48 protein-coding genes and 1 pseudogene are annotated in these 53,443 nt (G+C 50.3%); 25 read left to right on the forward strand and 24 right to left on the reverse strand.

Translation table 11 applies throughout. The features are described from left to right. Nucleotides 1-683 precede the first annotated feature (683 nt). Nucleotides 684-2,321, reverse strand: coding sequence for a chaperonin GroEL (groL, locus tag GCE9029_RS24395; RefSeq protein ID WP_062667774.1), 1,638 nt, complete (start codon nucleotides 2,319-2,321; stop codon nucleotides 684-686). 45 nt (nucleotides 2,322-2,366) lie between these two features. Further along, nucleotides 2,367-2,657 (reverse strand): co-chaperone GroES, encoded by a 291-nt coding sequence (locus GCE9029_RS24400; RefSeq protein ID WP_002541974.1) that lies wholly within the window; start codon nucleotides 2,655-2,657, stop codon nucleotides 2,367-2,369. 310 nt (nucleotides 2,658-2,967) lie between these two features. On the opposite strand from GCE9029_RS24400, the gene GCE9029_RS24405 reads away from it, so the two are divergent. Continuing rightward, nucleotides 2,968-4,311 carry an MATE family efflux transporter gene (locus GCE9029_RS24405; protein ID WP_062667776.1) on the forward strand — a complete coding sequence of 448 codons (1,344 nt, stop codon included), beginning with the start codon at nucleotides 2,968-2,970 and terminating at the stop codon, nucleotides 4,309-4,311. On the opposite strand, the gene GCE9029_RS24410 is transcribed toward GCE9029_RS24405, so the two are convergent. Genes GCE9029_RS24410 through GCE9029_RS24425 form a run of 4 tightly spaced genes read right to left on the reverse strand, consistent with a single transcriptional unit; the run spans nucleotide 4,305 to nucleotide 7,637 of the window. Continuing rightward, the gene (locus tag GCE9029_RS24410; protein ID WP_062667778.1) at nucleotides 4,305-4,769 is read right to left on the reverse strand and encodes a MarR family winged helix-turn-helix transcriptional regulator; all 465 of its coding nucleotides are present in this window, start codon (nucleotides 4,767-4,769) and stop codon (nucleotides 4,305-4,307) included. The genes GCE9029_RS24405 and GCE9029_RS24410 overlap by 7 nt on opposite strands. A gap of 29 nt (nucleotides 4,770-4,798) precedes the next feature. Further along, nucleotides 4,799-6,100: a TRAP transporter large permease gene (locus GCE9029_RS24415; protein ID WP_062667780.1), complete on the reverse strand. Its 1,302-nt coding sequence runs from the start codon at nucleotides 6,098-6,100 to the stop codon at nucleotides 4,799-4,801. Beyond that, nucleotides 6,100-6,603 carry a TRAP transporter small permease gene (locus tag GCE9029_RS24420; RefSeq protein ID WP_062667782.1) on the reverse strand — a complete coding sequence of 168 codons (504 nt, stop codon included), beginning with the start codon at nucleotides 6,601-6,603 and terminating at the stop codon, nucleotides 6,100-6,102. The genes GCE9029_RS24415 and GCE9029_RS24420 overlap by 1 nt, the downstream gene beginning before the upstream one ends. 5 nt (nucleotides 6,604-6,608) lie before the next feature. Beyond that, nucleotides 6,609-7,637: a TRAP transporter substrate-binding protein gene (locus GCE9029_RS24425; RefSeq protein WP_062667784.1), complete on the reverse strand. Its 1,029-nt coding sequence runs from the start codon at nucleotides 7,635-7,637 to the stop codon at nucleotides 6,609-6,611. A gap of 254 nt (nucleotides 7,638-7,891) precedes the next feature. Between GCE9029_RS24425 and GCE9029_RS24430 the strand changes: the two genes are divergently transcribed. The 3 genes and pseudogenes from GCE9029_RS24430 (at nucleotide 7,892) to acs (ending at nucleotide 11,808) form a co-directional block, all read left to right on the forward strand. Then, nucleotides 7,892-9,028: a homogentisate 1,2-dioxygenase gene (locus GCE9029_RS24430; RefSeq protein ID WP_062667786.1), complete on the forward strand. Its 1,137-nt coding sequence runs from the start codon at nucleotides 7,892-7,894 to the stop codon at nucleotides 9,026-9,028. 31 nt (nucleotides 9,029-9,059) lie between these two features. After that, nucleotides 9,060-9,557, forward strand: a pseudogene (locus tag GCE9029_RS24435) (fumarylacetoacetate hydrolase family protein); the annotation flags it as partial. 301 nt (nucleotides 9,558-9,858) lie between these two features. Further along, nucleotides 9,859-11,808 (forward strand): acetate--CoA ligase, encoded by a 1,950-nt coding sequence (gene acs / locus GCE9029_RS24440; protein WP_062667788.1) that lies wholly within the window; start codon nucleotides 9,859-9,861, stop codon nucleotides 11,806-11,808. Nucleotides 11,809-11,839: 31 nt separating this feature from the next. On the opposite strand, the gene GCE9029_RS24445 is transcribed toward acs, so the two are convergent. Next, nucleotides 11,840-12,406, reverse strand: coding sequence for a cytochrome b (locus GCE9029_RS24445; protein WP_062667790.1), 567 nt, complete (start codon nucleotides 12,404-12,406; stop codon nucleotides 11,840-11,842). A gap of 638 nt (nucleotides 12,407-13,044) precedes the next feature. Between GCE9029_RS24445 and aroQ the strand changes: the two genes are divergently transcribed. The 9 genes from aroQ to GCE9029_RS24490 all read left to right on the forward strand — a co-directional run bounded on the left by aroQ (nucleotide 13,045) and on the right by GCE9029_RS24490 (nucleotide 20,990). Continuing rightward, nucleotides 13,045-13,500, forward strand: coding sequence for a type II 3-dehydroquinate dehydratase (aroQ, locus tag GCE9029_RS24450; RefSeq protein WP_062667792.1), 456 nt, complete (start codon nucleotides 13,045-13,047; stop codon nucleotides 13,498-13,500). A 26-nt stretch (nucleotides 13,501-13,526) separates the two neighbouring features. Beyond that, a complete protein-coding gene (gene accB / locus GCE9029_RS24455) occupies nucleotides 13,527-13,991 on the forward strand; it encodes an acetyl-CoA carboxylase biotin carboxyl carrier protein (protein WP_062667794.1) in 465 nt (154 codons plus the stop codon). Between the two features lie 12 nt (nucleotides 13,992-14,003). Next, nucleotides 14,004-15,350: an acetyl-CoA carboxylase biotin carboxylase subunit gene (gene accC, locus GCE9029_RS24460; protein WP_002542000.1), complete on the forward strand. Its 1,347-nt coding sequence runs from the start codon at nucleotides 14,004-14,006 to the stop codon at nucleotides 15,348-15,350. 152 nt (nucleotides 15,351-15,502) lie between these two features. Further along, nucleotides 15,503-15,784, forward strand: a complete 282-nt coding sequence (locus GCE9029_RS24465; protein WP_062667798.1) for a YhdT family protein — start codon at nucleotides 15,503-15,505, stop codon at nucleotides 15,782-15,784. Then, nucleotides 15,777-17,231 (forward strand): sodium/pantothenate symporter, encoded by a 1,455-nt coding sequence (gene panF / locus GCE9029_RS24470; protein ID WP_062667807.1) that lies wholly within the window; start codon nucleotides 15,777-15,779, stop codon nucleotides 17,229-17,231. The genes GCE9029_RS24465 and panF overlap by 8 nt, the downstream gene beginning before the upstream one ends. Nucleotides 17,232-17,365: 134 nt before the next feature. Further along, nucleotides 17,366-18,250, forward strand: coding sequence for a 50S ribosomal protein L11 methyltransferase (prmA, locus tag GCE9029_RS24475; protein ID WP_062667818.1), 885 nt, complete (start codon nucleotides 17,366-17,368; stop codon nucleotides 18,248-18,250). A gap of 147 nt (nucleotides 18,251-18,397) precedes the next feature. Next, entirely contained in the window at nucleotides 18,398-19,363 is a 966-nt protein-coding gene (gene dusB / locus GCE9029_RS24480) for a tRNA dihydrouridine synthase DusB (protein ID WP_039850576.1), read from the forward strand. Between the two features lie 22 nt (nucleotides 19,364-19,385). Beyond that, entirely contained in the window at nucleotides 19,386-19,682 is a 297-nt protein-coding gene (gene fis, locus GCE9029_RS24485) for a DNA-binding transcriptional regulator Fis (protein WP_002542007.1), read from the forward strand. Between the two features lie 156 nt (nucleotides 19,683-19,838). After that, on the forward strand, nucleotides 19,839-20,990 hold the full coding sequence (locus GCE9029_RS24490) for a glycosyltransferase family 4 protein (protein WP_062667831.1): 1,152 nt from the start codon (nucleotides 19,839-19,841) through the stop codon (nucleotides 20,988-20,990). Nucleotides 20,991-21,049: 59 nt separating this feature from the next. Here GCE9029_RS24490 and ppnP read toward each other — a convergent pair whose 3' ends face one another. Continuing rightward, a complete protein-coding gene (gene ppnP / locus GCE9029_RS24495) occupies nucleotides 21,050-21,328 on the reverse strand; it encodes a pyrimidine/purine nucleoside phosphorylase (protein WP_062667834.1) in 279 nt (92 codons plus the stop codon). A gap of 255 nt (nucleotides 21,329-21,583) precedes the next feature. Here ppnP and tpx point away from each other — a divergent pair, with 255 nt between their 5' ends. Then, nucleotides 21,584-22,087 (forward strand): thiol peroxidase, encoded by a 504-nt coding sequence (tpx, locus tag GCE9029_RS24500; protein WP_062667836.1) that lies wholly within the window; start codon nucleotides 21,584-21,586, stop codon nucleotides 22,085-22,087. 56 nt (nucleotides 22,088-22,143) lie between these two features. Here tpx and zntR read toward each other — a convergent pair whose 3' ends face one another. After that, a complete protein-coding gene (gene zntR / locus GCE9029_RS24505; protein ID WP_062667838.1) occupies nucleotides 22,144-22,554 on the reverse strand; it encodes a Zn(2+)-responsive transcriptional regulator in 411 nt (136 codons plus the stop codon). Nucleotides 22,555-22,734: 180 nt separating this feature from the next. Here zntR and purH point away from each other — a divergent pair, with 180 nt between their 5' ends. Beyond that, complete coding sequence (gene purH, locus GCE9029_RS24510; protein ID WP_062667872.1) at nucleotides 22,735-24,327, forward strand: bifunctional phosphoribosylaminoimidazolecarboxamide formyltransferase/IMP cyclohydrolase; 1,593 nt, start codon at nucleotides 22,735-22,737, stop codon at nucleotides 24,325-24,327. 54 nt (nucleotides 24,328-24,381) lie between these two features. Next, complete coding sequence (purD, locus tag GCE9029_RS24515; RefSeq protein ID WP_062667841.1) at nucleotides 24,382-25,671, forward strand: phosphoribosylamine--glycine ligase; 1,290 nt, start codon at nucleotides 24,382-24,384, stop codon at nucleotides 25,669-25,671. A gap of 78 nt (nucleotides 25,672-25,749) precedes the next feature. On the opposite strand, the gene GCE9029_RS24520 is transcribed toward purD, so the two are convergent. Beyond that, a complete protein-coding gene (locus tag GCE9029_RS24520; protein ID WP_062667842.1) occupies nucleotides 25,750-26,430 on the reverse strand; it encodes a DUF1481 domain-containing protein in 681 nt (226 codons plus the stop codon). Between the two features lie 41 nt (nucleotides 26,431-26,471). Beyond that, complete coding sequence (gene hupA / locus GCE9029_RS24525; RefSeq protein ID WP_002542017.1) at nucleotides 26,472-26,744, reverse strand: nucleoid-associated protein HU-alpha; 273 nt, start codon at nucleotides 26,742-26,744, stop codon at nucleotides 26,472-26,474. Between the two features lie 235 nt (nucleotides 26,745-26,979). Between hupA and GCE9029_RS24530 the strand changes: the two genes are divergently transcribed. Then, complete coding sequence (locus tag GCE9029_RS24530) at nucleotides 26,980-28,158, forward strand: hemolysin family protein (RefSeq protein ID WP_062667844.1); 1,179 nt, start codon at nucleotides 26,980-26,982, stop codon at nucleotides 28,156-28,158. 61 nt (nucleotides 28,159-28,219) lie between these two features. Here GCE9029_RS24530 and GCE9029_RS24535 read toward each other — a convergent pair whose 3' ends face one another. Next, nucleotides 28,220-28,807: a YjaG family protein gene (locus GCE9029_RS24535; RefSeq protein ID WP_002542019.1), complete on the reverse strand. Its 588-nt coding sequence runs from the start codon at nucleotides 28,805-28,807 to the stop codon at nucleotides 28,220-28,222. A gap of 93 nt (nucleotides 28,808-28,900) precedes the next feature. On the opposite strand from GCE9029_RS24535, the gene GCE9029_RS24540 reads away from it, so the two are divergent. Continuing rightward, nucleotides 28,901-29,806, forward strand: a complete 906-nt coding sequence (locus GCE9029_RS24540; RefSeq protein ID WP_062667846.1) for a D-2-hydroxyacid dehydrogenase — start codon at nucleotides 28,901-28,903, stop codon at nucleotides 29,804-29,806. Next, on the forward strand, nucleotides 29,806-30,390 hold the full coding sequence (locus tag GCE9029_RS24545) for a uracil-DNA glycosylase family protein (protein ID WP_062667848.1): 585 nt from the start codon (nucleotides 29,806-29,808) through the stop codon (nucleotides 30,388-30,390). The genes GCE9029_RS24540 and GCE9029_RS24545 overlap by 1 nt, the downstream gene beginning before the upstream one ends. Before the next feature lie 366 nt (nucleotides 30,391-30,756). Here the strand turns inward: GCE9029_RS24545 and hemE are convergent, their stop codons facing one another. Both hemE and GCE9029_RS24555 read right to left on the reverse strand, forming a co-directional pair. After that, nucleotides 30,757-31,821, reverse strand: a complete 1,065-nt coding sequence (hemE, locus tag GCE9029_RS24550) for a uroporphyrinogen decarboxylase (protein ID WP_062667850.1) — start codon at nucleotides 31,819-31,821, stop codon at nucleotides 30,757-30,759. Nucleotides 31,822-32,052: 231 nt separating this feature from the next. Next, nucleotides 32,053-33,951, reverse strand: a complete 1,899-nt coding sequence (locus GCE9029_RS24555; RefSeq protein WP_062667852.1) for a sigma-54-dependent Fis family transcriptional regulator — start codon at nucleotides 33,949-33,951, stop codon at nucleotides 32,053-32,055. Between the two features lie 302 nt (nucleotides 33,952-34,253). Between GCE9029_RS24555 and GCE9029_RS24560 the strand changes: the two genes are divergently transcribed. The 5 genes from GCE9029_RS24560 to GCE9029_RS24580 all read left to right on the forward strand — a co-directional run bounded on the left by GCE9029_RS24560 (nucleotide 34,254) and on the right by GCE9029_RS24580 (nucleotide 39,387). After that, a complete protein-coding gene (locus GCE9029_RS24560; protein ID WP_062667854.1) occupies nucleotides 34,254-35,033 on the forward strand; it encodes an SDR family NAD(P)-dependent oxidoreductase in 780 nt (259 codons plus the stop codon). A 181-nt stretch (nucleotides 35,034-35,214) separates the two neighbouring features. Then, entirely contained in the window at nucleotides 35,215-36,273 is a 1,059-nt protein-coding gene (locus GCE9029_RS24565; RefSeq protein ID WP_062667856.1) for an ATP-NAD kinase family protein, read from the forward strand. Next, complete coding sequence (locus GCE9029_RS24570; protein WP_002542028.1) at nucleotides 36,270-37,259, forward strand: thiamine pyrophosphate-dependent dehydrogenase E1 component subunit alpha; 990 nt, start codon at nucleotides 36,270-36,272, stop codon at nucleotides 37,257-37,259. The genes GCE9029_RS24565 and GCE9029_RS24570 overlap by 4 nt, the downstream gene beginning before the upstream one ends. Nucleotides 37,260-37,273: 14 nt before the next feature. Continuing rightward, nucleotides 37,274-38,287 (forward strand): alpha-ketoacid dehydrogenase subunit beta, encoded by a 1,014-nt coding sequence (locus GCE9029_RS24575; RefSeq protein ID WP_062667858.1) that lies wholly within the window; start codon nucleotides 37,274-37,276, stop codon nucleotides 38,285-38,287. Beyond that, on the forward strand, nucleotides 38,284-39,387 hold the full coding sequence (locus tag GCE9029_RS24580; RefSeq protein WP_062667860.1) for an acetoin dehydrogenase dihydrolipoyllysine-residue acetyltransferase subunit: 1,104 nt from the start codon (nucleotides 38,284-38,286) through the stop codon (nucleotides 39,385-39,387). Before GCE9029_RS24575 ends, GCE9029_RS24580 begins: the two co-directional genes overlap by 4 nt. A gap of 37 nt (nucleotides 39,388-39,424) precedes the next feature. Here GCE9029_RS24580 and nudC read toward each other — a convergent pair whose 3' ends face one another. Continuing rightward, a complete protein-coding gene (nudC, locus tag GCE9029_RS24585; RefSeq protein ID WP_062667862.1) occupies nucleotides 39,425-40,183 on the reverse strand; it encodes an NAD(+) diphosphatase in 759 nt (252 codons plus the stop codon). A gap of 142 nt (nucleotides 40,184-40,325) precedes the next feature. On the opposite strand from nudC, the gene GCE9029_RS24590 reads away from it, so the two are divergent. Continuing rightward, the gene (locus tag GCE9029_RS24590) at nucleotides 40,326-40,805 is read left to right on the forward strand and encodes an Rsd/AlgQ family anti-sigma factor (protein ID WP_062667864.1); all 480 of its coding nucleotides are present in this window, start codon (nucleotides 40,326-40,328) and stop codon (nucleotides 40,803-40,805) included. Between the two features lie 236 nt (nucleotides 40,806-41,041). Here the strand turns inward: GCE9029_RS24590 and rpoC are convergent, their stop codons facing one another. The 9 genes from rpoC to GCE9029_RS24635 all read right to left on the reverse strand — a co-directional run. Continuing rightward, nucleotides 41,042-45,256, reverse strand: a complete 4,215-nt coding sequence (gene rpoC, locus GCE9029_RS24595; protein WP_062667866.1) for a DNA-directed RNA polymerase subunit beta' — start codon at nucleotides 45,254-45,256, stop codon at nucleotides 41,042-41,044. Between the two features lie 142 nt (nucleotides 45,257-45,398). Continuing rightward, nucleotides 45,399-49,424 carry a DNA-directed RNA polymerase subunit beta gene (gene rpoB / locus GCE9029_RS24600; protein ID WP_002542037.1) on the reverse strand — a complete coding sequence of 1,342 codons (4,026 nt, stop codon included), beginning with the start codon at nucleotides 49,422-49,424 and terminating at the stop codon, nucleotides 45,399-45,401. A 228-nt stretch (nucleotides 49,425-49,652) separates the two neighbouring features. Then, on the reverse strand, nucleotides 49,653-50,021 hold the full coding sequence (gene rplL / locus GCE9029_RS24605) for a 50S ribosomal protein L7/L12 (RefSeq protein ID WP_002542039.1): 369 nt from the start codon (nucleotides 50,019-50,021) through the stop codon (nucleotides 49,653-49,655). 60 nt (nucleotides 50,022-50,081) lie between these two features. Next, entirely contained in the window at nucleotides 50,082-50,570 is a 489-nt protein-coding gene (gene rplJ / locus GCE9029_RS24610; protein WP_002542041.1) for a 50S ribosomal protein L10, read from the reverse strand. Between the two features lie 233 nt (nucleotides 50,571-50,803). After that, nucleotides 50,804-51,508 (reverse strand): 50S ribosomal protein L1, encoded by a 705-nt coding sequence (gene rplA / locus GCE9029_RS24615; protein ID WP_062667868.1) that lies wholly within the window; start codon nucleotides 51,506-51,508, stop codon nucleotides 50,804-50,806. A 4-nt stretch (nucleotides 51,509-51,512) separates the two neighbouring features. Beyond that, complete coding sequence (rplK, locus tag GCE9029_RS24620) at nucleotides 51,513-51,941, reverse strand: 50S ribosomal protein L11 (RefSeq protein ID WP_002542045.1); 429 nt, start codon at nucleotides 51,939-51,941, stop codon at nucleotides 51,513-51,515. Between the two features lie 124 nt (nucleotides 51,942-52,065). Continuing rightward, a complete protein-coding gene (gene nusG / locus GCE9029_RS24625) occupies nucleotides 52,066-52,611 on the reverse strand; it encodes a transcription termination/antitermination protein NusG (RefSeq protein WP_002542046.1) in 546 nt (181 codons plus the stop codon). A 10-nt stretch (nucleotides 52,612-52,621) separates the two neighbouring features. Continuing rightward, nucleotides 52,622-52,993: a preprotein translocase subunit SecE gene (gene secE, locus GCE9029_RS24630; protein ID WP_062667870.1), complete on the reverse strand. Its 372-nt coding sequence runs from the start codon at nucleotides 52,991-52,993 to the stop codon at nucleotides 52,622-52,624. A 220-nt stretch (nucleotides 52,994-53,213) separates the two neighbouring features. After that, nucleotides 53,214-53,443 (reverse strand): EF-Tu C-terminal domain-related protein (locus tag GCE9029_RS24635; RefSeq protein WP_497463375.1); only part of this gene is annotated, 230 nt, incomplete at its 5' end.

Genomic DNA, 53,443 nt, shown 5'->3' on the forward strand with positions numbered 1-53,443 from the left:
AATCCCCCGAAGGTTCAATGTTGTCGCTGCCGCTCGACTTGCATGTGTTAGGCCTGCCGCCAGCGTTCAATCTGAGCCATGATCAAACTCTTCAATTAAAGTTTTTGGCTCGATGAAATACTGTTGTGTTCTAACCGAAGTTAGAACGAATTGACTGTGCCGATATAACCGAAGTTATGTCGTTTGGTCACTCAGTAAACATCGATAAATCTTTTGTCTATCAACTACGAGTGCCCACACAGATTGCATAGGTCAAATTGTTAAAGAACGTTGACTTGGTAGCTTGCTCTGCGAGCCGCTTGCCGTGTCGATGTGGCGCAGTATAGGGACTTCGAAATTTGGCGCAAGTGGTTTTTTGAAAAAAATCACACTTTCGCGTTCAAGTGTTCAAATAACGCCCAAAAACAGCATTTTTGTATAAAAGATGAACAGATTTCTGCAGATCTTTGATGATCAGGATCAGAGGCCACGATCCAGATTTCGACAATATGTCGTTTCAATGACTGTTTTGTTTACCGCAAGACTATTCAGTAAAGCACATGCTGAAGAATCCGCACGGTTATTTTTGACTCATTTCTGTAAGTCGCTAGCCCAGTAAATACGCGGGATGCGTTAAGACACTCTTTAAAAACAAAAAAGCCCGCTTGCGCGGGCTTTTTCAATTTCGGCTGGAAACGGGATGATTACATCATGCCGCCCATACCACCCATGCCGCCCATGTCAGGCATTGCTGGGGCATCTTGTTTTGGCAGTTCAGTTACCATTGCTTCGGTGGTGATCATCAGACCTGCTACAGAAGCTGCGAACTGAAGTGCTGAACGGGTAACTTTAGTTGGATCCAGGATACCCATATCAATCATGTCGCCGTATTCGCCAGTCGCTGCGTTGTAGCCGTAGTTGCCTTCACCACCTTTAACCTGGTTAGCTACTACTGAATCTTCGTCGCCTGCGTTCAGTGCGATTTGACGGATAGGTGCTTCCATTGCACGCAGTGCAACGCGAATACCTACGTTTTGTTCTTCGTTGTCACCTTGCAGGTCAACAACTTTGCTTGCTGCGCGGATAAGTGCAACACCACCACCAGCAACCACGCCTTCTTCAACGGCTGCGCGAGTCGCGTGCAGTGCGTCTTCTACGCGGTCTTTCTTTTCTTTCATTTCAACTTCAGTTGCTGCGCCAACTTTGATTACCGCAACACCGCCTGCCAGTTTCGCAACGCGCTCTTGCAGTTTTTCTTTGTCGTAGTCTGAAGTTGCATCTTCGATTTGCTGGCGGATTTGAGCAACACGGCCTTGGATAGAAGCTTCGTCACCAGCACCATCGATGATGGTAGTGTTTTCTTTAGTGATAGAAATACGCTTCGCCTGACCCAGATCTTCCAGCGTCACTTTTTCCAGCTCCATACCGATCTCTTCAGAGATAACAGTACCCGCGGTCAGTGTTGCGATGTCTTGCAGCATTGCTTTACGGCGATCGCCGAAGCCAGGTGCTTTAACCGCAGCAACTTTCACGATGCCACGCATGTTGTTCACAACCAGCGTTGCCAGCGCTTCACCTTCTACGTCTTCTGCAATGATCAGCAGTGGGCGTGAAGATTTCGCTACAGCTTCCAGCGTAGGCAACAGTTCGCGGATGTTTGATACTTTTTTATCAACCAGCAGGATGAATGGGCTTTCCAGATCAACAGAACCAGACTCTTGGTTGTTGATGAAGTATGGAGACAGGTAGCCACGGTCGAATTGCATACCTTCAACCACATCCAACTCATCTTGCAGAGACTGACCTTCTTCAACAGTGATAACACCGTCGCGGCCTACTTTTTCCATCGCTTCTGCAATGATGTTACCTACGGTTTCATCAGAGTTAGCAGAGATAGTACCTACCTGTGCGATAGCTTTAGTGTCGTTACACTCAACAGACAGCTCTTTCAGTTGCTGAACGGCAGCGGCTACTGCTTTGTCGATACCACGCTTCAGGTCCATTGGGTTCATACCCGCCGCAACAGCTTTCAGGCCTTCAGCTACGATTGCCTGCGCCAGTACAGTTGCGGTAGTAGTACCGTCACCCGCTGCGTCGTTTGCTTTAGACGCAACTTCTTTAACCATTTGAGCGCCCATGTTCTGGAATTTGTCTTCCAGTTCGATTTCGCGCGCGACAGACACACCATCTTTAGTGATGGTTGGTGCGCCGAAAGACTTGTCCAGAACAACGTTACGGCCTTTAGGACCCAGGGTCACTTTTACAGCGTTTGCCAGAACGTTTACACCTTCCAGCATTTTAGTGCGTGCATCATTGCCAAATTTAACGTCTTTAGCTGCCATTTCTCTCTTCCTTTTTAAATCTGTTCTTCAGTGATGAAATAGAAATTACTCAACGATAGCCATGATGTCGTTTTCTGACAGGATCAGGACTTCTTTACCGTCGATTTTCTCAGTCTTAGTGCCGTAGCCTTCTGAGAAGATCACAGTGTCGCCAACTTTAACGTCCAGTGGCTGCACATTGCCGTTTTCAAGAATACGGCCCTTACCTACCGCCAGCACAACGCCACGCGTAGATTTTTCTGCAGCAGAACCAGTCAAAACGATGCCACCAGCAGATTTTGATTCAACTTCCTGGCGTTCAACGATTACTCGATCGTGTAGTGGACGAATGTTCATTGGTCGTCTCCTGAATAAATGTAGTGATCCATGTGATAAATGAAGTGGAAACTGCCACACAATGCAGGTTCCGAATTTCTGAATCCCTGACCGACAGCGTCTCATCAAGGATTAAGTCAATTTGCGTATAACGTGGGGGTGGGTTATCTCAATCCCAAGGGGCTAAGTGCAAATTTTTTCCATTTTTTTACCCAATACCTTTTGCTCCATCACATTCTATGAATTAGGGTAGCCGTGCCTTAGCAAACATAACGATATGCAACCTTGGCGTATTGTTGATTTCCCAGCGCTACCTCTTATAGAGATTGGAATGAAGGACAAACACGGCCTGCTTTCTGGCCCCATTGACCAAACGCTTAAAAACATGACCATCCCTATGGTGTTTGGTCTTGTAGCGATCCTCGCGTTTAATCTGGTCGATACCTTCTTTATTTCTTTGCTGGGCACGGAAGCATTGGCTGCGGTAAGTTTCACCTTCCCGATCACCTTTGCGGTGAACTGCATCACCATGGGCATTGGCGTGGGTATCTCTACCGGGGTTGCCCGCTTACTGGGGCGAAGTGCCCAAATCGATGCTGCCCGCCTATCAGGGCATGGTTTGATGCTCGCGGTCATTTTGGTGATTGCAGCAAGCGCATTAGGTCTGGCGACGATCAATCCCTTATTCCGGATGCTTGGTGCACACGAAAACCTGTTGCCATTGATTCATAACTATATGTCGGTGTGGTATCTCACTATCCCTCTATTAGTTATCCCGATGGCAGGCAACTCCGCCATCCGTGCCACGGGTGACACCAAAACCCCTGCCAAGATCATGATAGTGGCTGGCTTTATTAATGGTCTTCTCGACCCGCTGTTAATTTTCGGGCTGGGCCCAATTCCTGCGCTGGGTGTAAAAGGCGCAGCAATTGCCAGTGCGATCAGTTGGGCTGGCGCGCTGGTTTGCTCGCTGTACGTATTAATAAAAAGAGAGAAACTACTGGCTTGGCCATCACCAACGAAAATTGTGCAGGATTGGAAAGATATCCTCGCCATTGGCACTCCGGCTGCGCTGTCCAACGCATTGAACCCGATCTCCGGCGCGATTTTGATGGCCATGCTTGCCGCACAAGGCACGGCGGCCGTTGCTGCTTATGGTGCTGCGCAACGGGTGGAATCTTTGTTATTGATTGTGATGATGGCGCTGACCTCTGCCCTGACACCTTTGATGGCGCAGAATTTCGGCGCCAATAACCCAAATCGCTCATTTGAAGCACTATTTCGGGCGATGCGTTTTTCCATCCTGTTTCAGTTCATCGTGTTTCTGGCCATGGTGCCACTCAGCGTGCCGATTGCCGCTATCTTCAGTCAGGAACCTGCCGTACAGAACAAACTGTGGCATTACCTGATTGTGGTACCTGTCAGTTACGGCATGCAAGGCGTGATGATGATGCTTGTCAGCGCATTAAACGCAATGAAAAAACCGGTTCATGCCTTTGCAATGAATCTGGTACGCCTGTTTGTGTTGCTGCTTCCTATGGCCTGGCTTGGCAGCTTGGTTGACGGTACAGAGGGTATGTTTATTGGTATAGCTGTCGCCAATGGAATTACAGGGGTATTGGCATACCTTTACGCTTTGACATTGCGACGCGGCACTCCAGCCCCTACTCAGTAGTCCAGCCCAGAGTCTTCCAGTTGTCGGGTACGAAGCTGCAATGCATCAAGCGCCTGATATAAATCCCGGTATTGAGAGCCAGTCAGCCCGTCAAGCATGGCGCGCTCCCATTCCAAAACCCGTGGAACAATACGGTCATACAATGCCTTGCCTTCATGGGTTAACCTTACCAATGCTGCACGCTGATCGGTCGCATGAGCTTCACGAACCACCCAGCCACGGCCTTCCAGCTTAGTTAGGATGCGAGACACTTTCACCTTATCCAGACTGGTTTCACGTGATAAATCCCTCGACATCAAGCCATCACGAGCCCCCAATGAGGCCAGTATCCGCCACTCCGGTCGCGAGATGCCGAATTCGTTTTCATAGATGGCTGCCATACTGTCAGCCACCTTTTCAGCAGTTTGTACCAGCTTATAAGGAAGGAAATTGTCGAGGGAAAGATCAGGCTTAACCATGTGAATCCTTTTACTGCAAATGTGCTCAATCAGGCATAGAGCCAATGGGGAAGCGCCAGAGAAATAGCCGGTATGAAGGCGATCAATGCCAATCGCACCATGTCAGCCACCCAAAACGGGACGATACCACGAAAGATAGTTTTAGTGCTGATGTCCTTCACCACCCCTGAGAGCACAAACACGTTCATGCCTACAGGTGGCGTAATAAGGCTGATTTCTGTCACCACAACCACCAGAATACCAAACCAAATCAGGTCAAATCCCAGGCTTTGCACCAGCGGAAAGAAAATCGGTACCGTGAGCAATAGCATCGACATACTTTCAAACACGCAACCCAGCAGCAAGTAAACCAGAATGATGATCCCCAGTACCGCAAAAGGTGATAGATCCATGCTGGTCACCCACAACAAAAGTTCATCAGTGAATCCGGCACGATTGATAAAGTTGGAAAAAATCAGCGCCGAAATCACCACACTGAACAACACAGAAGAGGTAATCGCCGTATCAACCAGTACTTCTTTTAGTACCGGTAAGCTAAGTTGGCGTTTCAGCAATGCAATGATAAACGCACCTGCCGCACCAATCCCCGCCGCCTCAGTAGGCGTAAACACACCCGCATAAATGCCTCCCATCACCAGTACAAAGAGCGCCAACGTTGACAGAACACCTTTCAATGCTGCAAAACGTTCCGGCCAACTTAACGCTTTCAGTGGTGGCGCACTTTCAGGGTCGCGGGATACCACCCACTGTACCGCCAGCAAATACAACACCACGCCAAGCAATCCGGGAACCAATCCTGCGGCGAATAACTCCCGGATACTGCTTTCAGTTAGAAGACCATAGACCACCAGCATTACGCTGGGCGGAATCAAAATGCCCAACGTACCGCCCGCAGCAATAGAGGCCGAAGCCAGTGAGTCGCGATAACCGTATTTGCGCATTGGGGGCATGGCCACTTTCGACATCGTAGCTGCTGTCGCTAAGCTGGAACCGCATATCGCCGAGAAACCGCCACATGCCAGAATAGTCGCCATCGAAAGTCCCCCTTTGCGATGACCCACAAAGGCATTTGATGCACGGTAAAGTTCACTGGAAATTCCGGCCTTGTTGACCAAATTACCCATCAGGATGAACAGTGGGATCACCGACAGACTGTAATCTTGCCCGGTATCCACAATACGACGCGCCGCCATAGACAGGGTGGCATTCCAATTAAAATCAATGAGCCAGGCAAAGCCGACAAAACCCACGATCCCCATACTGTAAGCCAATGGGAAGCGGGCGAGCACCAAAAGAAGAAGGACTGCAAATCCAATAAGGGTTTCCGTCATCAGTTATGCTCCGAAGGTGAGGGGAGAACAGCGGGGTGACGAAGCAGCAAAGCGGCAACTAGCCCAATGGCAGCCATCATCGAAAGCCAACTCATCGCTGAAATGAAGTAGATGAGATACGCAGTCGGGATGGCCAACACATCGGTTTCATCGCCATAGCTCAGGGCACGTGTGGCCAGTTGCCACACTTTATTAGCTACCAGCCCGAGCGCTGCTGCACTGACAAGATTAATGACTACTTCTCGCCACCTGACCCAACGGTCAGGCACATGATCATCCAACAAATCCACACAGATGTGCGACCGTCGCCAGGTCACCAGAGGGTAGGCACCGAAAACCACCATCGCTAAAGTCAGTTCGATGATCTCTATCCCGCCGTTTAGCGGGGCATTGAAAAAGTAGCGACCAACAACATCGACCGTGGTGGCGACCATCATCAGCATCAATGACACGACAACAACACCTTCCAACAGCAGGCCGCTAACTCGCAACATGGCTGCCATGATGATCACTGCCCACTAAATACAGAGACTTGTTCGCGGTAATAGTCGAGCGCAGTCTCAGGACTCTTAATGCGCCCTTCGGCCTGTTTCAACCACTGCGCTTCAATGCCCTCTGCCATGGCTTGGGCAGATGCCACCATTTGCGCATCTGCTTCGACGACAGGCGTACCTTTAGCCAGACTATCTGCAACGCCGGCAGCATCAGCTTTATCCATCATCTGACCAAAAAGTTGTGAGAGCTTTTCGCCAGACACACTCAGCACGGCTTCTCTGTCTTCATCAGACAAACTATCCAGTGTGTCGCGGTTCATCAGGATACTGAAGCTGCCACGGTACAGCCCCCCCGGGAAAGTCACCGTATAAGGTGCCACCTCATTCAGGCGGAAGCTTTTCAGAGTCTCCAGTGTAAAGAAAGCACCGTCGACCACACCTTGCGATAACGCTTCATAAACTTTGTTTGGTGGTAATGCGACGGGTACAACGCCCATACGCTCAGCCAGTGTGGTCATCACATCCCCGGCAACGCGCATCTTTTTACCTTTGAGATCGGCAAAGCTGTTCACTGGCTCTCGGGTGATGATGGCACCCGGACCATGAACACCGACTGCCAACACCGCCAATCCTCTGTGCTCCTTACCCTTTTTCAGATAGTTATCGAATGTACGCCAGTAGGCGACCGAAGCCTCTTCGGAAGAAAGGGTGTTATCAAAAGTCGGGATTTCAGGAAGTTTAGTCAGTTCAAAACGGCCGGGTTTAAAGCCATGAAAGAACCAAGTGACATCTGCCACACCATCCAGCACCAAATCTGCTTGGGCTGGCGGTGGTCCCATATTGTATTCCACTTTTACGTCAACCCGACCATCGGTTGCCTCTTCCACCCATTTACCCCAGGTCGGCCATACCATGGCGTTAATGCCGTGGTTAGGTGATGCCCACGAGCTGATGCGAAGAGTTGTCTCGGCAGCCTGAAGGGTGAAGGAAAAACTGAGAACGGCAGCGGCCAAAGACCAGGAAATTGCTTCACGTTTCCACATGTTTACGACTCCATATTCGTTTCAAATGCAACAATAATGATTGCATCGAAGTATCCTGTATCTAATACGCACAAAAACTGTGCGACTTTGAAATAGAAGCATGAAGACAGTATTACCGCAACAACTTTTTAACATAAGGGTAAAATTTTTGTTGCATTGTGACAGATTCTGGCGATACTAAAAGCACCATTTAGTTTCAATTGAAACTATTATTCAGTTTCAATTGATACCCTTTTCATACTCAGGAGTGAGCTATGCGGAAGTGGTTTTCGTTTCCCATCACCGAAGGGAAAGCGTCAAGACAGGCGCATTGTGATATACCCGAAGACACGTTTGAGCGCGAGTGCGGCAAAGAGGGGTTCTTTGGTCCTGCCACACACATGTATCACCAACATGCCCCGACAGGTTGGACAGAATGGGAAGGCGATCTTCGTCCACACGCGTTTGATACCAACAAAGTCGAAGATGTCGGTGATAACCCGCTGACTGCACCACTTTTGCTATCCAATGCCAATGTGAAAGTGAGTATCTGGCGCTGCGACACAGCGATGGAGTATCTGGTACGAAATGGTGACGGAGACGAGTGCCTGTTTATCCACGAAGGCTCCGGTTCACTCTTCTGTGATTACGGCCACCTGCGCTTCCGCGATGGTGATTACCTGATCTTACCGCGCTCCACCAATTGGCGTATCGAACCGGACTCACCCGTCACTATGCTGATGATTGAAGCCACTCACGGATCTTACATGACGGCTGATCGTGGGATCGTCGGCGATCATGCTGTGTTTGATCCGGCAGTGCTGGAATACGCCAAAATCGACGATGCGTTCATCGCTCAGCAGCAAGAAGAACAGTCGTGGCAGGTATATCTGAAATCCCGTAACGCCATGAACCGCATTACTTATCCATTCAATCCGCTTGATGCTGTGGGTTGGAAAGGAAACCTCACCGTATTCCGGCTCAACTGGCGTGATATCCGGCCGCTGATGAGTCACCGCTATCACCTGCCGCCGTCGGCGCACACTACCTTTGTCGCCAATGGCTTTGTGATTTGTACCTTTGTACCACGGCCGATTGAATCTGACCCCGGTGCGCTCAAGGTGCCCTTCTATCACAACAATGATGACTATGATGAAGTCATCTTCTATCACAAAGGGGAGTTCTTCAGCCGCGACAATATCCACCCCGGCATGGTGACTGTGCATCCTTGCGGCTTCCCGCACGGCCCGCACCCCAAAGCATTTGCAGCTGGCGCTAAAGCTGCGAAGAAAGAAACTGATGAAGTGGCGGTGATGATTGATACCCGCATGCCGCTCGATTTAGGCGATGCGGCTAAGCAAACTGAACTTGATGATTATGTCCTGTCCTGGCGCACGCCACCTCGTGGCTAATTCACGCAGATAACAGATTAAGGAGTAGATGATGAAACTGGCTTCCCTCAAACACCGCCGCGATGGAAAACTCATTCTGGTCTCGCGCGATCTCACTCAGGCAGTAGACGCTTCTGATATCGCCCTCACCCTACAGGATGCACTGGACGAGTGGGATACGCTGTCGCCACTGTTGCAAGCCCGTTATGAGGCTCTAAACGACAACAACATCGGTGAGCGCTTTCCTTTTAATCCCGCTGATTGCGAATCTCCTTTACCCCGAGCATTCCAGTGGGCGGACGGGAGCGCTTACGTGAATCACGTCGAACTGGTGCGTAAAGCCCGCGGGGCGGAAATGCCAGAGAGCTTCTGGACTGATCCTTTGATGTATCAGGGTGTCTCCGACAAATTTATCGGCCCGCGCGACAGCATTGAGCTTTGCGATGAAGCCTGGGGCTGCGATTTCGAAGCAGAAATCGCAGTGATCACTGATGATGTCGCCATGGCGACGCCAAACGAAAAGGCTGGCAACCATATCAAACTGCTGATGCCATTAGTGCGGCGCTGATCTATGTTCGACTAAAGTACGGGGATGTATCAATGCCCACTTATTGATAATTTCCCCGCAACCCACTGCATGTAAATGAGAGCAACACCTCAGTGTGATTGTCCAAAGGTCACAAAACCCAGAGAAAACGGCCTCTTCATCCTAAAGTCTAATTGTCGAGAATCCCTAACTATCCGACCTTAATGGAACAAGACCGCTAGACCGTACCCTATATACTAAATTGTCGTGGTCGAACATTTGACGATGCCAGACAGCATCACGCAGGAACACAAGGAGAAATATAATGAGTGAGGTTCACCTGCATCCGGTTATGCCGGAAATCGAAGCCAAAGCGCACGCAAACAACGACACTTACCGCGAGATGTATCAGCAGTCTGTTGTTAACCCAGAAGGATTCTGGCGTGAGCATGGCCAGATCGTAGATTGGATTAAACCTTTCACTAAGGTGAAAAACACCTCTTTTGATACCGGCCATGTCGACATCAAATGGTTCGAAGACGGCACACTAAACGTTTCTGCTAACTGTATTGACCGCCACCTTGAGACAAAAGGTGACCAGGTTGCTCTGATCTGGGAAGGCGACGATCCAAACGACGACAAAACCCTGACTTACAAAGAATTGCACACTGAAGTGTGTAAGTTTGCCAACGCTCTGAAAGGCCAAGGCGTGCGCAAAGGCGACGTCGTGTGCCTTTACATGCCAATGGTGATGGAAGCTGCGATCGCGATGCTGGCATGTACCCGCATCGGTGCCGTTCACACCATCGTATTCGGTGGCTTCTCTCCAGAAGCACTGGCTGGTCGTATCGTCGACTCAAACGCGAAAGTGGTTGTCACTGCCGATGAAGGCGTACGTGGCGGCCGCGCAGTACCATTAAAACAAAACGTGGATGCAGCACTTGCAAACCCATCAGTAACGTCAGTTGAAAAAGTAGTGGTTTACCAACGTACTGGTAACGCCATTGAATGGAACTCAGGCCGTGATGTGTGGTGGCACGAAGCGACAGCAGTCGTCTCAGATAACTGTGAGCCAGAAGAGATGAACGCAGAAGACCCGCTGTTCATTCTCTACACCTCAGGTTCAACCGGCACACCTAAAGGTGTTCTGCACACCACGGGGGGTTATCTGGTTTACGCAACCATGACCTTCAAGTACGTGTTCGACTACCAGGAAGGCGAAGTCTTCTGGTGTACGGCGGATGTGGGTTGGATTACCGGTCACAGCTACCTGATCTACGGACCACTTGCGAACGGCGCGAAAACTATTCTGTTTGAAGGTGTGCCTAACTATCCATCAACTGCCCGCATGAGTGAAGTGGTTGATAAGCATCAGGTGAACATCTTGTACACCGCACCAACCGCTATCCGTGCACTGATGGCAAAAGGTAACGAAGCAGTTGAAGGCACCAAGCGTGACTCGCTGCGCATCATGGGTTCTGTGGGTGAGCCAATCAACCCAGAAGCGTGGGAGTGGTACTACAAGACCATCGGTGACAGCAAGTGTCCAATCGTGGATACCTGGTGGCAAACCGAAACCGGCGGTATTCTGATCACTCCGCTACCAGGTGCAACGGCACTGAAGCCAGGTTCTGCGACCCGTCCATTCTTCGGTGTTCAACCAGCACTGGTTGATAACATGGGTAACATCATTGAAGGTGCAACCGAAGGTAACCTGGTCATGCTGGATTCTTGGCCTGGCCAGATGCGTACTGTTAACGGTGACCACGAGCGTTTCGAGCAGACCTACTTCTCAACCTTTAAAGGCATGTACTTCACTGGTGACGGTGCACGTCGTGACGAAGACGGTTACTACTGGATCACGGGCCGTGTGGACGACGTACTGAACGTTTCCGGTCACCGTATGGGTACTGCAGAAATTGAATCTGCACTGGTGGCATTCGACAAGATCGCAGAATCCGCAATCGTTGGTGTTCCACACGACATCAAAGGTCAGGCTATTTATGCCTACATCACACTGAATGCTGGCGAAGTACCAAGTGCTGAACTGACTAAAGAAGTGAAAGACTGGGTGCGTAAGGAAATCGGTCCTATCGCGACACCAGACTTCATCCACTGGACAGATGCACTACCAAAAACCCGTTCAGGTAAAATCATGCGCCGTATCCTGCGTAAGATTGCAACGGGCGACACTGGTAGCTTGGGCGATACTTCTACGCTGGCCGATCCAAGCGTGGTTGATAAACTCATCGCAGAGAAATCCAGCGTGGTATAACACGACCTGCCATGTTTTATCCCGAGGGCCGCTAAACGCGGCCCTTTTTTTGGCTCAAATGCATAACAACTGGCTTAGGTTTGGATGGCATCAATCTGGCTATCAGGTTATCGCGAAGCCAGAACTGATGGTACACCACAGCCCCAATATGCATGACAACGACCAGACCAAGCACAGCACAGCTTGCACGGTGAACGAAAAAGAAAAAGTCGTTAATCACCATATCAGTGACCGGGTTTGGCACCTTTACCAACCAGAAGAACCAGTAAGGTTCTTTCAGCATCAAAAAGCCAGAAACAAACACCAGGAACATAAGTAGGTAAAGCACACTGTGGACGAACTTGGCGATGTTCTTTTCAAACGTGGTGGTCGAATTTACTGATGCGACAGCCGGGCGGAAATAACTCCATACCCAACGCATCACGAACAATACAGTACCTATCGTTGCAAATGACATGTTCAGCACAGAGAGAACCTCAAACGCCTTCGTACCCACCACTAAATGCATCACGTAGCCAGCCACTGTCGCGTAGATAATGATGGCCGCCATACTCCAATGTAATAGTCGACTCAATGAGTCATAACGCTTCTGAATCATATTCCCCTCCCAATAATCTTGGGGCTCCCACCCAATGACGCTTGCTAAAGTGAGATGTTGCAGCACCTCAATGCCTTAATTATCGGACATGTGATTCATTTTTTAAGCACTCAATTGATTAGTTTTTGGATTGTGTGGTGTCGCTTCCGTAAACAGTACGCAGTTCGGTTAAAATAACGAAAGCCCCGCTACATTGAGCCCAAATAAAAAAAACAGAGGATTATGTGGCACAAAAATTGAGCATGGCTATTCATCACACCTAACCATTTCTTCACTAAGGCCTTTCGGTCAAATGTCTCAATATTCAGACAAAAAGAACACCAGAAGGGTCAGTAAGATGATGGCGAAAATAGCCCGTTTAAAACGCTGGATGAGATCTGTCTAACAGATCCGCCCTCCTAACTGGTTATTTCGTGAACTATTGCCACGAAATTCCTGTCACAATTGCGTAATCTGTACGCTGGATTGTCAGATTTTGTCTGATAAGACCAGTATTTTGCTGCCATTTGCGGTGAATTCTCTATAATTGCGTTTCAGTAAGTGGCGGGAGTGCCATTTTTCAGGTTCTCGCACCGTCTGGTGCTGAAAAGCAGAAGTTAAAGCCTTTTCGCAACAAGAACAGGAACAAAGCGATCAATATGACGACAAATCGCAAAGTTTTACTTATCAACGGTCCGAACCTGAACATGCTCGGCGTTCGTGAACCTGGCCACTATGGACAGACTTCGTTGGATCACATCGTCGCTGATCTGACGACATTAGCAGCATCTTTCAATATTCAACTTGAACACGTGCAGTCCAATGCGGAACACGTCCTGATTGATACCCTCCATCAGGCAATGGGAAAGGTTGATTTCATCATTATCAACCCGGCTGCGTTTACGCACACCAGCGTGGCGCTGCGAGATGCCATTCTCGCTGTTGGCATTCCTTTTATTGAAGTGCACCTTTCAAACGTTCACGCCCGTGAACCATTCCGTCATCACTCTTACTTCTCTGATAAAGCAGAAGGTGTGATTGTCGGACTGGGCGCTGACGGTTACGAATTTGCTCTACGTGCGGTCGCCAAGCGTCTGCAAGCAGAGAACAACTGAACAATAATTTCAAAGAGATAGACATCATGGATATTCGTAAAATCAAAAAACTGATTGAGCTTGTTGAAGAATCTGGCATTGCTGAGCTGGAAATCTCTGAAGGTGAAGAGTCAGTACGCATCAGCCGTGCAACCGCGCCAGTTGCCACTCAGGTTTACGCAGCACCAGCGGCTGCTCCTGCTCCAGTTGCCGCACCAGCAGCCCCTGCTGCTGCCGCTCCGGTAGCAGAAGCACCAGCAGCTGAAGCAGAAGTTCCAGGTCACAAGGTTCTATCTCCAATGGTGGGTACTTTCTACCGCTCTCCAAGCCCAGAAGCGAAGTCTTTCGTTGAAGTGGGTCAATCAGTAAATGTTGGCGATACCCTTTGCATCGTTGAAGCGATGAAAATGATGAACCAAATCCAAGCAGACAAAGCGGGTGTAGTGAAAGCTATCCTGTGTGAAGACGGCCAAGCAGTAGAGTTTGACCAAGCTCTGGTCATCATCGAGTAATCGAGGACAGCTATGTTAGATAAAATTGTCATCGCTAACCGCGGTGAAATTGCGCTTCGCATCCTTCGCGCTTGTAAAGAGCTCGGCATCAAAACGGTTGCCGTTCACTCCACCGCCGATCGCGATCTGAAGCACGTATTGCTGGCAGACGAATCTATCTGTATCGGTCCTGCATCAAGCGTTGAAAGCTACTTGAACATCCCACGTATCATCAGTGCCGCTGAAGTAACTGGTGCGGTGGCTATCCACCCAGGTTACGGCTTCCTGTCAGAGAATGCAGATTTTGCAGAGCAGGTAGAGCAATCAGGCTTCATTTTCGTCGGTCCTCGCGCTGAAACTATCCGCCTGATGGGTGACAAAGTGTCTGCCATCAACGCGATGAAAAAAGCGGGCGTACCTTGTGTACCAGGGTCTGATGGTCCGCTTGACGACGACGAGTCTAAGAACAAGGCTTTCGCAAAACGCATCGGCTACCCTGTGATCATCAAAGCATCCGGTGGTGGTGGTGGTCGCGGTATGCGTGTGGTTCGTTCTGAAGCAGAACTGACTGACGCTATCGCCATGACCCGTGCGGAAGCAAAAGCAGCCTTCAACAACGATATGGTTTACATGGAGAAATTCCTGGAAAACCCACGTCACGTTGAAGTGCAGGTTCTGGCTGATGGTCAGGGCGGTGCGATTCACTTGGGTGAGCGTGACTGTTCGATGCAGCGCCGTCACCAGAAGGTTGTTGAAGAAGCGCCAGCGCCGGGTATCACTGCTGAAATGCGTAAGTACATCGGTGAACGTTGTTGCCGCGCATGTCTGGAAATCGGCTACCGCGGTGCAGGTACGTTTGAGTTCCTTTACGAAAACGGTGAGTTCTACTTCATTGAGATGAACACCCGTATCCAGGTTGAACACCCTGTGACCGAAATGGTCACTGGCGTTGATCTGATTAAAGAGCAGCTTCGCATTGCAGCTGGCCAGCCTCTGTCATTCACGCAAGATGACATCCAAATCCGCGGCCACGCGATTGAGTGTCGTATCAACGCCGAAGACCCAGAGCGCTTCCTGCCAAGCCCAGGTAAAATCGATCGCTTCCATGCGCCAGGCGGCATGGGTGTGCGTTGGGAATCTCACGTGTACTCAGGCTACTCTGTGCCTCCACACTACGATTCTATGATTGGTAAACTGATCTGCTTCGGTGAAAACCGTGACGTCGCTATTGCGCGTATGCGTAACGCCCTGCAGGAAACCATCATTGATGGCATCAAAACCAACATTCCTCTTCAGCTGGAAATCATGAAAGATGAGAACTTCCAGCACGGTGGTGCAAACATCCACTACCTTGAGAAGAAGCTGGGCATTCAGAAGTAATTCTGAGAAAGAGCCAAAAGGTCGCGTTTACGCGGCCTTTTTTGTTTTTCGCACCCAAACCCAGCACGTATAAATCTGTCACATTCTCCGTGGTTTTGTCACAATAGACCCCTTATCAACACTCTCTTATCGCGTTAAGTAAGAAGGCTCTAATGAAGACACTTAGCAGCCGATACCGCCAGGCTCACAAGGAAGCCAAATGGGCGATTGCACTCGCACTCGCGTATTTTGCATGGTGGTACGGATTTGCCTATGGTCTGGCCCCAGAAGGAATTGAACAGACTCCCCCAACGCTCTATTTCGGTTTGCCACTTTGGTTTTTGATGGCCTGCGTTATCGGTCCCCTTTTATTTACCCTGCTGTGCGCACTAATGGTGAAATACCTTTACAAAGACATGCCACTCGACATCGAAGAGGAAGCGTCCGATGAATAGTCAGCTTCTTATCCCGATGGCGCTGTATCTGGTCGCTGTGTTTGCGCTGGCTCTTTATTCGCGCAAACAAGGAGATCGCAGTGGCGGGTTCCTGAATGAATACCTGCTTGGCAGCCGAAGCATGGGTGGATTTGTGCTGGCGATGACGCTCGCGGCTACCTATGCCAGTGCGAGTTCTTTTATCGGTGGGCCAGGTGCAGCATACAAAATGGGGCTCGGATGGGCGCTACTGGCGATGATCCAGTTACCTGCAGCCTGGCTGACGCTCGGTGTACTTGGGAAGAAGTTCGCCATTGAGTCTCGTCGCCACAATGCCCTCACCCTGAATGACATGCTCTATGCGCGTTACAAAAACCGCGCTGTGGTAATTTTCGCCTCTCTGGCTTTATTACTGGCCTTTTTCGGCACCATGGTGGTTCAGTTCGTTGGTGGCGCACGCTTGCTGCAGACTGTCACCGGGCTTTCCTATACCCACGGTCTTATGCTGTTTGCCTTTACGGTGGGCGTTTACACCACCATCGGCGGATTTCGCGCTGTAGTCATGACCGACACGGTGCAGGGCATCATGATGATCATCGGCACTATTGCGTTGCTGGTTGGCATCATCCACGCCGGCGGCAGTCTGGGTGAGATGATTACTGACCTTCACGCCATCGACCCTGCACTTGTAACGCCTTACGGGCCGAATAACTTCCTGTCAGAGCCTTTTATGCTGAGCTTCTGGGTTTTGGTCTGTTTCGGTGTGATTGGCCTTCCCCATGCAGCGGTGCGTTGCATGTCTTACAAATCCAGTAAATCGCTGCATAAAGGCATGGTGATCAGTACAGCGATGGTAGCCCTTCTGATGCTGGGCATGCATTTGGCCGGAGCACTAGGCCGCGCGATTGTTCCGGAAATTGATAACCCGGACCAGATAATGCCAACGCTAATGATGACGGTTTTGCCCCCTGTCGTTGCCGGTGTGTTTCTGGCTGGCCCAATGGCGGCGATAATGTCGACCATCGACTCACAGCTCATTCAGGCTTCTGCGACGCTGCTGAAGGACTTGTACCTCAACTACATCAATCCTAATGCCGCCAATGCGCCCGATTCAGAAAGCAAATTGCCAACACTCTCTTTATGGGTAACGGGTATCTTCTCATTGCTGGTATTCGCCGCAGCTACCAACCCGCCTGACATGATCATCTGGCTGAACCTGCTCGCCTTTGGTGGTATGCAGGCAGTGTTCCTATGGCCGCTGGTGCTTGGCCTTTACTGGAAAAAAGCCACCGCTTCAGGCGCGTTAGCATCCATGATTACTGGCCTTGGCAGCTATGCCGCGCTTTCGACCTTTAAACCGGACATGGGCGGTGTACACGCCATTGTACCTTCACTGGCCATCAGTCTGTTTGCCTTCCTGCTTGTTAGCGGTATGCAGTACACGAAGACACACCCAGCAACCACATAACTCCTCGGGGCAGCATTCGCTGCCCTTTTTCTTCCTTTCTTAACCCTGACCGTGCTAAGGCTATGCGGTCTGACTATTTTTTATGCTAGACTCCGCGCCTTAAAATCGTCGTTAAACGAAGAAGTGAAGAAACCATGCCTTGGATTCAAATCAAACTGAACGCAACTGCAGAAACGGCTGAAGCCATTGGTGACATGCTGATGGAAGAAGCTGGTGCTTTGTCAGTCACTTTCCTTGATGCCAAAGACACCCCAGTGTTTGAACCTATGCCGGGTGAAACCCGTCTGTGGGGCGAAACCGACATCGTCGCACTGTATGACGCAGAAACCGACATGAATGCAGTAATGGCTATCCTGAAAAACAGCCCGATGCTGGAAGAAAACTTCACGCACAAAATTGAACAGTTGGAAGACAAAGACTGGGAACGCGCTTGGATGGATAACTTCAAGCCGATGCGTTTTGGTCAGCGTCTTTGGGTTTGCCCAAGCTGGTGCGATGCACCAGAGCCTGATGCCGTTAACATCATGCTTGATCCTGGCCTGGCGTTCGGTACCGGTACTCATCCAACTACAGCACTCTGTCTCGAGTGGCTAGATGGCCTGGACTTGTCTGGCAAGACGGTGATCGACTTCGGTTGCGGCTCAGGCATTTTGTCGCTGGCAGCGCTTCTGCTGGGCGCAGAGAAAGTCATCGGCATCGATATCGACCCACAAGCACTGCAAGCTTCTAAAGCCAATGCAGAGCGTAATGGTGTCGCAGATCGCCTTGAGCTTTACCTGCCTCAAGATCAACCAGAGAACCTGCAAGCAGAAGTCGTAGTTGCCAACATTCTGGCAGGCCCACTTCGTGAGCTTTCTCCAATCATCAAAAGTCTGATCGCACCGCAGGGTGTACTGGCAATGTCCGGTGTATTGGATAGTCAGGCTGAGTCTGTTGCCGACTTTTACCGCGATGAACTCAGCGTTGACGCGATTGTCGAAAAAGAGGAATGGTGCCGCATCACTGCGTGCAGAGCCTAACTCAGTGATAATTGAACAATTTTTGTACTAAAAAATTGAATTATCTGGATTTTTAAAAAATCAAGGCAAAACGCTCAAATATTGGCCTTTTCAGAGCAGGAAAAAATGCGTAAAATGCGCGCCCTTGCTGACATAGAAGGTATCCCCTTGCAAATCGGACCATACAAACTGGAAAACCAACTTATCGTGGCGCCTATGGCAGGCGTAACTGACAGACCTTTCCGCGAACTCTGTTTGCGCTACGGGGCTGGCATGGCGGTAAGTGAAATGATGTCTTCCAATCCGGCGATGTGGCACACAGCCAAATCAAGAAACCGGATGGTTCATCTCGATGAAAAGGGGATCCGTTCTGTTCAGATCGCTGGCGCTGAGCCAGCACTGATGGCAGATGCCGCACGCTTCTGTGTTGAAAACGGCGCGCAAATCGTCGACATCAACATGGGTTGCCCGGTAAAGAAGGTCAATAAGAAACTGGCTGGCTCAGCACTGCTGACCCGACCGGATATCATTGAGCAGATCCTGAAAGCAGTGGTTTCTGCGGTAGACGTTCCCGTCACGCTGAAAACTCGGACAGGCTGGGATCCGGACAACAAGAATTGTGTCCAGATCGCCAAAATGGCCGAAGACTGTGGCATTCAGGCGTTGGCCCTTCACGGTCGCACACGCGCTTGCATGTATAAAGGGGAAGCTGAGTACGACAGCATCAGAGCGGTCAAAGAAGCTATCTCTATCCCGGTTATTGCCAACGGGGATATCGATTCGCCTCAGAAAGCCAAATTTGTGCTGGATTACACAGGTGCTGATGCCTTAATGATTGGCCGCCCTGCACAAGGGCGTCCTTGGATTTTCCGTGAAATCCAACATTACCTTGCCACGGGTGAAGCACTCGATGCGCCACCGATGGAAGAGGTAAAAGCAATTTTGTTGGGCCATGTTCAGGGGCTTCACCAGTTTTATGGTGAGCTAAAAGGACTGCGAATCGCGCGTAAGCACGTGAGCTGGTACCTGAAAGAACATGACCAAATTGGCGATTTTCGCCAGACTTTCAACGCAATCGAAGACGCTCACGAGCAGATCGATGCGCTGCAAGATTACTTCGAAAACGTTGCATAAATACGAGAAGAGCTGACAGAGTATGTTCGAACAAAACCTGACTTCAGAAGCATTGACAGTGACTACTGTGACTTCACAAGATCAAATCACCCAGAAGCCACTGCGTGACTCAGTAAAAGCCTCCCTGAAAAACTACCTAGCGCAGTTGAATGGCCAGGAAGTCAATGACCTGTACGAGCTGGTACTGGCAGAAGTTGAGCAACCACTGCTGGACACCATCATGCAATACACTCGCGGTAACCAAACCCGCGCAGCAACCATGATGGGTATCAACCGTGGTACTCTGCGTAAGAAACTGAAAAAGTACGGCATGAACTAAGTTCCGCTAACTTAACAGTTTTCAGTAAAAGCCAGGCTGCGAAGTCTGGCTTTTATGTTTTTAGCCTCCGCACGCAATCGCACTGCCCCTCACATTCTCTTCGTTATATACTGCCTGCTGTATCCGGCGCACGATAGACTTTTTCGGGAGAGCACCATGGCTCAGGCTAACGCCTCAACGAGTACCTCAGACAACAAACCGGGCATTTTGCATATTTGCCTGTCAACGGGCTGGGGCGGCCTGGAGATGTACCCATCGCGTATGGGCAAAGAGTTTATCGATAAAGGTTACCGCGTCTTTGGCCTTGCTTCGGAAAACTCCCGTGTAGCCAATGCGATGAAAGATGCCGGCATGGACGTTTTTACCGTACCGAAAAAAGCTGCGCTTTTCGGTACGACACTCTTCAGCCTCAATAAATGGCTAAAAACGAACAATGTGCAGATTGTGCATTGCCACAAATCTGGCGACATCCTGATTTCTGCACTGCTAAACTTGCTGGCCCGTCGCTACACCCTGTTTACCGAACACATGGGTGTGAAACGCCCGAAAAAAGACATCTATCACCGCTGGGTTTATCGACACGTTGATCAGGTATTGTCTATCAGCAACGAAACCTATCAACGTAATATCAAGGCACTGCCCGTAGCAGAAAGTAAAATTGAGCGCCTGTGGCTTGGTACCTACATCGAACAAAAGCAGTTTAGCGAAGACAATCGCCCTCACCTGTTAGCCGATGAATATGGGCTATCTCATGACACTACCTTTATCGGCTCCGTAGGGCGCATCTGTGATGGTAAAGGCCAGGCCGATTTGTTGGCAGGCTTTGAACTTATCGCTGCCGATTACCCGAACGCCCATTTAGTGTTGATTGGTGGACTGAATCCTGATGAAGGTGCAGACGAAACCTTTTCAAATCAACTGCAGGAAAAGGCGAAAGCCTCGCTTTTTGCTGATCGGGTGCACCTGGCTGGTTACCGCAAAAACGTACCTACCCTGCTGGAGGAAATTCAGATTGTCTGTCTGCCGTATTGGAACGAGGCATTTGGTCTTACCGCCATTGAAGCCATGGCACAGCACTGTGCTTTAGTGGTTTCCAACACAGGTGCACTACCTGAGATTCTCGAAGAAACAGGGGTGTACTGTACACCACAGAATGCCGAATCAATCGCTGCAGGACTCAAGCGCTATCTGGATGACGAGTCATTACGCGTATCAAACGCTGCCAATGCCTATCAACGTGCGCTGGAGCATTTCTCCATGCGGGGTCATGCAGACAAGCTGGAGCAGATTTACCTACGCGGTCTGTGAAGGTTTCCAGAAACAGAAAAAGCGCCGTTTAGGCGCTTTTTACTTATCTTTGTTGCGAATTACAGGTATTCGCAGAAGTACGCGGTCGTTTGCTCAACTTTAACCTGAAATGATGATTCACCCGGTACTTCAAAGTCATCGCCAGCACCGTAAGTTTCCCACTCGATATGACCTGGCAGTTTTACGGTCAACTCGCCTTTTACGACATGCATACGCTCAGGTGCCGCAGTACCGAAGGTGTATTCACCGACTTCCATCACGCCCACACTCAGTGGACCTTTGTTTTCAAAGCTGATGGACTTTACGCCACCATCAAAATATTCGTTTACCTTTAACATCTTTGTCCTTTATTACTTGTGATGTACCCAGTCGACCGCAAGATGCTTGTTTTTCAAGGCTCTGGAGCCGGGGACCTATCCTTTCGATTTCCCTGACGCTATCACACTCTTATCACGTTCCCAAACCTTATTTTGGCATCCACTGGTCGCGGTAGCTGGTTTTTACGTATTCCCGTTTTCGAACATGGATTTAGTGTGCGCCTGTGCCACACTTAGAGCCTGTTCTGACTATCGACGTAAATTAAGGAGAGAATAATGTCGCAGATCCTGTTTAAGGGAGAGCCTATCCCACTTGTTGGCAACTTACCGAAAGTCGGTGACCACGCGCCGGATTTCTCACTCGCTGCTGGTGATTTGTCTGAGCTCACGCCAGCTGCTCTTCGTGGCAGCAAGATAGTGCTGAATATCTTCCCAAGCATTGATACCCCAACCTGTGCTGCCAGCGTTCGCGCATTCAATGAGAAAGCAGCATCAATGAAAAACACCAAGGTCGTATGTGTGTCAGCCGATCTGCCATTCGCAGCGAGCCGTTTTTGCGAACTGGAAGGCTTAGAGAACGTCCAACATGCATCGACGTTCCGAGACCCATCCTTTATGAGAGATTATGGTGTGGCGATTGCTGAAGGGCCTTTGGTTGGCTTGGCTGCCCGCGCGGTGGTGGTGCTCAATGAAGAAGGTGTGGTGCTGCATGTTGAGCTGGTGAATGAGCTCTCTGACGAACCTGACTACGCGGCAGTGCTTGCAGAACTGACGCAGTAAAGCAAATCAGAAGAAGGCCCCGTGCCTTCTTCTTTACTCTTTGGGCCTCCCACTACTTACTCAGACGCCAAGGCCTCCAAAATCGAACAGTGGCTGGCATCATCATCCACATGGCCACAGCAAGCATCATTGAGCTTCTTTAGCGCAGCGCGGATCTCAGTCAGCTCAGCGATTTTCTCGTCCAGTTCATCTAGCTTCTTCTGAGTGATTCCCTTTACTTCTGCGCAGCTGTGTTGGGTCGCCTCCACACGGATTTCCAGTAGCTCCTGAATTTCCTCTAGCGTCAGCCCAATGCGTTTGCCTTTGATAATAAAGTGCACGCGCGATACCGCATCCTCATCGTAAAGACGGTAGCCACTTTCACTCCGGGCAGCTGGTTGCAACAGGCCAACTTTTTCATAAAACCGCAGCGTATCGCCCGACACGCCTGAGCGCTTGGCTAACTGCCCGATTTGTAACATTTTCATGGCTCCCCTCTCGCGTATTTTTGTGACAAAACCACAAAAGCAATCGATTGCGTCAATAAATTAGGTTAGAATGTGCGCCGATTCAATCAAGGCTTCGCCGTAGCGGGTATTTGGCAAAGCGGCTCTCACAGCGGCGGTTTTGCCAAATATCCTATCCCCACATTTAAAGAGATGGTAGCAATGGAAAACGCTCGTCCTATTCGTCGCGCATTGATTAGCGTATCTGATAAAACCGGCATTGTAGAATTTGCCAAAGCTCTCGCAGAAAAAGGTGTCGATATCCTCTCGACTGGCGGTACCGCTCGCCTGCTGGCAGAGCAAGGTCTGGCAGTGACTGAAGTATCAGACTACACCGGTTTTCCTGAGATGATGGATGGGCGCGTAAAAACCCTGCACCCAAAAGTACACGGTGGCATTCTGGGCCGTCGTGAAACTGATGATGCAGTGATGAACGAGCACGGTATTTCGCCAATCGACATGGTTGTTGTCAACCTATACCCATTCGCAGAAACGGTCGCAAAAGAAGGCTGTACGCTGGAAGATGCAGTAGAAAACATCGATATCGGTGGCCCAACCATGGTTCGCTCTGCGGCGAAAAACCACAAAGACGTGACCATCGTGGTCAACGCTTCAGATTACGACCGCGTGCTGGCTGAGCTGGATGCCAACAAGGGTTCACTGACACTGCAAACCCGTTTTGATCTGGCTATCTCTGCATTTGAACATACTGCCGCATACGACGGTATGATCGCCAACTACTTCGGTACCATGGTGCCGTCTTATGGCGACAACAAAGAAGGCGATGAGGAGTCGAAATTCCCACGTACCTTCAACCAGCAGTTCATCAAAAAACAGGACATGCGCTACGGCGAAAACAGCCACCAGGCTGCGGCTTTCTACACCGAAGCCAATCCAGAAGAAGCATCTGTCTCTACGGCTACCCAGCTTCAGGGTAAAGCACTGTCTTACAACAACATCGCAGATACCGATGCCGCGCTTGAGTGTGTGAAAGAGTTCATCGAGCCTGCGTGTGTGATTGTTAAGCATGCCAACCCATGTGGCGTAGCGCTGGGTGATAACATCCTTGAAGCGTATGACCGCGCTTACAAAACTGACCCAACCTCAGCGTTTGGCGGCATCATCGCGTTTAACCGTGAACTGGATGCGGAAACCGCACAAGCCATCGTTGACCGTCAATTCGTAGAAGTCATCATTGCACCAAGCGTGTCAGACGCTGCGGTAGAAGTGGTTAGCGCGAAGAAGAATGTTCGTCTGCTGGTTTGCGGCGAGTGGAGCACACAGACAACTGGCTTTGACGTGAAACGCGTTAATGGCGGCCTGCTGGTTCAGGACCGTGACCAAGGAATGGTCTCTCTGGATGACCTGAAAGTGGTCTCCAAGCGTCAGCCTTCTGACGAAGAATTGCGCGATGCGTTGTTCTGCTGGAAAGTCGCGAAATACGTGAAATCCAACGCGATTGTTTACGCGAAAGGTAACATGACCATCGGCGTAGGCGCAGGCCAGATGAGCCGCGTTTACTCGGCGAAAATTGCGGGTATCAAAGCCGCTGACGAAAATCTGGAAGTGGCAGGCAGCGTGATGGCGTCTGATGCATTCTTCCCATTCCGCGATGGTATCGATGCCGCTGCAGAAGCCGGCATTACCTGTGTTATCCAGCCAGGCGGTTCAATGCGTGATGACGAAGTGATTGCCGCTGCTGACGAGCACGGCATGTCAATGGTCTTCACTGGCATGCGCCACTTCCGCCACTAAGCATTTTTCACAGCCCAGAGGTCACTCTGGGCTGCTTTGATTGAAGGATTCAAAATGGACGTATTGGTTATTGGCAGCGGCGGCCGTGAACACGCTCTGGCGTGGAAAGTCGCACAGTCTGCAAAAGTTGAGACCGTTTTTGTCGCACCGGGCAACGCAGGTACCGCGCTGGAGCCAAAGCTGGAAAATGTCGCTATTGGCGTCGAAGACGTCGCAGCGCTGGTCGCTTTTGCGCAGGATAACAATATTGGCCTGACCATTGTCGGCCCTGAAGCCCCGCTTGTGATTGGTGTGGTTGACGCTTTCCGTGAAGCGGGTTTGCCGATCTTCGGCCCAACCGAAGCCGCTGCACAGCTGGAAGGCTCAAAAGCCTTCACCAAGGACTTCCTCGCCCGTCACCAAATTCCGACAGCGGAATACCAGAACTTTACCGAGATTGAGCCAGCACTGGCTTATGTGCGCGAGAAAGGTGCACCCATTGTTGTTAAAGCAGACGGTCTGGCGGCAGGTAAAGGCGTTATCGTTGCGATGACCCTGGAAGAAGCAGAAAATGCGATTCGTGACATGCTGGCGGGCAATGCCTTTGGTGATGCAGGCAGCCGCGTGGTTATCGAGGAATTCCTTGATGGCGAAGAAGCGAGCTTTATCGTCATGGTTGACGGTGAAAACGTTCTGCCAATGGCCACCAGCCAGGATCACAAGCGTGTCGGGAATGGCGACACAGGCCCGAACACTGGCGGTATGGGCGCGTACAGCCCGGCACCAGTGGTCACCGCAGACATTCACGATCGCGTGATGAATGAAGTGATTTACCCAACCGTTCGCGGTATGGCGTCAGAAGGCCACCCATACACAGGTTTCCTCTATGCAGGCCTGATGGTGATGGCTGACGGCACACCGAAAGTGATTGAATACAACTGCCGCTTTGGCGACCCAGAAACCCAGCCAATCATGCTGCGTCTGCAATCTGATCTGGTTGAACTGTGTGAAGCTGCGGTAGCAGGTAAGCTGGATACCGTAGAGTCCAAATGGGACCCTCGCGCATCCATCGGTGTTGTACTGGCAGCGGGCGGCTACCCAGCGTCATACAACAAAGGTGATGTCATTTCCGGCTTGCCAACCACTGAGTTGGATGCTGCGAAAGTGTTCCATGCCGGTACCGCAGAAAAAGACGGTAACGTTGTGACTGCTGGCGGTCGTGTACTGTGTGCGACTGCGATGGGTGACACGGTTTCTGAGGCACAGAAACGTGCTTACGAGCTGGCATCACAAATCGGTTGGGATGGCATGTTCCACCGCGATGACATTGGCTACCGTGCGATTGCACGCGAGCAAGGCGAGTAATCCTCAAGCCAGCACATCCGCACTTAGATCTAAAAACGCGCCATTTGGCGCGTTTTTTCATTTTGAAGAAAGCAGTTTCTAGAATTCTGGCCTTTCGAAACAATCTGCACTGTCGTTATCCAACGCGATAATGGTTTCTGCCGTATTGGTGTTACGGCCGACCTTCCCGGCAGCAGCAATAAAATTGTCTTCCTGTCTGAGCCTTTGAAGAATGTAATCCGGAAACTCTGCACTGAATTTCAGTGTTTTCACATCACCAGAACCGCACTCTTCAAACACTCCCTCATTCCAATAGCCTTGGAAGAAATTCTTATTGTTCTTTCCAAGCGCCTGAGCGGTTTCTAAAGCCTTTTCTGCCTGTTTGTAATAACGCACAAGCTCGGTGCTGCGTATTGGCAGCAACGCACCATCCAGACGATACTGCTGGTAGACCGCCTGACCTTCCGAGTCATAACGGATAAGTACCGACTGCTGCTTCAGCTCGCCATCAACCAGGATATTCCCTTCTCGTTGGATTTCACGTACCACGCCTTTGCGCCAGCGGTATTCAGAGGAATACTGGCCATAGTCACCCATCATCACACGTTCAGAGAGGGTTTCTGGAAAGCGTTGACGTTCATCGAGCCAAAAAATACTGGTGGCATCGCCCTGCACAGTGGCAGTGACAGTTTGAACAGGAGGTTGGATTTTCTCTGTCGAGCTACAGCCCGCCAAAGTAAGAATAAGAGATGATACGAGGAGAGACGCTTTAACGCGCATAAATATCCGCCAAAACAAGGACTGCTTTGGCGGAGTATAACTTACTTAACTGCGTCTTTAAGCGCTTTGCCTGCAACAAACGCTGGAACGTTTGCAGCTGCAATTTGGATTTCCTGACCAGTTTGTGGATTACGGCCAGTGCGCGCAGCACGGTGGTTAACTTTAAACGTACCGAAACCGATCAGTTGAACCTGGTCACCGTCTTTCAGTGCACCTTCGATACCCGCCAGAGTTGCTTCTAGTGCAGCTTTAGCTTGTGCTTTAGACAGGTCTGCTTTTTCAGCAATCAGGTCGATCAAGTTGGTCTTGTTCATTAGGTCTTCCCTTCTTAGGTTTTCTTGAGACAAGTGAACTCTAATTCAAAAGAAGCCCAGCTGGCAAAGGTTTGTGGCGCTACAAGTGACTGTATGCAGAGTCTTTAACCACAAACTGAGCGCATCCTCACAAAATATTGGGTATATTTTGGCGGCAACTCTTGTATTTACTGCCCTCAGACCCGATCTTTGGCGCTACTATTGGTTCTGTTTATTACATTTACGCTGGAAAAAGATGATCCTGCTATTCATGTTTGTGGCACTTTCTATTGGTGTCTCATTTATCTGTTCGGTGCTCGAAGCGGTGCTTTTGAGTATTACCCCGAGTTATCTCGCCCAAATGCGACAGCAAGGTCACCCGGCTGCCGGACGTCTGTCTTCGTTGAAAGATGATATCGACCGTCCATTGGCTTCTATTCTGACCCTGAACACCATCGCTCACACCGTGGGTGCAGCAGCATCCGGTGCACAAGCAGCAAAAGTTTTCGGTGATGCCTGGTTGGGCGTGTTCTCCGGTGTGCTGACACTGGCGATTCTGGTGTTGTCTGAAATCGTGCCAAAAACCATTGGTGCAACCTACTGGCGTCAACTGGCACCGGGCGCAGCCACCGTGCTTCGTTGGATGGTATGGGCATTGACCCCTTTCGTTTGGGCTTCGGAGCAACTGACCCGTCGACTGGCGCGCGGGAAAGAGCAGCCAAAGCTGCGTGATGAAATTTCTGCCATGGCGATGCTGGCGAAAGAAAGCGGCGAGTTGGAAGACGACGAGTCAACCATGCTGACCAACCTACTGAGTCTTCGCGACGTGCCGGTTACCAAGCTGATGACACCGCGTCCTGTTCTGTTCCGTGTTGATGCGACCATGACTATTGAGGACTTCCTGCGTGAGCACCACGACACGCCGTTTTCCCGTCCGCTGGTTTACGCAGAGTCACGTGACAATATTCTGGGCTTTGTTCACCGTCTCGAGCTGTTCTCCGCCAGCCAGCACGGTAAAGGTCAGAAGCAACTCGGCAGCCTGATGCGCCCAATCCCAGTGGTTCATGATTCCACTATCGTACCGAAAGCGTTTGACCGTCTGATGGCTCAGCGCTCTCAACTGGCGCTGATTGTCGACGAGTACGGCGACGTTCAGGGCATCATCACGCTGGAAGATATCTTCGAGCACCTGATGGGCAAAGAAATCATGGATGAGGCCGACAAGACTTCAAACATGCAGGCATTGGCCCATGAACGCTGGGAAGACTGGAAAGAAGCCCACGGCGTGATTGAAAGCAAAGATGATGATGAGGAAGAAGCGGAAAAAGCGGCCGAAGAATCAGCGGAAGCCTCAGAAAAAGAAGAGGCCTCTCAAAAGAACACCGAGGACGGGAAGTCGACTTCGCTGAACGATGAAGAGAAAACCTCAAAGTAATCGTCACTAAAAGAAAACGGGCCATCAGGCCCGTTTTTTATTTCATCAGTGCCATGCTGGCTTAGAGTGATAAACCGAGGTTACTCACGCCTTCTTCACGCAGTTCATTGCGAATGCCGCGAATCATCTCAACATCACGCTCTTCTGCTTCTTTCAGTGCACGGAAGATAGCCCACTGCATGTCCCACTCGGCACACACAGATTCCATTTCTTTCTGGTTCTCGTTCGTCACTTCAACGCCGGTTTGAGCTTCTTCAAGCTGCGCCACACTTGCCACCGATTGCTGGCTGACTTTTAGCACAGATTCCAACAACAGGTCGCGGTCCAGCAGCGTGTGGATCAGCGTTGACATCGACACACAGGCATCAATCGCTGGGTAAACCAGATAAATATCAAATTCTTCCGTGGTCGGGATCAGCTCTTCCAACTTCTCCAGTTGACGCTCAAAGTTGATTTTGGCGTTCTTAACCGTCAGCACTTCCCATACTGCATCCAAAAGCTGGCGGAAAGCCTGAGGCTCCGCAAACTCAGTTTGTTGGCAAAATGCCGCATAGTTGGGATACATGCGCTCCACCAGCGCCGTCATAAAAGTGATATGCTGCCATGAGTCGAGTTTTTCGAGTCGCAGCTGGATCGGATTCTGTAACATGGTCTGCCGTCTACAGTGATTGCCGACGTGTAATGCCGGATAGGATTTCCGCGCAAGTGTACTTTATATACTGCAATAGCAAAAGGAACAGATTTGAACCATCTTTATCTTTGCTCAGCCCAACAAAAACGTTATCTAGCGTTATTGAAAGACGCTGCCCTGCCTAATCTGCAAATCATCGAAGATATCAGCAAAGCCAATATCATCCTCGCCGATCCGCCGAAATTCGCGCCGGAGCTTGAAAAGGCAGACAACCTTCAATGGTTACAATCGACCTTTGCAGGTTGTGATGCCCTGTTGGCCAAACCAAGAAGTGACTACCAACTTACCAATGTGCGTGGGATTTTCGGCCCCTTGATGTCGGAGTATGTTATCGGTCAGCTTTTGACATTAACCCGCCATTTTGCCCATTACCGCGATGCACAGCTGGAAAGCAAATGGTCACCAGTGCCTTATCAGGGTCTGACCGGAAAATACATGGTGATACTTGGGACGGGCTCGATTGGTGCGCATGTTGCTAAGATCGCGCGTCATTTTGGGATGCAAGTGATTGGTGTGAGCCGCTCGGGAAAAGCAGTAGAAGGGTTCGACAACGTCATCACCAACGCCAACATGACAGAGGCTTTTTCTAAAGCAGATGTGATTGTCTCAGTATTGCCTTCCACGCCGGAAACCAAAGGCCTACTCAACCGGGATACGCTGTCTGCTTGCAAGCAAGCCATTCTGTTTAACGTTGGTCGCGGGCCTGTGCTGGAAGAAGAAGGTCTCCTCGAAGCGATCGAAGGCAGAAACATCCAGCATGCAGTATTGGACGTATTCAGCAAAGAGCCGCTCTCACCTGAGCACCCGTTTTGGACACATCCATCTATCACGGTCACACCTCATATCTCAGCGGAGAGCTTCCCGGAGCAAGTGTTTGGTATTTTCGTCGACAACTACACACGCTGGCTAAATGGCGAGCCATTAAACTTTCAAATGGACTTCACACTGGGGTATTGATGACAAACACGCCTTTGGGAATCTTGTTGAAAGAGGTGCAAGAGTGCCGCCACTGCGAAGCTCATTTACCATTGGGTCCGCGTCCTGTGGTGCAGGCTGAGTCTTCCGCTAGGTTGCTGATTATCGGTCAGGCACCAGGAACCCGCGTGCATGAAACCGGCATTCCGTGGAATGACCCCAGCGGTGATCGACTGCGCGAATGGCTTCAGATGGGTAAAGAAAGATTCTATGACCCTGCTCAGGTCGCCATCATGCCGATGGGGTTTTGCTATCCGGGTCGAGGTAATTCTGGCGATCTGCCGCCAAGACCCGAGTGCGCACCAAAGTGGCACGCTGCGATTAAATCCCATCTTCCCAATGTCGAATTGACCCTTTTGATTGGCGATTATGCACAGCGCTATTATCTGGAAGGGAAACCTAAAACCCTGACTGAAACGGTGAAAGCCAACACTAACTGGTCACCGGATTTTATCGCGCTACCCCACCCTTCTCCCCGCAATAATCTGTGGCTGAGGAAAAATCCGTGGTTTGAAGCGGAGATCCTGCCCATCTTGAGAAAACGCATTGATCAGCTTTTCTTATGACAATCAGCTTTTTTCTGAACAACAAATAATGTCAAACAACTTATGACTTTTAATTGCTTGATTTTTAAATTATTAACTGGAGCGTACAGCTTTGAGAGGAATTTTCCCGGTGAACTTGTTCGATACAATTTCGGTTAAATAACCAAAAATTTTCATCCCTCAATAACTTGATCAGCATTTAACAAGTCAAACAGCTTTAACCTGTACGTCATTTTTCAAATGAAAGAGAAATCTTTTTAACTATTTGTTTTAAAAATAAATAAACATCATGTACAGCTTTCTTAGGAAAATTCCCGACGAACCCTGTACAGGACGGCAGAAACGAAAAAGGCCAGCATCTGCTGGCCTCAATAAACGTAAACGGTATTACTTGTGGTAAGGCTTGGAAAGCTCGTGTACCGCATCCACAAACACACCTGCATTTTCAGGCGGCACGTCCAGATGGATACCATGGCCCAGGTTGAACACGTGGCCAGTGCCGTTGCCGAAACCTTCCAGAATCGTCGCCACTTCCTGACGAATACGCTCTGGTGATGCGTAAAGCATGGATGGGTCCATGTTGCCTTGCAGCGCCACTTTGTCACCGATGCGACGTTTGGCGTCTACCATATCAATGGTCCAGTCCAGACCCACACCATCACAGCCTGTTGCCGCGATTTTCTCCAACCACATCCCGCCGTTTTTGGTGAACAGGGTGACTGGTACACGACGGCCATCGTTTTCACGGATCAGGCCATCAACAATCTTATGCATGTATTGCAGCGAGAAGTCGTTGTAATCACGTGGGGTCAGCACACCGCCCCAAGTATCAAATACCATTACTGACTGTGCACCCGCTTTGATTTGCGCGTTCAGGTACTCAATCACGCTGTCTGCCAACTTATCCAGCAATAGGTGCAGAGTTTGTGGCTCGGCGTACATCATCTTTTTGATTTTGGTGAAAGCTTTTGAGCTACCGCCTTCAACCATATAAGTCGCCAACGTCCATGGGCTGCCAGAGAAACCAATCAGCGGCACTTTACCTTCCAGACCTTTGCGGATAGTACGAACGGCATTCATCACGTATTGCAGTTCACCTTCCGGATCTGGCAGACCGATTTTTTCTACGTCAGCTTTACAGGTGATTGGGCGCTCGAATTTCGGACCTTCGCCAGTCTCGAAGTAAAGGCCCAGTCCCATTGCATCTGGAATGGTCAGAATATCGGAGAACAGGATAGCCGCGTCCAGATCGTAGCGGCGCAGCGGCTGAAGGGTCACTTCACACGCCAGTTCAGCATTTTTACACAATGACATAAAGTCGCCAGCTTCCGCGCGGGTTGCCTTATACTCAGGCAGATAGCGGCCAGCCTGACGCATCATCCATACCGGCGTGTAATCTACCGGTTCCTTCAACAGCGCACGCAAATAGCGGTCATTCTTTAGTTCTGTCATTGTCTACATCCTGCAAATTTGGTGGCGGTATTGTACCACCCTCGGAGGACAACAAAAGACACCCTTTGTGGAGGCGATCATAAATATTGTCTCTAGTGATACCGTACATTTGCCGGATCTTTAATGACATGTTAAATATTTGCACAAATAACAAAATGTCTGACAGACACTACCCATAATCGCATCTTACCCCCGCCTCCCTACGGCGGGTTTTTTTTGCCTGTTTTCGACTCAATCCGTGTCATATCGACGCTTAATACCCGCTTTTTTGATTCGCCGATGTACGGTTGAGCGATCTACACCTAACACTTTCGCCGCTTTCGAAATATTCCAATCACAGGCTTCGAGTACCTCAAGCGTTCCTCCGGCAGATTCAGTTTCCCTAGAGGTAAGGCGCTTTGGGTTTAACAACTGTTCAGGAAGGTGTTCAGGCAACAGCTCATTTCCCTCACAAAAGGCCAGTGCAAACTGCAGCATATTTTCCAGTTCTCGAATATTGCCGGGCCAGTCATAACGCTCAAGTATGTACCCAGCCGAGGCTGAAACACAGACTGTTCGGTCAACCAGCTTGGTGATCAAGGTTTCTGCAAGCCAGAGAATATCGCTTCGCTCTCTGAGTGAGGGAATCGTGAGGGTGGCACCATTGATACGATAGAAAAGGTCTTCACGAAAACTGCCGTTTTTCACCAGTTCAGGTAAGGACTTATGTGTTGCCGCAAGCACGCGGAAAGAGACAGGGATAGCCTTGGTTGCACCGACGGGCAGCAATTCCCTTTCAGCTAACACACGAAGCAATCTGGCCTGAAGCGACAAGGGCATATCCCCAATTTCATCCAAAAACAGGGTGCCGTTGTTAGCCTGCTCAATCAGCCCTCTTTTTCCTTTGCTGCGCGCGCCGGTAAAGGCACCATCTGCATAACCAAAGAGCTCGCTTTCAATCAGACTTTCAGGGATCGCCGCACAATTAATGGCAATGAAAGGGCCGGATTTGCGTGACGAACTCTCATGAATGGCTTTGGCCAAAAACTCCTTCCCAGTGCCGGTTTCACCGTTCAGCAGAAGTGGCAAATCCGACATTGAAAGCGTGGTCGCTTTGATTGCCAAATCCGCCATCTTGGCATCATCACCATAAAGCGATGCCAAGCTACCACTCACGACTTTTTTGCGCCGCCGTATTGAAGAAGGCTGCGGGGCTATAGCATGGGCAAACCACAAATCACCATGAATCGTGGCCAGTAGTCTCTCTTCTGTGGGAAGTGCCCGACTCAGTGCCGGAAGCTCGTTGATATCAAGATTAAAGAAGTCAGAAATCAAACTGCCTAACAGTACACGTGGTTGACGCCAGTTGTTGCCTTTAATCCGCGAAAGCAGGCGTTGGGTGCTATGAGTCATCCCAATGATCCTGCCTTCCGCATCTACCGCCATGGCACATTCAGGATCCACATCTAAAAACGCTGGAGATTGACTCAGGCGGATGATCCATTCCTTCCGGAAGGTATTCATCAGCGCCGCCATTTCAATGCGACGGGTGCAGGAAGTCACGAGTTGCAAGGTGAGCGCCTGGCTGGCTTTGGGCTCGGGGCTATGCAAAGCAGAGATATCCAACACCGCTGCTAATGAACCATCTACATCGTAAATCGGTGCTGCAGTGCAAGACAGTGGGGAATGGGTGGCATCAAAGTGATCGCTCTGATGCACCGTTAACGCTTCACCGGTGTAGATACAAGAACCGACTCCACAGGTGCCCGCCCTCGCTTCAGACCATTCCGCCCCGAGGTAGAGCCCAGCTTTTTTCAGCTCCCAGGTGAGTGATGCATCTCCCTGATAATCGACCGTCACGCCCTCAGCATCTGTCAGCATCAACACATAGCCGTGATCCGCGACCTGGTGATACAAAGCGTCTAATCCATATTTGGCTGTGCGGATGAGCTTATCGAGCCGTTCCCTGTGCTCCTTGAGTTGGGTGTGAGGAACGATATAAGCCTCCTGCAATACCACAGGGTCAAGATGGTAATCATCGATACACCGCGTCCAAGACGCTGCGATCACTTCATCGCGTGATGTCTGGCTTCCATCTATCACGCTTTGCACTTCCTTGATGTGTTCACTGACTTGTGTCGTCACTGCCATAAACAACTGCTCCTGTTTACTGATTAATTATTAATCAGCAACAGAACCCAGATACAACTCCCGAAGACTTCAGCCATGGTTTTATTCAATCTGTTTCTCAATCACAACACAGGGTTGAATACCCTGTGACAGCTTGAAGCATGGAACGCCACACCTGTTGCATCGCACCTCCAGAGAGCCCTCCCCTCAACTCATTAAATTATTAATTTTCAGCTTCTTACAGCCTAAACACTACTGGCACTGCCTTTGCAATTTCATCCACACCACTGAATAGAACAGTGGTGAACACAAGGAGAAACTTCATGACGCTAGAAAATAAAGTCGCGCTTGTTACCGGCGCTGGACGGGGAATTGGAAAGGGCATCGCTACAGCTTTAGCTAGGGAGGGGTGCCATGTCGCACTGGCAGATATCAATCTCACCAATGCAGAGCAAACTGCCAAGGAGATAGCCAAACTCGGTGTGAAAACACTCCCTTTAAAAGCTGATATATCGAAAAGTGTGGAGGTAGATAGAATGGTTTCAGATACCCTTGCCCACTTTGGTCAGTTGGATATCGCCGTCAACAATGCCGGTATTATCAGCATCAAATCGGTCAATGAGTTAACGGAAGAAGACTGGGATACGGTCAATAACGTCAATGCCAAGGGCGTATTCCTCTGCTGTAAGGCCGAAATGAAGGTCATGCAAGCCAGCGGTGGTGGTCGCATCATCAACATAGCTTCCATTGCGGGCAAAGAGGGTTTTCCTGATCTGGCCCATTACTGCGCCTCTAAGTTTGCTGTCGTTGGCTTCACTAACTCTTTGGCAAAAGAGCTCAAGCGAAGCGGGATTACCGTCAATGCGATCTGCCCCGGAATTGTCCCAACAGCCATGTGGTACGGCCCTGATGGTTTAGCTGAACGCTGGAAACTCGAAGGAGAAACCATGGAAGAATCCTGGCAGCGCCACCAGGACTTACTCATCCCGCAAGGCGAAGGACAAACACCGGAAGATATGGGGCAATTGGCCGTTTATTTGGCGAATGCAGAGCATGTTACGGGTCAGGCCATTAATGTCGATGGCGGTTTTACCTTCCACTAACTCTTAATTTTACGGGGTGTGGCCAGACGAAAGTCTCGCCACACCTGTTGCAGCTATTGTTGCAAACGCTACACCCCCAGCCCCTTTCAATTCGAGATAATTAATATATTTCAATAATTTAACCCCAAAGGTCCAACTGGCATATATCTTGTTATGTCCTCTCCACCAGCCAGGACGAGGAATGACTGTGACAGGATTGACAGTAGGGATCATTGCCAACCCCATTTCCGCTCGTGATATTCGCCGGGTGATTGCCAAAGGCGCAAACCTGCAACTGACAGACAGAGCCAACATGGTACTTCGCATTCTAGCGGGGCTTGCCCAAGGTGGTGTGGACCACGTGGTGATGATGCCAGAACGGGCTGGCCTACGAACGCACATTGAACGTGGGCTGCATCAGGCTTCATTGGATGATTTCCGAATGCCAGATGTACGCTGGCTCTCCATGCCTGTTTCATCAACGGCGCAGGATACCCTTGATGCCAGCCATGCCATGCGCGAACTCGGTGTTTCCGCGATTGTCGTTCTTGGCGGAGACGGTACTCACCGTCTTGTGGTCAAAGCCTGTGGAAACATTCCCATTTCGGGCGTTTCCAGCGGCACCAATAATGCCTTTCCACCACTGACAGAACCCACCATCACCGGCATCGCCACAGGCCTAGCAGTATCAGGGAATATTCCACCCTCTCAGGCTTTCGAAGCCAACAAACTACTGGAAGTGAGGATTAACAACACCCGTGACATTGCTCTTGTCGATACAGCTATCGTGCAGGAACGTTTTGTCGGTGCCCGCGCTGTCTGGCGGCCAGAAAGCCTTCGGGAGCTGTTTGTCACCTTTGCTGACCCGTCACTGATTGGGCTTTCATCCATTGCCGGTTTAATCCAACCCATCACACGAAAAGCGCCTGTGGGCATGCAATTGACCTTTGCCGGTCCACAAGAAGCACTTTATTCCGTCAATGCGCCACTCGCTCCCGGATTGCTGACGCCAGTTCATATTGAGCACAGCCAGCTTTTTGAACCGGATTTACTCATTACGCCTGTCAGCCAGCAGGGCTCTTTCGCCCTCGACGGCGAGCGGGAGCTGCCATTTGGCCCTGACGACAAAGTGTCAGTCACCCTCAAACATGACGCTTTCAACACAGTCGATGTGCCGCGCTGTATGGCCTTTGCCGCTGAGCATAGCCTGCTTCGCTTTCCATCGACACACACAACGACAACATTAAGGAGAAACTCATGAGTGATAATCCATTTCCACTCTCTCGTGAACAGTTGCTGGACGCATACCGGATGATGAAAACCATCCGCGATTTCGAAGAGCGCCTTCACGTCGACTTTTCCCGCGGCGACATTCCGGGTTTTGTGCACCTCTATGCCGGTGAAGAAGCCACGGCCGTTGGCATCATGATGCATTTGAATGACAACGACCGCATCGCTTCCACTCACCGCGGACACGGCCACTGTATTGCCAAAGGCGTGGACGTGCACGGAATGATGGCGGAAATCTACGGCAAAGAAACCGGGTCCTGTCGCGGCAAAGGCGGCTCAATGCACATTGCGGATTTATCCAAAGGCATGATGGGTGCCAACGGCATTCTAGGTGCTGGCTCCCCATTAGTATGTGGCGCTGCCCTTGCCGCAAAACACCTTGGCCACGGCGGTGTGGGCATCAGCTTTACCGGTGATGGTGCATCCAACCAGGGCACCTTTCTGGAAAGCTTAAACCTTGCTGCCGTCTGGCAACTTCCCACCATTTTTGTGATTGAAAACAACGGTTATGCGGAATCAACCTCAGTGGATTGGGCGGTGGCCTGTGACTCCTATGTCGACCGCGCAACTGGCTTTGGACTGCCAGGCGTCACTGTCGATGGCACTGATTTCTTCGCTGTTTATGAAGCCGCAGGAGAAGTCATCAAACGCGCCAGAAATGGCGGTGGTCCCTCCATGCTCGAGTGCAAAATGGTGCGCTTCTTTGGCCATTTTGAGGGGGATGCCCAGACCTACCGCGCTGACGGTGAAGTGGAAGATATCCGCACCAACCGCTGTTGCCTGAAACTCTTCCGCCAGCGCGTGGAAGAAACTGGCCTTATCAACGCTGACGAATTCAACACCATTGATGGCGAAGTAGCCGCACTTATCGAAGATGCTGTTCGCGCTGCGATTGATGCGCCACAACCACCAGCAAGTGCCCTACTGACTGATGTTTACGTCAGCTATTCAGAATAACAAGGAGAGTGATGATGGCCAGAACACTATCAATCAAGGATGCAATTAACGAAGCAATCGATCAGGAAATGTCCCGTGATCCTAACGTCATCATGATGGGCGAAGACATTGTCGGCGGTACCGGCGCATCGGGTGAAGACGATGCATGGGGCGGCGTGCTTGGTGTCACAAAAGGGCTTTATGCCAAACATCCTAACCAGATGATGGATACACCTCTGTCGGAAAGTGCCTATGTGGGGGCTGCCATTGGCGCTGCTACCTGCGGGCTCCGTCCGATCGCAGAGCTGATGTTTATCGATTTTATGGGCGTCTGCTTCGATCAGATTTTCAACCAAGCCGCCAAGTTCCGCTATATGTTTGGGGGGAAAGCAGAAACGCCAGTGGTGATCCGCGCCATGTGCGGCGCTGGTTTTAGAGCCGCAGCACAACACAGCCAGATGCTCACGCCTCTTTTCACCCATATTCCGGGGCTAAAGGTTGTTTGCCCATCAAATGCCTACGATGCCAAGGGGCTGCTTATTCAGTCCATCCGAGACAATGACCCAGTGATCTTCCTTGAGCATAAAAACCTCTATGCCACCGAATCTGATGTGCCGGAAGCCCCTTATGCCATTCCTTTTGGCGAAGCCAATGTACTTCGTGAAGGTAAAGACGTCACTCTTGTGTCTTATGGTCTGACCGTAACACGTGCAATGGAAGCGGCTGAGCAACTGGCGAAACAAGGCGTGCAATGTGAGGTGATTGACTTACGCACCCTCTCCCCACTTGATATCGATACTGTGGTGGAAAGCGTCGAAGAAACAGGTCGTTTGGTGTGTATCGATGAAGCCAGCCCACGCTGCTCAATCGCTGCGGACGTTTCTGCACAAGTGGCTGATTCAGCCTTCTCGTCACTAAAAGCACCGATTGCCATGGTAACCCCTCCCCATACGCCCGTACCTTTCTCTCCATCACTGGAAGACATCTATGTACCGACCGTTAACGACATTGTCAGCGCCGTAAACCGAACGATGAGGGCAAATAAATGAGTGAGAAAATCATACCTGTGGTGATGCCCAAATGGGGGCTTTCCATGAAGGAAGGCACCCTCACAGAATGGCATGTCGACGAGGGCGACACCATTGAAGTCGGTCAGGTGATCATGGATGTGGAAACCGACAAGATTGCCAGCGAGGTGGAAGCGCCGGACGCAGGGCTCCTGAGACGCAAGGTCGCTGAGGAAGGTAACATCTATTCGGTTCAGGCTCTGCTCGGTGTACTTGCGCCACCAGAGGTGACAGACGAAGAAATCGATGCCTATATCGCCGCCTTTGTTCAGCCCTCCTCCGACGAAGGAGACGAGGAAGAAGCGGCCTCCGCCTACGCATTTATCGACACCGACGCAGGACGCATTCGTTACAGTCATCTGAATGCCGACGCATCTGGAACACCTTATGTGCTGATACATGGCTTTGGCGGCGACTTGGATAACTGGTTGTTTAATATGGATGCCCTTGCCGAAAAAGCGCCTGTGCTGGCGCTTGATCTTCCAAACCATGGACAGTCAGCGATTTCAGCAGATGTGCAGTTTAACGACCTCATCAACACTGTCGTGACTGTGATGGACAAGCTCGATATTGAGAGAGCCCATTTGGTCGGTCATTCGATGGGCGGGCTTATCAGTGGTGAACTGGCAAGGCTCCATCCCAATAAGGTCGCTTCGCTGACTTTGATTGGCAGCGCTGGCCTTGGGAAAGACATCAACAGCAACTACATCCGTGGCTTTGTCGAATCAGAAAGCCGGAAAACCCTAAAACCTGTCTTGCAGCTGCTTTTTGCCGACAGCAGTTTGGTCACGCGTAATCTGGTCGATGATGTGCTCAAATACAAACGGCTTGATGGAGTAAAAGCCTCACTGAACACGCTCGCCGATCAGCTTTTTGTGGATGGCACCCAAAGCGTTGCGCTGGACTTAGATGCGATTCCGTCACCGCTTGTGATTTGGGGCGAGTCAGATGCGGTAATCCCTGCTTCGCACGCTTCAAACATCAGCAATGCAGAAGTGCACATTCTAGCAGGGGCTGGGCATATGGTGCAGATGGAGCAAGCGGCAGCAGTCAATGCCCTCATCCTTTCCCACACCCAATAGGTTTCGGTAACCACTAAAAAGGGATGCTCTGCATCCCTTAATTCTGCGCCTTGACCGCTTCAATTAAGCGTCTGGCAATGGTCCCTTCCGGTGCCACCAGCGGCAAGTCATCGACATCAAACCACTGCGCGTCCGTAAGCTCTTCATAGTCTGGATTAATCTCACCGCTCTCATAGTCTGCGACAAACCCCATCATCAGATTGGAAGGAAAAGCCCAAGGTTGACTGTCAAAGTAGCGGATGTTGCTGACGTCTATTCCTGTTTCTTCCTTCACCTCACGGGCAACGCATTGCTCCAGCGTCTCTCCCGCTTCGACAAAGCCGGCAATCACTGTGTACATGCCGTTTTTATGTCGCGGGTGATGGGCCAACAGAATTTGACCGCCCTTTTTAACAGCCACAATCACACAGGGTGAAACCCGTGGGTAATGAACCGTCTCACAGACATCACATACCATCGCTGGATGAGATGGCTCAAAGCGGTTTTTACTGCCACAGCGACTACAAAACACCTGAGAATCACGCATGTAATCAATCTGAATAGCGCGCCCTGCGAGATTGAACAGTTCACCGGGCAGGTGTAACAAAGATCGCAACCCAGCTAACTCAGTTTCACGTGCACTGTGGTGCTCATGCGCATACACAACCTCATGCCCATCAAAGTATCCTATGGCGTAGCTTGCCTTAACCCATTTATCCAATTGATTTTTAGCAACAAGTGGCAGGTTGTGATCAGTCAGCCAGAGTTTTCCGTCGATTACACAACACAGATATACAAGATCTTTTTGATCAGACATAACAACACTTCGATCCTTGCTTGGCCGGGCGATTTGAGGCACTCTAAAATCAGTAACCTGATGTTAGACAATTGATGGCCTGATTGATATGGCTGTAATCCTATAAAAGCGCTCAGGTGCGCTGATCATGAGGAACGTGGTCATGCTTAATAAACTCGAAAAAGCACAACAACAGTGGGGCGGTTACAGTGATGTGATCGACTACTGGTTAACGTTAAGACAGGAACTGCTGGTTCAGTACTGCAAAGTGGCTGGTCTTTCTGGCAACAATAAAAACTGTCTGCCAACCGAAGAAGAATTGAATCGATTCTGTGAAGCCTTGGTGGACTATATCTCCGCCGGTCACTTCAAAATCTATGACATGGTCATGGAGCGTTGGAAAGCGACTGGTTTCTCCACCAACGAAGAAATTGATGGTCTCTACTTACATATAGTAGAAACGACAGAGCCCCTTCTGAACTTCAATGACAAGTACAGTGGATTTGTCTTAGATGACGATAATTTCGCGGGTTTTGACAGCGATATTTCTACTGTTGGTGAAATCATGGAAATGCGCTTCGAAAAAGAAGACATGCTGATCCAGCTGATTGCGGACAGCTTAGCAATTCCTCCCGGCGCTTAATATTTAACGTTTCCAGGCCTTCCGGTTGATGTTATTCATCAGCCGGTTTTCTAGACTCCGCTTCTCGCTTCTCGCTTCTCGCTTCTCGCTTCTCGCTTCTCGCTTCTCGCTTCTCGCTTCTCGCTTCTCGCTTCTCGCTTCTCGCTTCTCGCTTCACAAATAGTCTCTGACTTATTGAAAATCAGGCAATAAAAAAGGCACCCCGAAGGATGCCTTTTATCAGTCATGACGCGAGATTAGTTCTCGTCGCTCAGACCTGCGTTCAGCAGTGCTGCCAGATCCTGAGATGCCTGTTCAGCATCGATTTGCGGAGCTACTGGCTCTTCTACCACGTTGCGACGCGCTTGGCGCGACTTGTGGTAAGCAAAACCGGTACCCGCAGGGATCAGACGACCAACGATTACGTTCTCTTTCAGGCCGCGCAGTTCGTCGCGCTTGCCAGATACAGCTGCTTCGGTCAGTACGCGGGTCGTTTCCTGGAACGATGCCGCAGAGATGAACGATTCAGTTGCCAGAGACGCTTTGGTGATACCCAGCAGATCGCGCTCGAAGCTTGCAGGCTGTTTGCCTTCCGCTTCCAGCATACGGTTCGCAATAGTTACGCGAGAGTATTCTACCTGCTCGCCTTCCAGGAACTCAGAGTCGCCTGAAGACAGGATAGTTACTTTGCGCAGCATCTGACGAACGATAGTCTCGATGTGCTTATCGTTAATCTTAACGCCCTGCAGACGGTAAACGTCTTGTACTTCGTTAGTGATGTACTCAGTTACTGCACGCACGCCACGAAGACGCAGAATGTCGTGTGGAGATTCTGGACCATCGGCGATGACGTCACCTTTCTCAACCTTCTCACCTTCAAATACGTTCAGCTGACGCCACTTAGGAATCATCTCTTCGTATGGAGAACCGTCAGTTGGCGTGATGATCAGGCGGCGTTTACCTTTGGTTTCTTTACCGAAGGAAACTGCACCCGTGATCTCTGCCAGAATTGCAGGCTCTTTAGGCTTACGAGCTTCGAACAGGTCCGCAACGCGTGGCAGACCACCGGTGATATCTTTCGTACCGCCAGATTCCTGAGGAATACGAGACAGAGTATCACCCACACCTACGTTTGCACCGTCTTCCAGCTGGACAATTGCTTTACCAGGTAGGAAGTATTGTGCAGGCATGTCAGTACCCGGGATCATCACAGCGTTACCAGATGCATCAAGCAGTCGAACGGTAGGACGCATGTCTTTACCCGCTGACGTACGCTCTGCAGCGTCCAGAATAACCATTGAAGACAGACCGGTCAGTTCGTCCGTTTGACGTTGAACGGTTACACCGTCAATCATGTCAACAAACTCGATACGACCTTCTACTTCAGTGATGATCGGCATGGTGTGCGGATCCCAGTTCGCCACGGTTTCGCCCGCGTTAACTGCATCGCCATCCAGCTTGCTCAGTACACAACCGTAAGGCAGCTTGTAGCTTTCCTTGGTACGGCCGAACTCATCAACGATAGTCAGCTCGGATGCACGTGAAGTGATCACCAGCTTGCCAGCGTTGTTAGTAACGAACTTCGCATTGTGCAGGTGCATAGAACCGTTGTTCTTCACCTGGATGCTGCTTTCCGCTGCCGCACGAGATGCCGCACCACCGATGTGGAACGTACGCATCGTCAGCTGGGTACCTGGTTCACCGATTGACTGTGCCGCGATAACACCAACAGACTCGCCGTGGTTAACAATGTGACCACGAGCCAGGTCGCGACCGTAACAGTTTGCACAACAACCGAAGTCAGTTTCACAGGTTACGACAGAACGCACTTTCACCTGGTCAACAGAGTTTTGCTCCAGGATGTCACACCACTTCTCATCAAGCAGGGTGTTGCGTGGAGCCAGTACTTCATCAGTACCTGGCTTGAGTACGTCTTCTGCTACCACACGGCCCAGAACACGCTCACGCAGTGCTTCTTTAACGTCACCACCTTCGATAACTGCCATCATGTTGATACCTTCTGAGGTACCACAGTCAGTTTCAGTGACCACAACGTCTTGAGCTACGTCTACCAGACGACGGGTCAGGTAACCGGAGTTCGCAGTCTTCAGTGCGGTATCCGCCAGACCTTTACGTGCACCGTGCGTCGAGATGAAGTACTGGAGTACGTTCAGACCTTCACGGAAGTTTGCGGTGATTGGCGTTTCGATGATCGAGCCATCTGGTTTCGCCATCAGACCACGCATACCCGCCAACTGACGAATCTGTGCAGCAGAACCACGAGCACCTGAGTCGGCCATCATGTATACGCTGTTGAACGACTTCTGCTCTTCTTCTTCACCATCACGGTTAATCACGGTGTCGAAAGACAGGTTATCCATCATCGCTTTAGCAACTTGTTCGTTCGCTGCAGCCCAGATATCGATAACTTTGTTGTAACGTTCGCCAGCAGTAACCAGACCAGACTGGAACTGCTCCTGGATCTCAGCAACTTCAGCTTCTGCCGCTTCGATCAGGTCGTATTTCGCCTGTGGGATAACCATGTCGTCGATACCAACAGATACACCAGACAGTGCCGCGTAAGCGAAACCGGTGTACATAATTTGGTCAGCGAAGATAACGGTATCTTTCAGACCCAGTGCACGGTAACAGGTGTTCAGCAGAGCAGAGATTTGCTTCTTGCCCAGCGCCTGGTTAACGATGCTGTATGGCAGGCCTTCAGGCACGATTTGCCACAGCATTGCACGACCGACAGTGGTGTCCACCAGCTCAATTTTCTCAGAGCGGTTACCCATTTCGTCGAACAGCACTTCTTTGATACGAACCTTAACGCGCGCATGCAGTTCTGCACTGCCAGTACGGTATGCTTTTTCAGCTTCCGCAGGACCAGACAGGTAAAGTGCTTCACCTTTCGCGTTAACTTTCTCACGGGTCATGTAGTACAGACCCAATACAACGTCCTGAGAAGGTACGATGATTGGATCACCGGACGCAGGAGACAGGATGTTGTTGGTCGACATCATCAGAGCACGCGCTTCTAGCTGTGCTTCCAGTGTCAGAGGTACGTGAACAGCCATCTGGTCACCATCGAAGTCGGCGTTGTATGCCGCACAAACGAGTGGGTGCAGTTGGATTGCTTTACCTTCAATGAGCACTGGTTCAAACGCCTGGATACCCAGACGGTGAAGTGTCGGTGCACGGTTCAGCAGTACTGGGTGTTCACGGATAACTTCATCCAGAATATCCCAAACGACCGCTTCTTCGCGCTCTACCATCTTCTTAGCCGCTTTGATGGTGGTCGCCAGACCACGAGCTTCCAGCTTGCCGTAGATAAATGGTTTGAACAGCTCAAGTGCCATCTTCTTAGGAAGACCACACTGGTGCAGACGCAGGTATGGACCAACGGTGATTACCGAACGACCAGAGTAGTCTACACGCTTACCAAGCAGGTTCTGACGGAAACGACCTTGCTTACCTTTGATCATGTCAGCCAGAGACTTCAGAGGACGCTTGTTCGAACCAGTAATGGCACGACCACGGCGACCGTTGTCCAGCAGGGCGTCAACTGACTCTTGCAGCATACGTTTTTCGTTACGTACGATGATGTCAGGTGCAGCCAGATCCAGCAGGCGCTTCAGACGGTTGTTACGGTTGATAACACGACGGTACAGATCGTTCAGATCTGATGTCGCGAAACGACCGCCATCCAGTGGTACCAGCGGACGCAGATCCGGCGGCAGTACTGGAAGAACAGTCAGGATCATCCACTCAGGATTGTTTCCAGACTGCAGGAATGCTTCAACAAGCTTCAGGCGCTTGGTGATTTTCTTGCGCTTGGTTTCAGAGTTGGTTTCTTCCAGCTCTTCGCGCATCAGTTCAGCTTCAGCTGCCAGGTCCATGTTCGCCAGCAGGGCTTTCACTGCTTCGGCACCCATACGAGCGTCGAATTCATCACCCCATTGCTCCAGCGCGTCCAGATACTGTTCTTCAGACAGCATTTGGCTACGCTCAAGATCGGTCATGCCTGGTTCGATCACAACGTATGATTCGAAGTACAGAACACGCTCGATGTCACGCAGAGGCATGTCCATCAGCAAACCGATACGGCTAGGCAGTGATTTCAGGAACCAGATGTGGGCAACAGGTGAAGCCAGCTCAATGTGACCCATACGTTCACGACGTACTTTGGTCTGAGTAACTTCAACACCACATTTTTCACAGATCACGCCACGGTGCTTCAGGCGCTTGTATTTACCACAAAGACATTCGTAGTCTTTTACCGGGCCAAAGATACGTGCACAGAACAGACCGTCACGCTCAGGCTTAAAGGTACGGTAGTTAATGGTTTCTGGCTTTTTCACTTCACCGAAAGACCATGAACGGATCATGTCTGGTGAAGCAAGACCGATTTTGATTGCATCAAATTCTTCGGTCTTGTGCTGTGCTTTCAGAAACTTAAGTAAGTCTTTCACATTCGGCTCCTGTGAGGAGTTGACCCATAAAAGTGCAGACACTCTGCACTTTCATATTGATACCGGAAATTCCCTTTGTATTTGAGATGCAGCCTTATTGCTGCATCTCGTTTTACGCTGGGAAGTGCAAACAAGCCTGGGCTTATTCGTCTTCCAGCTCGATGTTGATACCCAACGAGCGGATTTCTTTCAGCAGTACGTTGAAAGATTCCGGCATACCCGGTTCCATGCGGTGATCGCCGTCGACGATGTTCTTATACATCTTCGTACGACCGTTCACGTCATCCGACTTAACAGTCAGCATTTCCTGCAGGGTGTATGCTGCGCCGTATGCTTCCAGCGCCCACACTTCCATCTCACCGAAACGCTGACCACCGAACTGAGCTTTACCACCCAGCGGTTGCTGAGTAACAAGGCTGTAAGAACCGGTAGAACGGGCGTGCATCTTATCGTCAACCAAGTGGTTCAGTTTCAGCATGTACATGTAACCAACAGTTACAGGACGCTCAAACTTCTCACCAGTACGACCGTCGAACAGGTTCAGCTGACCAGATTCTGGCAGGTCACCCAGTTTCAACAGTTCTTTGATTGCCGGCTCTGGTGCACCATCGAACACAGGGGTTGCGATTGGCAGACCGCTTCGCAGGTTCTTGATCAGCGTATGCACTTCTTCGTCAGTCAGCGTACTGATATCCACTTTCTGACGCGTGTCACCCAGATCGTAAACCTTCTGCAGGAACTCACGGAATTTCGCCAGTTCTTGCTGCTCTTTGATCATCTTATTGATCTTGTTACCGATACCTTTCGCCGCCAGGCCAAGGTGGGTTTCAAGGATCTGACCGATGTTCATACGAGACGGTACACCCAGTGGGTTCAGTACGATATCTACTGGCTCACCAGTTTCGTCATACGGCATGTCTTCAACAGGGTTGATCTTAGAGATAACACCCTTGTTACCGTGACGACCCGCCATCTTATCACCAGGCTGGATGCGACGTTTAACAGCCAGGTACACCTTAACAATCTTAAGGACGCCTGGTGCCAGATCGTCACCCTGAGTGATCTTACGGCGTTTGGTGTCGAACTTCTTATCGAAGTCAGCTTTCAGTTCGTCGTACTGCTCAGCCAGTTGCTCCAGCTGAGTTTGCAGTGCTTCGTCGTCAAGAGTCTGAGAAAGCATCGCCTGGCGATCCATGTTCGCCAGTTTGTCTTGGCTGTAACCAGCATTTGCCAGTACGCCACGAACACGTGCTACCAGACCACCTTCCAGAATAGAGAACTCTTCTGTCAGGTCTTTCTTGGCTTCTTTCAGCTGCATTTCTTCGATTTCAAGCGCACGCTTGTCTTTCTCTACACCATCACGGGTAAATACTTGTACGTCGATAACCGTACCAGATACGCCGTTAGGAACACGCAGAGAAGAGTCTTTTACGTCAGACGCTTTCTCACCGAAGATTGCACGTAGCAGTTTTTCTTCTGGAGTTAGCTGAGTTTCGCCTTTAGGCGTCACTTTACCGACCAGAATGTCGCCGCCTTTCACTTCCGCACCGATGTATACAACACCAGATTCGTCCAGCTTAGACAGCGCAGCTTCACCCACGTTAGGGATGTCAGCAGTAATTTCTTCGCTACCCAGTTTAGTATCACGCGCCACACACTGGAGTTCCTGGATGTGGATGGTAGTCAGGCGGTCTTCCTGTACTACGCGCTCAGATACAAGGATGGAGTCCTCGAAGTTGTAACCGTTCCAAGGCATGAACGCGATACGCATGTTCTGGCCAAGTGCCAGCTCACCCAGATCAGTCGAAGGACCGTCTGCCAGTACGTCACCGCGCTGCACAGGCTCGCCTGGCATCACACATGGACGCTGGTTGATACAGGTGTTCTGGTTAGAACGGGTGTACTTCGTCAGGTTGTAGATGTCGATACCTGCTTCGCCTGGTACCAGCTCATCTTCATTAACCTTAATAACGATGCGTGATGCGTCTACGGACTGAACCATACCGCCGCGTTTCGCAACAGCTGTTACGCCCGAGTCAACCGCTACTGCACGTTCAATACCAGTACCTACCAGCGGCTTATCAGCGCGCAGCGTTGGTACTGCCTGACGTTGCATGTTCGCACCCATAAGTGCACGGTTAGCATCGTCGTGCTCAAGGAACGGGATCAGAGATGCCGCCACCGATACAACCTGGTTGGTTGCAACGTCCATGTACTGAACATGGTCACGTGGGTGCAGACCTGATTCACCTTTCTGACGAGCAGTGATCAATTCATCTGTGAAAGAGCCGTCTTCATTCAGCGCGGCGTTTGCCTGCGCGATAACGAACTGACCTTCTTCAATCGCAGATAGGTAGTCGATGTCATCGGACACTTTACCGTCAACAACTTTACGGTAAGGCGTTTCCAGGAAGCCGTACGGGTTAGTACGCGCAAACGCTGAAAGCGAGTTGATCAGACCGATGTTTGGACCTTCAGGCGTTTCGATAGGACATAGGCGACCGTAGTGGGTTGCGTGTACGTCTCGAACTTCAAAGCCTGCGCGTTCACGCGTCAGACCGCCTGGACCCAGTGCAGAAATACGACGCTTGTGCGTGACTTCTGACAGCGGGTTGTTCTGGTCCATAAACTGTGACAGCTGAGAAGAGCCAAAGAACTCTTTAACTGCCGCAGAAATAGGCTTAGCGTTGATCAGATCCTGTGGCATCACGTTGTCGAGATCGCCAAGGCTCAGACGCTCTTTAACCGCACGCTCAACACGCACCAGACCTACACGGAACTGGTTCTCAGCCATTTCACCAACAGAGCGGATACGACGGTTGCCCAGGTGGTCGATATCGTCCACCTCACCGATACCGTTACGGATATCGATCAGCTTGCGCATCACTTCAATGATGTCATCGTGGCTCAGTACGCCCGGACCGGTCATTTCTTCACGAGTCAGGGAGCTGTTGAACTTCATGCGGCCTACCGCAGACAGATCGTAACGATCTTCTGAGAAGAACAGGCTTTCGAACAGCTGTTCTGCTGCTTCACGCGTTGGTGGCTCACCAGGACGCATCATGCGGTAGATTTCAACCAACGCGGTCAGACGGTCAGTCGTGCTGTCGATACGCAGGGTATCAGACATGTACGGGCCGTGATCCAGGTCGTTGGTGAACAGGGTTTCGATCTTCTTGTGGCCAGCCTGAGACAAAAGCGCCAGAGTTTCCAGGCTCAGCTCTTGGTTAGCACCCGCGATGATCTCACCGGTTTCCTCGTTGATGTAGTCACGTGCAGCAACTTTACCCACGATGTACTCAACAGGGACTTCAATTTGTTTCACGCCGTCTTTTTCGAGCTGGCGAATGTGGCGCGCAGTGATGCGGCGACCTTGCTCGATGTATACCTTACCGTCAGCTTCAATATCGAAGCTCGCAGTTTCACCACGAAGACGATCAGGTACCAATTCCATCACCAGTGACTTGCCCTGAACTTCGAAAACAACTTTCTCGAAGAACATGTCCAAGATCTGGTCGGTGGTGTATTCCAACGCACGCAGGATGATCGATGCAGGCAGCTTACGACGACGGTCAATACGTACGTACAGCAGGTCCTTAGGATCGAATTCAAAGTCCAACCATGAACCACGGTATGGAATGATACGCGCGTTATACAGCACTTTACCTGAGGAATGGGTTTTACCCTTATCGCTGTCGAAGAAGACGCCCGGGCTACGATGCAGCTGGGATACGATAACCCTCTCAGTACCGTTAATAACAAAGGTACCATTGTCCGTCATGAGTGGAATTTCACCCATGTAGACTTCTTGCTCTTTGATGTCTTTTACGGTGCCAGCAGGTGCATCTTTGTCAAACATCACCAGGCGCAGTTTAACGCGCAGTGGTGCAGAGTAAGTTACGCCACGGATCTGACATTCTTTAACATCGAAAACTGGCTCACCGAGACGATAGCTAACGTATTGCAGCTCGGAATTGCCGTTGTAGCTCTGAATCGGAAAGACAGAGCGAAAGGCAGCTTCAAGACCGTATTGCCCTTCTGGATCCTGCTCGATAAACTTTTCAAAAGAATCAAGCTGGATCGACAGCAAGTATGGCACGTCCAGAACTTGAGGACGCTTACCAAAATCCTTACGGATACGCTTTTTCTCGGTATAAGAGTAAACCATAGGGTTCCTCAGCTCGCTGATAAGTGACCCAAACTGTCCAGACTGAGGGACAGTAACTAATAACCACCGTTTACTGTAGGAACATCAGAGGGTTAATTCCGATGTATTTGCATGGTCAGCAGTGACTAAACGGGGTGCAAAATTCACCACTGCCCTACAGCGCAAAAAGGCCGGTGGCTATTTAGCCACCAGCCATTAGCCTTTTCAGGCTAAGAAGCTAAGCAATAATTACTTAACTTCAACAGAAGCACCAGCTTCTTCCAGATCTTTCTTCAGAGCTTCTGCTTCTTCTTTAGAAACAGCTTCTTTCAGAGGTGCTGGAGCGCCGTCAACAACTGCTTTCGCTTCTTTCAGGCCCAGACCAGTCGCGCCGCGAACTGCTTTGATTACTGCAACTTTGTTTGCACCAGCAGCAGTCAGGATTACGTCGAATTCAGTTTGCTCTTCTGCAGCTTCACCAGCAGCAGCGCCGCCAGCAACAACTGCTGCAGCAGCAGAAACACCGAACTTCTCTTCCATAGCTTCGATCAGTTCAACAACTTGCATTACAGACATTTCTGCAACTGCGTCTAGGATTTGCTCGTTAGTGATAGACATAACAATTCTCTTTAAAGTCAACAATTAGTTTAAATAGCAACCAGTAAAAAGCAATGCGAATTACGCAGCTTCTTTCTGATCGCGAACAGCCGCGATAGTGCGAACCAGCTTGCCAGCAGACGCTTCTTTCATGCACATCATCAGACGTGCGATAGCTTCGTCGTAAGTTGGCAGCGTTGCCAGTACGTCAGCGTTAGTCAGCGCGCCTTCGAATGCAGCAGCTTTGATCTCGAAATCTTTGTTCTCTTTCGCGAAGTCTTTGAAAAGACGCGCTGCAGCACCTGGGTGCTCAGTAGAGAACGCAATCAGTGTAGGACCAACAAAAATGTCTTTCAGACATTCGTAGTCAGTACCGTCTACTGCACGACGAGCCAGTGTGTTACGAACAACTTTCATGTAAACACCCGCTTCACGCGCTTGTTTACGAAGAGAAGTCATCGCGCCAACTGTTACGCCGCGAGAATCAGCTACAACTGCAGACAGGGCACCGCTGGCAGCTTCGTTGACTTCAGCAACAATTGCTTTTTTGTCTTGAAGATTTAATGCCATTTGGATTTGCTCCTGGATTGTTTTTACACCACTCGCTGCTTCACAGCAGGAGAGTAATTACGGCGCAGATCCAAGAAAGAAATATATCTATCATGTTCCTGGCACCGTCTACGTAGGTAACGATTAAGTCTTACTTATGTAAGACGCCTACGGTCTTGGACGAAGTTCGGCAAGCCGAACTTAGCCATAAATTTGAAGCGACGAATTATACAGCAACTCATCGCTTCAGGCAATTAGTTTGCTTGTGCGTCCAGAGTGTTCTGGTCAACCGCAACACCTGCACCCATAGTGGTAGAGATGCTTACTTTCTTGATGAAAGCGCCTTTCGCTGAAGAAGGCTTAGCTTTCTTCAGAGCTACCAGCAGAGCTTCCAGGTTACCTTTCAGCTTGTCAGCGTCGAAGTCAACCTTACCGATGGTGGTGTGGATGATACCGTTCTTGTCGTTACGGTAACGAACCTGACCAGCTTTAGCGTTCTTAACTGCTTCAGCAACGTTAGGAGTTACAGTACCAACTTTCGGGTTTGGCATCAGACCGCGAGGACCCAGGATAGTACCCAGTTGACCTACAACGCGCATTGCATCTGGAGATGCGATAACTACGTCGAAGTTCATTTCGCCTTTCTTAACTTGCTCAGCCAGGTCTTCCATACCAACGATGTCAGCACCCGCTTCTTTAGCAGCGTCAGCGTTCGCACCTTGAGTGAATACCGCTACGCGGATGTCACGGCCAGTACCGTGTGGCAGTACAGTTGCGCCACGAACGTTTTGGTCTGATTTACGTGCATCGATGCCCAGGTTAACAGCAACGTCTACACTTTCAACGAATTTAGCAGTAGCCAGTTCTTTCAGAAGAGCAACAGCTTCGTTGATGTCGTACTCACGAGTCACATCAACTTTCTCGCGGATTACGCGCATGCGCTTAGTCAGTTTTGCCATTGTCTTAACCCTCTACTACCAGACCCATTGAACGAGCGGTACCAGCGATTGAGCGTTTCATCGCTTCAATGTCTGCACCAGTCATGTCTTTCGCTTTAGTTTCAGCGATTTCCTGGATCTGAGCGTCGGTAACAGTACCAACTTTCTCAGTGTTAGGACGGCCTGAACCAGACTTAATACCTGCTGCTTTCTTCAGCAGAATTGCTGCAGGTGGAGTCTTCATTTCGAAAGTGAAAGAACGGTCGCTGTATACAGAGATAACTACTGGAGTTGGCAGACCTTTCTCTAGAGATTCTGTACGTGCGTTGAACGCTTTACAGAATTCCATGATGTTCACGCCGTGCTGACCCAGAGCTGGACCAACTGGTGGACTTGGGTTAGCCATACCAGCTGCAACTTGCAGCTTGATGTAAGCTTCTACTTTTTTAGCCATTACTAAATACCTAAATTTGGGTTCAAACGTCTACTTTCGACAAGCAGACTCCCCGTTTAACAAAAGGGCGCGAAATTGTATTCAAATTTCGCGCCCCTCGCAACTGTTACCGAGCAAAAAATGATCAGGATTTTTCTACTTGGCTGAATTCCAGTTCTACCGGTGTTGCACGGCCGAAGATAGAGACAGATACCTTCAAGCGGCTCTTTTCGTAATCGACTTCTTCTACCACACCGTTGAAGTCCGCAAATGGGCCTTCAGTAACACGGATAACTTCACCCGCTTCATACACAGTTTTGTGTACTGGCGATTCGCTCGCTTTCTCCAGACGGTTCAAGATAGCGTCCGCTTCTTTATCAGAAATCGGCGCTGGGCGATCTGGTGTACCGCCGATGAAGCCCATTACACGTGGTACGCTACGCACCAGGTGCCATGACTCATCGTTCATCAGCATCTGAACCAAAACATAACCTGGGAAGAACTTACGCTCGCTCTTGCGACGCTGACCTGCGCGCATTTCAACTACTTCCTCGGTCGGTACCAGTACCTCACCAAAGAAGTCTTCCATCTCGTGCATTTTGATATGTTCTTTCAGCGACTTCGCTACACGGCCTTCAAAGCCAGAGAAAGCCTGAACAACATACCAACGTTTTTTTGGAGCTTCGCTCATGTAGTTAACCTCACACGCCAGTGAATAGGCGGACCAGACGGACCATGATTCCGTCGATGCCCCACAGGATGAGCGCCATGACGACAGTGACAGCCAGAACGATGAGAGTGGTCTGCAAAGTTTCCTGGCGAGTAGGCCATACCACTTTACGCACTTCCATACGCGATTCACGTGCAAAGTTGATCGCTGCTTTACCTTTGGCAGTTAGTGCGGCAACACCACCAGCGGCGGCAACCAACATAACTACAGCTGCAGCTCGTAGCACGACAGACATATCACTGTACAGGCTATTTCCCACTACCGCTACGGCCAATAAGGCAAAGACCACAACCCATTTCAGGGCGTCCATTGACCCGGTTTGGGCTTCAGCATTCGCTTTCATACATTCTACCTGTAACTAGTCTACTTCATAGACGACAACAACCTCGCGTCAGCGAGGTAAAAGAACAAGGAAAATAGCTTTAGATTCATATGATCGTCTATTTTCTTATCCCTAAAACAATGTTCACTGCGGCAAATCGGTGAAAAAAAGTTCAATCCAAAGATTTGGCGCAGAAAAAGGGCATCAAATGATGCCCTTTTTGCTAGTCCGTCGTCAAATCTTATTCGACGATTTTAGCAACAACGCCCGCACCAACAGTACGGCCGCCTTCACGGATTGCAAAGCGCAGACCTTCGTCCATCGCGATTGGTGCAATCAGAGTTACAACCATTTGGATGTTGTCGCCTGGCATTACCATCTCAACGCCTTCTGGCAGTTCGATAGTACCGGTCACGTCAGTAGTACGGAAGTAGAACTGTGGACGGTAGCCTTTGAAGAACGGAGTATGAC

This window comes from Grimontia celer (assembly GCF_900055185.1).
In the GTDB taxonomy this organism is placed as follows: domain Bacteria; phylum Pseudomonadota; class Gammaproteobacteria; order Enterobacterales; family Vibrionaceae; genus Enterovibrio; species Enterovibrio celer.

Coding starts and splice junctions, on each gene's coding strand:
- GCE9029_RS24420 (WP_062667782.1), bottom strand. CDS start 6,603: ATGGCAGCCATGTTGCGAGTTAGCGGCCTGCTGTTGGAAGGTGTTGTT.
- nusG (WP_002542046.1), bottom strand. CDS start 52,611: ATGAGCGAAGCTCCAAAAAAACGTTGGTATGTTGTTCAGGCTTTCTCT.
- GCE9029_RS24405 (WP_062667776.1), top strand. CDS start 2,968: ATGAAGGACAAACACGGCCTGCTTTCTGGCCCCATTGACCAAACGCTT.
- groL (WP_062667774.1), bottom strand. CDS start 2,321: ATGGCAGCTAAAGACGTTAAATTTGGCAATGATGCACGCACTAAAATG.
- purD (WP_062667841.1), top strand. CDS start 24,382: ATGGACGTATTGGTTATTGGCAGCGGCGGCCGTGAACACGCTCTGGCG.
- prmA (WP_062667818.1), top strand. CDS start 17,366: ATGCCTTGGATTCAAATCAAACTGAACGCAACTGCAGAAACGGCTGAA.
- GCE9029_RS24570 (WP_002542028.1), top strand. CDS start 36,270: ATGAGTGATAATCCATTTCCACTCTCTCGTGAACAGTTGCTGGACGCA.
- GCE9029_RS24520 (WP_062667842.1), bottom strand. CDS start 26,430: ATGCGCGTTAAAGCGTCTCTCCTCGTATCATCTCTTATTCTTACTTTG.
- GCE9029_RS24490 (WP_062667831.1), top strand. CDS start 19,839: ATGGCTCAGGCTAACGCCTCAACGAGTACCTCAGACAACAAACCGGGC.
- ppnP (WP_062667834.1), bottom strand. CDS start 21,328: ATGTTAAAGGTAAACGAATATTTTGATGGTGGCGTAAAGTCCATCAGC.
- tpx (WP_062667836.1), top strand. CDS start 21,584: ATGTCGCAGATCCTGTTTAAGGGAGAGCCTATCCCACTTGTTGGCAAC.
- aroQ (WP_062667792.1), top strand. CDS start 13,045: ATGACGACAAATCGCAAAGTTTTACTTATCAACGGTCCGAACCTGAAC.
- rplK (WP_002542045.1), bottom strand. CDS start 51,941: ATGGCTAAAAAAGTAGAAGCTTACATCAAGCTGCAAGTTGCAGCTGGT.
- accC (WP_002542000.1), top strand. CDS start 14,004: ATGTTAGATAAAATTGTCATCGCTAACCGCGGTGAAATTGCGCTTCGC.
- GCE9029_RS24425 (WP_062667784.1), bottom strand. CDS start 7,637: ATGTGGAAACGTGAAGCAATTTCCTGGTCTTTGGCCGCTGCCGTTCTC.
- accB (WP_062667794.1), top strand. CDS start 13,527: ATGGATATTCGTAAAATCAAAAAACTGATTGAGCTTGTTGAAGAATCT.
- GCE9029_RS24535 (WP_002542019.1), bottom strand. CDS start 28,807: ATGTTACAGAATCCGATCCAGCTGCGACTCGAAAAACTCGACTCATGG.
- GCE9029_RS24545 (WP_062667848.1), top strand. CDS start 29,806: ATGACAAACACGCCTTTGGGAATCTTGTTGAAAGAGGTGCAAGAGTGC.
- GCE9029_RS24430 (WP_062667786.1), top strand. CDS start 7,892: ATGCGGAAGTGGTTTTCGTTTCCCATCACCGAAGGGAAAGCGTCAAGA.
- hupA (WP_002542017.1), bottom strand. CDS start 26,744: ATGAACAAGACCAACTTGATCGACCTGATTGCTGAAAAAGCAGACCTG.
- GCE9029_RS24565 (WP_062667856.1), top strand. CDS start 35,215: ATGACTGTGACAGGATTGACAGTAGGGATCATTGCCAACCCCATTTCC.
- GCE9029_RS24575 (WP_062667858.1), top strand. CDS start 37,274: ATGGCCAGAACACTATCAATCAAGGATGCAATTAACGAAGCAATCGAT.
- hemE (WP_062667850.1), bottom strand. CDS start 31,821: ATGACAGAACTAAAGAATGACCGCTATTTGCGTGCGCTGTTGAAGGAA.
- purH (WP_062667872.1), top strand. CDS start 22,735: ATGGAAAACGCTCGTCCTATTCGTCGCGCATTGATTAGCGTATCTGAT.
- panF (WP_062667807.1), top strand. CDS start 15,777: ATGAATAGTCAGCTTCTTATCCCGATGGCGCTGTATCTGGTCGCTGTG.
- zntR (WP_062667838.1), bottom strand. CDS start 22,554: ATGAAAATGTTACAAATCGGGCAGTTAGCCAAGCGCTCAGGCGTGTCG.
- secE (WP_062667870.1), bottom strand. CDS start 52,993: ATGAAAGCGAATGCTGAAGCCCAAACCGGGTCAATGGACGCCCTGAAA.
- rpoB (WP_002542037.1), bottom strand. CDS start 49,424: ATGGTTTACTCTTATACCGAGAAAAAGCGTATCCGTAAGGATTTTGGT.
- GCE9029_RS24445 (WP_062667790.1), bottom strand. CDS start 12,406: ATGATTCAGAAGCGTTATGACTCATTGAGTCGACTATTACATTGGAGT.
- GCE9029_RS24580 (WP_062667860.1), top strand. CDS start 38,284: ATGAGTGAGAAAATCATACCTGTGGTGATGCCCAAATGGGGGCTTTCC.
- GCE9029_RS24400 (WP_002541974.1), bottom strand. CDS start 2,657: ATGAACATTCGTCCACTACACGATCGAGTAATCGTTGAACGCCAGGAA.
- rplA (WP_062667868.1), bottom strand. CDS start 51,508: ATGGCAAAACTGACTAAGCGCATGCGCGTAATCCGCGAGAAAGTTGAT.
- rplJ (WP_002542041.1), bottom strand. CDS start 50,570: ATGGCATTAAATCTTCAAGACAAAAAAGCAATTGTTGCTGAAGTCAAC.
- acs (WP_062667788.1), top strand. CDS start 9,859: ATGAGTGAGGTTCACCTGCATCCGGTTATGCCGGAAATCGAAGCCAAA.
- GCE9029_RS24410 (WP_062667778.1), bottom strand. CDS start 4,769: ATGGTTAAGCCTGATCTTTCCCTCGACAATTTCCTTCCTTATAAGCTG.
- GCE9029_RS24555 (WP_062667852.1), bottom strand. CDS start 33,951: ATGGCAGTGACGACACAAGTCAGTGAACACATCAAGGAAGTGCAAAGC.
- GCE9029_RS24415 (WP_062667780.1), bottom strand. CDS start 6,100: ATGACGGAAACCCTTATTGGATTTGCAGTCCTTCTTCTTTTGGTGCTC.
- GCE9029_RS24560 (WP_062667854.1), top strand. CDS start 34,254: ATGACGCTAGAAAATAAAGTCGCGCTTGTTACCGGCGCTGGACGGGGA.
- nudC (WP_062667862.1), bottom strand. CDS start 40,183: ATGTCTGATCAAAAAGATCTTGTATATCTGTGTTGTGTAATCGACGGA.
- rplL (WP_002542039.1), bottom strand. CDS start 50,021: ATGTCTATCACTAACGAGCAAATCCTAGACGCAGTTGCAGAAATGTCT.
- GCE9029_RS24465 (WP_062667798.1), top strand. CDS start 15,503: ATGAAGACACTTAGCAGCCGATACCGCCAGGCTCACAAGGAAGCCAAA.
- GCE9029_RS24530 (WP_062667844.1), top strand. CDS start 26,980: ATGATCCTGCTATTCATGTTTGTGGCACTTTCTATTGGTGTCTCATTT.
- fis (WP_002542007.1), top strand. CDS start 19,386: ATGTTCGAACAAAACCTGACTTCAGAAGCATTGACAGTGACTACTGTG.
- GCE9029_RS24590 (WP_062667864.1), top strand. CDS start 40,326: ATGCTTAATAAACTCGAAAAAGCACAACAACAGTGGGGCGGTTACAGT.